Source organism: Brevundimonas sp. SL161 (genome assembly GCF_049896985.1).
Lineage (GTDB): Bacteria > Pseudomonadota > Alphaproteobacteria > Caulobacterales > Caulobacteraceae > Brevundimonas.
The window spans coordinates 109,172-163,604 of the sequence record NZ_JAFCVJ010000004.1; the positions used below are offsets into that span (position 1 = coordinate 109,172).

The window sequence follows — 54,433 nt, forward strand, 5'->3', positions numbered from 1 at the left end:
CGCGAAAGCAGGGGGCCATATCGGTTCCGGGCGACCGCCCGGGCTCCGTCGGCTTCCCCGACCCGTTCACAGCGGAAGAGCGATGACTCACGTCCAGTCTTCTCCCTCCCCCTCGGGGGAGGGTGGTCGGAGCCGAAGGCGGAGACCGGGTGGGGGCGGCAAGGCAAAGCCCCGCAACCCAGCATCCGCATCGACCTGCCGCCCCCGCCACGTCGCTGCGCGACGCCCCTCCCCCCGAGGGGGAGGGAGAGCCGAAGCCGCCTAGTCCGCCGGCAAGGCCTTCAGGTCGGCGTCGATGGCGGTGATGATCGCCGGAGTGACCGCGCCGCCCGACATGGGGGCGACCTGGCCCAGGGTCATGTCCTGGAACTGCGGCAGGGCCGGATGCTGGCTGACGCCCGGCAGGTGTTTCTCGACCACGGCGGCGGTCGCCGGATTGGCCAGCAGGTCCTTGATCGGGCTGTCGATGGTCGGCAGGGCGGCGGCCGGAGCCGCGTGGCCGGCGTGGGCCGAGTGATCCTGAGCGGGGGCGGTCTGGGCGAAGGCGGCAGTGGAAACAGCCGCGAGGGCGGCGGCGGCGAGGACGGACTTGATCATGGCAACACTCCGGAAGGTAAAGAACCCCAGATGACCCGCAAATCGCGACGGGCTCAAGACAGGAACTTTCGCTGCGGCGCACGCGGCGCTAGGAAAGCCGGATGACCGACACCCTCTCCTCCTCGAAACTGATCCAGGGCCGCACCGGCGACTGGGAAATCGTCATGGGTCTGGAAATCCACGCCCAGGTCGCCTCGAAGGCCAAGCTGTTCTCCGGCGCCGCCGTCGGCTTCGGCGCGGGCCCGAACGAGCAGGTGTCACTGATCGACGCGGGCTTCCCCGGCATGCTGCCGACCCTGAACAGGCACTGCGTCGAACAGGCCGTTAAGACGGGTCTGGGCCTCAACGCGGCGATCAATCGCAAGAGCCAGTTCGACCGGAAGAACTATTTCTACCCCGACCTGCCGCAGGGCTATCAGATCTCGCAGCTCTACTTCCCCATCGTCGGCGAGGGCGTCGTGGAGGTGGAGGCCGAGGACGGCTCCTTCTTCAACGTCGGCATCGAGCGCCTGCACCTGGAACAGGATGCGGGCAAGCTGATCCACGACCTGTCGCCGACCGAGAGCTATGTCGACCTGAACCGGGCGGGCACGGCGCTGATGGAGATCGTCTCGCGCCCCGATATCCGCTCGCCGGAAGAGGCGGTCGCCTACGTCAAGAAGATCCGCACCATCCTGATCTATCTCGGCACCTGCGACGGCGACATGGAGAAGGGCAACCTTCGCGCCGACGTCAACGTCTCCGTCTGCCGCGTCGGCCAATACGAGAAATTCAAGGCCACAGGCGACTTCAGCCACCTCGGCACCCGCTGCGAGATCAAGAACGTCAACTCGTTCCGCTTCATCTCCCAGGCCATTAACTACGAGGCCCGTCGCCAGATCGAGATCCTCGAGGACGGCGGCAAGATCGTTCAGGAGACCCGCCTCTACGACCCCACGGCCGGCGAGACCCGCTCGATGCGCTCCAAGGAAGAGGCGAACGACTATCGCTACTTCCCGGACCCGGACCTGCTGCCGCTGGAGCTGGAACAGGCCTGGATCGACGCCATCAAGGCCGACCTGCCGGAACTGCCCGACGCCAAGCGCCGTCGCCTGATGGCCGACTACGGCCTGTCGCAATATGACGCCGTGGTCCTGATCTCCGAACAGGCCAAGGCCGACTATTTCGAGGAAGCCGCCAAAGGGCGTGACGCCAAGCTGGTCGCCAACTGGGTCACCAACGAACTGTCGGCGCGTCTAGCCGCCGACCACAAGGATTTCTCCGAAAGCCCCCTGCCCGCCTCCCAGGTCGCCGAACTGGTCGCCCTGATCGAGGAGGGCGTGATCTCCTCCAAGATCGCCAAGGAAGTCTTCGACCACGTCTGGAACGGTGAGGGTTCGCCCCGCGCCGTCGTCGAGGCGCGCGGCCTGGTCCAGGTCAACGACACCGGCGCCATCGAAAAGGCCGTCGACGAACTGATCGCCGCCAACCCCGACAAGGCCGCCGCCGTCGCCGAAAAGCCCCAGGCCCTCGGCTGGTTCGTCGGCCAGGTCATGAAGGCCACCGGCGGCAAGGCCAACCCGGCCTCGGTCAACGAGATCCTGAAGGCAAAGCTGGGTCTCTGACATCGAAAGGCCCGCCCGGATCGCTCCGGACGGGCTCTTCATCATGGGTCCGCTGGCAGACCGTAAAGACACGCGGGCCTCAGCGCGGGCATCGCTGCGCCGCAGCCAGCTGGACGCCGAGTACCGACTGCACAGCGAGCGGCGCGTCGGTCGCGATCACGACCGCGCCCTGATCGAACAGGGCGCGGTATTCGGACAGGTCGGCGTCCGCCGCATACTGGTCGTCCAGCCGCCGGCCCGGCGCGCCGAGCGTGCCGAACTGGACCTCCACGCCCGCCGCGGCGAGCGACCGCCAAAGCGCGGGCCGGACTTCCCGCGTGCCGGTCCAGGCCAGGATCTGCGGCACGCTCAGTCCCTCGAGACCCGCGACGTCGTCGAGTCCGGCTGAGATCATCATCTCGGGCGCCAGGACCGCCACGGCGCGGGCCGTCTCCGGCGAATAGGTGATCAGGATGACCCGGTCCCCGGCGCCCGCAGCCCGCACCTCGGCGATGACGGCCCGTGCCAGGGTGATCGTCGCCGCCTCATCGGCAGGCTTCAGGTCGATGCTGGCGATGGCTCCCGCACGACCGGCGGCGACCAGCGCCTCGCGCAGCGTCGGCGGCGGCGCGTCGGTCACATCGCCGTTGGTCGCTTCAAGCCGCGTCGCGCGAACCTCGGCGAAGGTCAGATCCGCGACCCGGCCCGTCCCCGTCGAGGTTCGCTCCATCGTCTCGTCGTGCATCAGCACCAGCCTGCCGTCCCGGGTCAGAACCGCATCGATTTCCACGATCGCGCCCGGAATTGCTCGCCCCGTCGCCTCGATAGCGGCAATGGAGTTTTCCGGCTGGTCATCGGCCGACTGCGCCCGGTGCGCCGAGATGGCCACACCCCCGCTCTGTCTCACACAGTCGAAATAGGCTGCTAGGGCCGGCGCGTCCGATGCGTTTCGCATCGGCGTCACCGCGCATCCGGAAGCCAGAAGGGCGGTCATCAGCGCGGGAGCGAGGAAGCGGGTCATGGGGCGGCCTGTACGATCGAGGCCGACCTCATAGCCCTCCAGATCGACTGGCGTAAGACAGGCGCGTCCCTTGCCCGCGCCGCGCCACCGACGCATGTTCGGGGCCAACGAATGTCGGGAGAGAATCGGTTGCAGGATCTTGTGGCTCCAGCCTTGGGCACGCTCGCGGCGGTGGCTGTCGGCGGCTACCTGCTGGGCTCCATTCCGTTCGGCGTGCTCATCACCCGCGCCGCCGGAGCCGGCGACGTGCGCACTATCGGCTCCGGCAACATCGGCGCGACCAATGTGCTCCGCACCGGCCGCAAGGATCTGGCGCTCGCCACCTTGCTGCTTGACGCGGGCAAGGGCGCCGCCGCCCTTCTGATCGCGCGCCATCTGTTCGGTTCGGACGTCGCGGGCGCCATCGCCGGCGGCGCGGCCTTCCTCGGCCACCTGTTTCCCGTCTGGCTGGGCTTCAAGGGCGGCAAGGGAGTGGCGACCTTCTTCGGCCTCCTTATCGCCGCCTGCTGGCCACTGGGCCTCATGGCCGGGGCCACCTGGCTGATCGTCGCCTTCGCCCTGCGGTATTCGTCACTGGCGGCGCTGGCGGCCGCAGCGGCAGCGCCGATCTATGCCCTGCTGCCCCTGCCCGCCTTGGCCCTACCGGCCGCCCAGCCGATCTTCTGGCTGGCGATCGTCACGGCGGTCCTGATCTACATCCGGCATAACGAGAACATCGGCCGCCTGCTGAAGGGGACCGAGCCCCGTATCGGCGCCGCGAAAACGTGAGCCTCCCGGAAGCCGAGCGCTTCGCCCGCCTGCGCCTCGCGCGAGCAGAGAGAGTCGGCCCGGTTTCCTTCCGGCAGCTTCTGGACCGGTTCGGCGGCGCCGGGCGCGCACTGGACGCCCTGCCCGACCTGATCCAAAAAGGCGGCGGCCACGGCTACAGCCTGCCGCCAGTCGAGCAGATCGAACAGGAGCTGGCGGCCGGCGACCGCGCCGGAGCCGGGCTTCTGGTGCTCGGCGACGCCGCCTATCCGCCGATGCTCGCCGCCGTCGATCCGCCGCCGCCGGTTCTGTGGACTCGGGGCGACGTCGCCCTGTTCTCGCGCGAATCCGTCGCCGTGGTGGGCGCCCGGGTCGCGTCGGCGGGCGGTCAGCGGATCGCGCGCGGCCTCGCCCAGCAGTTGGGACAGGCGGGGTTCGTCGTTGTCTCGGGCCTGGCGCGCGGCATCGACGCAGCCGCCCATGCCGGATCGCTGGAAACGGGCACGGTTGCGGTGCTCGGCGGCGGGGTCGACGACGTCTATCCCTCCGAGACGCCTGCCTCTATGAGCAGATTGTCGAGCAAGGCTGTGTCGTGTCTGAAAGCCCGATGGGCGCGCGGGCCCAGGCGCGGGATTTCCCGAGGCGCAACCGGATTATCTCCGGCCTGTCGCGCGGCGTGATCGTGGTCGAGGCCGAACTTCGTTCAGGGTCCTTGATCACCGCGCGCCTGGCCAACGAGCAGGGACGGGATGTCTTCGCCGTACCGGGTTCATCACTGGATCCCCGCTCGAAGGGGCCGAACGAACTGCTGCGGCAGGGCGCCATCCTGTGCGAAGGGATCGACGATGTCCGCCGCGCCTTCGAGACGCTGAGGACACTGCGCGAACCTCCGGTCGATCATCCCTTCGAGGGGGCTCCGGACGAGATCGACGCTGCCTTCCTCAACAGGGTCGCAGACCTCCTTTCGCCGACGCCGACGCCGCGCGACGAGATCGCCCGCGCCCTTGACGCGCCGATCGGCGAAGTGGCCGCCGCGCTGCTGGAGCTCAGCCTGGCCGGGCGGGCGACCCTGCTGCCGGGCGGATCGGCCTCGATCTAGGCCGGGCGACGCCGGCCCGGCTCGGCGCGTTGCGCCCCGGAGCGCCTCAAAGGCTCGCCGGCCAGGGCCGCTGCGCTTTCCAGCAACCGTCCCAGCGCCTCATCGCCGTCCCACCGCGCCATCTGGGCCAGCTCCAGCGCCATGGCGCTGATATATTCACGCACGGGGAAATCCGTCGTTGCTTCGTCCTGCGGGGCCCTGATCGGGGTCGCTCCTGCCGTTTCACTCGCGCGCTGCATCGCCATAGCCCTTTCCATAGCCACCGGAGCCATTGGATACAACCTTGGGTATCTTGGCAACCTTAACGAGAGAATGAGCTGGAATGTCTCGCCCGGTTGACAGGGTTCGCAACCCCAACCACGTTCTGCCCCCCTCCTCCCAGACTGAGCCGTAATGAATCTCGTTATTGTCGAGAGCCCCGCGAAGGCCAAGACCATCAATAAGTACCTCGGCCCGGACTTCGAGGTTCTGGCGTCCTACGGGCACGTTCGCGACCTGCCGTCCAAGGATGGATCGGTGAAGCCGGACGACGACTTCTCGATGGATTGGGAGATCGACGCCAAGGCGTCCAAGCGTCTCTCGGAGATCGCCGAGGCGGCCAAGCGCGCCGACCGCGTCATCCTGGCCACCGACCCCGACCGCGAGGGTGAGGCGATCAGCTGGCATGTTCTGGAAATCCTGACCAAGAAGAAGGTGCTGAAGGACACGCACGTCGAGCGCGTCACCTTCAACGCCATCACCAAGTCGGCCGTGCTCGAAGCCATGGCCAATCCGCGCCAGCTCGATATGGAACTGGTCGAGGCCTATCTGGCCCGCCGCGCGCTGGACTATCTGGTCGGCTTCACCCTGTCTCCGGTCCTGTGGCGCAAGCTCCCCGGCGCCCGTTCTGCGGGTCGGGTTCAGTCCGTCGCCCTGCGCATCGTCGTCGACCGCGAGATGGAGATCGAGCGGTTCAAGGCCCAGGAGTACTGGTCGATCGAGGCCGACCTGGCCGCCGACAGCCCGCCCTTCACCACGCGTCTGGTCAAGCACGAAGGCAAGCGGATCCAGCGTCTGGACATCCCCTCTGAGTCTGTTGCGTTCGCCGCCCGCGACGCGATCAAGGCCGGCGATTTCACCATCAAGTCGATCGAGAAGAAGCCGGTCCGCCGCTTCCCTTCCCCGCCCTTCACCACCTCGACCCTGCAGCAGGAGGCGTCGCGCAAGCTCGGCTTCGACGCCCAGCGCACCATGCGCGCGGCCCAGAAGCTGTACGAGGGCGTCGATGAGACCGGCGGCCTGATCACCTATATGCGGACCGACGGCGTCCAGACGACGCCCGAGGGCATCGCCCAGGCGCGCGAAGTCATCAGCGAGACCTTCGGCCCGGCCTTCGTCCCGGCCGAGGCCCGCTACTACAAGACCAAGGCCAAGAACGCCCAGGAGGCGCACGAGGCGATCCGCCCGACCAATATCGCCCGCCGCCCCGACAGTCTGCGGCTCGAGAGCGACCTGCAGCGCCTCTACGAGCTGATCTGGAAGCGGATGGTCGCCTCCCAGATGGAGGCCGCGCGTCTGGACCGGACCACGGTCGAGGTCGGGACGCCCGACGGCCAGACTGGCCTGCGCGCCACCGGCCAGGTCGTGACCTTCGACGGCTTCCTGGCCGTCTACGAGGAAGGCCGCGACGAGAAGCAGAAGGGCGCCGAATCCGAGGAGGACGACGACACCGCCCGCCTCCCCGCGCTGAAGGAAGGCGCGAAGGCGAAGGTCGAGGCGATCCGCACCGAACAGCATTTCACCGAGCCGCCCCCGCGCTTCTCGGAAGCCACCCTGGTCAAGAAGCTGGAAGAGCTCGGCATCGGCCGGCCCTCGACCTATGCCTCGATCCTGACGACCCTGCGCGACCGCGAATACGTCCGGATGGACAAGAACCGCTTCTATCCCGAGGACAAGGGACGGCTGGTCACGGCCTTCCTGGAGCAGTTCTTCCGCAAATGGGTGGAATACGATTTCACTGCGGCGCTGGAGACCCGGCTGGACGAGGTTTCGGCCGGCGAGCTGAACTGGAAGGTGCTGCTGCGCGAGTTCTGGAGCGACTTCCATGTCGCGACCCAGGCGGCGGGCGAACTGCGCACCACGGCCATCCTGGACGCCCTGAACGAGAGCCTGGGGGCGCACATCTTCCCGATGAAGGAAGACGGCTCGGACCCGCGCGAATGCCCCCTGTGCAAACAGGGCCAGCTGAGTTTGAAGACCAGCCGCTTCGGCGCCTTCGTCGGCTGCTCGCGCTATCCCGACTGCAAGTTCACCCGGCCGGTGGCGGCCCCCGATGCAGCCGACGGCGGCGCCGAGGGCGGTGACCGGGAGCTGGGCGTCGATCCGGTGACCGGCCTGCCGGTACATCTGAAGATCGGCCGCTTCGGCCCCTATGTCGAAACCGCCGTGCCGGACGAGGAGAAGCCCAAACGCTCCTCCCTGCCCAAGGGCTGGAGCCCGGCGTCGCTGACGCTGGAGCAGGCCTTGCGCCTGCTGGGCCTCCCGCGCGAGGTGGGCGACCACCCCGAGGACGGCAAGCCGATCACGGCGGGTCTGGGTCGCTATGGCCCCTTCATCCTGCACGCCGGCACCTATGCCAATGTCGCCGACATCGACGAGGTGTTCGAGATCGGCCTGAACCGCGCCGTGGTCCTGCTGGCCGAGAAGCGGGCCGGCGGGTTCAAGGGCCGGGGCGCCGCCACAGCGCCGCTGAAGGACCTGGGCGCCCACCCCGAAACGGGCGAGCCGGTCCACGTCATGGCCGGCCGCTTCGGGCCGTATGTGAAGTCGGGCAAGATCAACGCCACCCTGCCCAAGGGCACGGCGCCCGAGGACATGACCATGGATGTCGCCGTGCCCCTGCTGGCCGCCCGCGCCCTGGTCGCGCCCAAGCCCAAGAAGGCCCCGGCGAAGAAGGCGGCGCCCAAGGCTGCCGCGGCGAAGAAACCCGCAGCCAAGAAGCCGGCCGCGAAGAGGGCCTCCCCGAAGAAGGCCCCCGCCGCGAAGAAGGCGGCGGAGTAGTCGCCGGATTCCCCGCCGGCTCCGGCTGGCGGGGTCCGGGCCTTCCGGACTCCGGAGAATTCAGTACAGATCGTCCACTGAGTCCGGCTGGCCCGAACGCGAAAACACCGTGCGAAGTGTCCAATGCGTCCGAAGCGTTCGCTCATGATGATCCCTTCCGCACGAAAGGGATCAGTATGGGGGCGTTTCAGCGGGTGATGGATAAAAGGCCTCTCGTTAGAGCCGGGCCTTGATTTCAAAGGCGGATTCGGACGATCCGTTGATGGGTATGGCGCCAGAACGGAGCCTCCCTCGCCCGCAACGAGAGAGGGAGGCTGGCCGCATCAAGACGGACGTCAGCCCACACGGCCGGCGGCGGCGGCGACGGCGTTCTGGTCAGCCAGGGTCTCGACCGTGTCGCCGGTCACGATGACGGCGGGGGCATCGGCGTAGGGGGCGCTGTTCATGCCAAGCGCATCCAGGGTGAGGACCACGCCGTCTCCGAAGGCGAACACGGGGGCGCCCTTGGACCAGGCGCGGGTGATGGCGTCATCGAGGGCGGCGCGGGACGCGGCGTCGCTGGATCCGCCCGGCACGACCAGGGCCTTCAGCGCGCCGTTATCGAGGTCGGCGACGCCGGCGGTGGCCAGCACGCTGGTCCCCCCGAGATTCAGATCAGCCTCACCGATCGACATCGGAGCCAGCGACAGGCCGCTGGAGCGGAGCGTGGCCTCGGCCTCGGGCATTTCGCCGAAATTCATGGCGCGGCGCATGGCCAGACCGACGCGGGCGCGGATGGGCGCGGGGTGATAGCCGTAGCGCGAACCGGGGTTGGAGCGGGGGGCGAACGGGGCTTTGCGTTGAGCGAACAAGGCGTCTCCTTCAGGATTGTCGGGTCCTGAGGGCTTGTCCGCGAAAGCAAGAACGCGCCGGCGCTGGGGGGCGTCGGCGGGCGGAAAAAGAGTTCAGGGTAGGGCTTAGATGGGCAAGCGGGGCCGTATTTTCAACCCGTTGGGCCGGGGGTCACGGGTTCGTCATCGGGGCTGATGCGGCGAGGATGGCGGCGACCACCTCGTGCCGCCGGTTCTCGATGTCTGCATTCGCGAAGCGCAGGACGCAGAAATTCTGCTCGCGCAGGAAGACGTCGCGCTCGACATCGTGGAGGCTGGCGTCATGCGTCGGGCCGTCCGCTTCGACGATCAGACGGTGACGCAGGCAGGCGAAATCGGCGATGTAGCGGCCGATGACGACCTGCCGCCTGAACTTCAGCCCTTGCAGACGACGGTCCCGCAGCAGCCTCCACAGACGGCGCTCATAGAGCACCGGCTGACGCCGCATCGCCTTCGCTCGCCCCTGGAGCCATTCATCCATAGGTTATGATAGCTCTTCTCCCGTTGCGGGAGAAGGTGGCCGAGCGAAGCGATGTCGGATGAGGGGTCGCGCCGACATCGAACGTCAGCTCTGCTCCAACCCCTCACTCCGACCGCCGGCGTGACCCCTCATCCGTCAGCCTTCGGCTGCCACCTTCTCCCGCAAGGGGAGAAGGCCGGGGTGAGCGGCCCACGCCGTCTCCACCCCCGTGCCCGTGGGTCGGCGAGAAGAGGAAGAGGCGGTGGGTCAGAGCGGAATATTATCGTGCTTCTTCCACGGGTTCGTCTGCTGTTTGTTCTTCAGCGTCCGGAGCGCCCGGATCAGTCTCCGCCGCGTGCCGTGCGGCATGATCACGTCGTCGATATAGCCCAGGCCTGCAGCCACGAACGGATTGGCGAAGCGGGCCTTGTACTCGGCCTCGCGGGCGGCCAGCGCCGCCGGATCGCCGGCTTCCTTGCGGAAGATGATCTCGACCGCGCCCTTGGCGCCCATGACGGCGATCTCGGCCGAGGGCCAGGCGTAGTTGACGTCGCCGCGCAGGTGTTTGGAGCTCATCACGTCATAGGCGCCGCCATAGGCCTTCCTCGTGATCACCGTCAGCTTGGGCACGGTGGCCTCGGCATAGGCGAACAGCAGCTTGGCGCCGTGTTTGATCAGGCCGCCGTATTCCTGGCGCGTGCCGGGCATGAAGCCGGGGACGTCGACGAAGGTGACCAGCGGGATGGAAAAGGCATCGCAGAAGCGCACGAACCGGGCGGCCTTGCGGCTGGAGTCGATGTCCAGCACGCCCGCCAGCACCTGGGGCTGATTGGCGACGATGCCGATCGGCTGGCCATCCAGCCGGCCGAAGCCGCAGACGATGTTGCGGGCGAAGTCGGCGCCGATCTCGAAGAACTCGGCCTCGTCGACCGTCTTCAGGATCAGTTCCTTGATGTCATAGGGCTGGTTCGGATTGGCCGGGACCAGGGTGTCGAGCGAGGCCTCGTCGCGGTCGGGATCGTCGTAGCTGTCGCGGACCGGCGGCTTCTCGCGGTTGGACAAGGGCAAAAAGCCGATCAGGCGGCGGACCTCGCTGAGGGCCTCCAGGTCGTTCTCGAAGGCGCCGTCGGCGACGCCGGACTTCTGCGAATGCACGCGGGCGCCGCCGAGGTCCTCATGCGTCACGACCTCGTTGGTGACGGTCTTCACCACGTCGGGACCGGTCACGTACATGTAGCTCGTGTCCTTCACCATGAAGATGAAGTCGGTGATGGCGGGGGAATAGACGTCGCCGCCGGCGCAGGGGCCCATGATGACGCTGATCTGGGGGATGACGCCCGAGGCCAGGGTGTTCTGGAGGAAGATGTCGGCATAGCCCGCGAGGCTCTCGACACCCTCCTGGATGCGGGCGCCGCCGGCGTCGAAGAGGCCGATAATCGGGGCGCCGTTGGTCAGGGCCATGGTCTGGAGCTTGACGATCTTGGCGGCATGCGCGCCGCTAAGAGAGCCCCCGAAAACCGTGAAATCCTTGGAGAAGACATAGACCAGACGACCGCCGATCGTGCCGCGGCCGGTGACCACGCCGTCGCCGGGGACGCGCTGGGTTTCCATGCCGAAGTCGTGCGAGCGGTGCTCGACGAACATGTCGGTCTCTTCGAAGCTGCCCTCGTCCAGCAGGACCTCGATCCGCTCGCGGGCGGTCAGCTTGCCCTTGGCGTGCTGACTGGCGATGCGGGCGGGGCCGCCCCCCTGGCGCGCGGCTTCGCGGCGGGCTTCGAGCTGCTCAAGGATGGGTTTCATGGCGTTCGCTTCCGTGTCTTGCCCCTCGGGATTAGAAGGGGAAGCGTCGGGCGGCAAGGTCGTCGGCCACTTGGGAGGGGAAGACGATGATCAACGGCGGGCACGTGATGATCTACGACCGCAACACCGAGGCGATGAACGACTTCCTGCGCCATGTGCTGGGGCTGACCGGTGTGGACGTGGGCGGCGGGCGCTGGATGCTAAAGGTCCCGCCCACCGAGCTCGCGGTGCACGAGACGGAGGGGGAAGGCAGCTTCGCCTTCTATTTCCAGTGCGACGAGATCGAGGCGACCGTGAAGGAGATCGAGGGACGCGGCGGCAAGTGCGGACCGCGCGCCGACCGGGGCTGGGGCGTCGTCTGCGAGATCGAGGGGCCGGGCGGGCGGATGCTGGCGCTCTATGAGCCGCGCCACCCGACCGCGCACGGGGGTTAGAGCCGCCCCTGCTCCGCCAGCTTGTCGATCATCCAGACGCGGGCCGACGGGATCGGCTTGTTCTGGGGGTGGAAGACGAACTGCTCGAGGAAATGGCCGGTCAGGTCGAGGCCCGACCGCACGTCGCCCTCGTCCAGACCCGCCTGGGCGCCCAGCATGAAGGGCGGTAGCTTCAGCAGCTTGTCGGCATAGGGGGCGCCGGCCTCACGGGAGACGGCGCGGCCGGTGCGGGGGCTGACCCAGATCAGGTCGTCCATCGTGCCGGTGACGGCGCAGCGCGACAGGTCCAGGCCGAAGCCGAGATCCTCCAGCAGGCCCGCCTCGAAACGCACGAAGATAGCGGGCCAGACGGACGGGATCTGGAAGGCCGCCATCAGGGCCTCGAAGGCCAGGAAGGCGCCGGGGTGGGGCTCGCGTTCGGGCAGGGCGCCTTGCGCCACAGCGGCGGCAGCGGCGAGGCCGGTCAGGGCCAGCCCGTCGTCGAACAGGGCGCTGGGCCCCTCCCCCACGGGCTCCAAACGAGCCGAGCCGAGGTGGTCGCTGGTCCGGGCGCGATAGTCGGCGATGACCCGAGCGCCGGGCTGCAGGAAGGGCTTCATGCGGCGCGACGCCCCGCCGGCGACATAGGCCGAGTGACGACCGTGGGTCTCGGTCAGCAGGTCGACGACCACCCCGGTGTCGCCATGGGCCCGCGCCGACAGGACGAAGGCCTCTTCGTGGAACTCCATCAGTCGGCGGGGGCCGCGGCCGGCGCCGGCGTCTCTTTCGCCGCCTCGAAGGTCTTGATGATGCGGGCGATGGGGCTGGCGAGGTCGTTGGGAACGGCGAGGCTGAGGACGTATTGCTCGATCTTCCAGCCGCCGTCGGTCAGCCGCATGACGCCCGAACCGCGCGTGCGGCCGTAGCTGTCGTTGGTCAGCTGTTCCTCGAACCAGGCGATGCAGCGGCATTCGATCGGGGCGATGGTTATGGTCCGTTCAGTGGCCGGATAGGACCAGCCGTTGCCTCGATTGAAGTGTGGCGTGGCGTATTCGCGCAGCTCCGCGATGGTCCAGTGCTCGCCGGCGTCAGTGCCGACGAAGCGGGCGTCCGGCGTATAGAGGGCGAAATAGGCGTCGGCGGCGGCGGCGGCCGAGGCGACGTTCAACTGATCGAGAACGGCGGCGACCTGGGCCTCCGGCGTGGCCTGTAGCGCGGCGGCGAGGGCGAGGGCTGCGAACATGGCGGAGGCCTCCAGCGGGATGAACCCCAGTCCTAACCCCGATCGCCGCTTTCCGGAACCGGATAGGTGGTCGGCTTGAGCACCTTCGCCAGGGCGATCAGGTTGCGGGCGGCGTTACGGCCCACGCGATCGGAATAGTCGTGGCCTTCGTCGGTATCGACGTCGTCGGCGCCGGGTCCCGGGCCGAGGTGCCAGTAGGTCCAGCTCTGCCCCGGGATGGTGAAGCCCATATCGATCAGGCCTTGGCAGATCGTGGCAACGACATTGTGCGCGCCGTCCTCGTTGCCGGTGACGACGATGCCTGCGACCTTTCCGAAGGCGACCGGACGGCCCGTGTCGTCGGTTTCTCCGAACCAGGCGTCCATGCGTTCGAGCGCGCGCAGGGCGATGCTGGACATCTGGCCCAGCCAGATCGGGGTGGCGAAGACGACGATGTCGGCAGCCTTCAATTTCGCGTCCACGCCCGGCCACTGATCACCGTCCCCCTCGTCGGCGCTGACGCCGGGCTTGATGTTCAGGTCGACGAGGCGGATCAGTTCGACCTCGGCACCGCCCTTCTCAAGCTCGGCGATGACCACTTTCGCGAGCGCCTCGGTCGATGAGGTCTTGGGCGAAGGCTTAAGGGTGCAGTTCAGGACGACGGCGCGCATGGTGTTCTCCGGGCTGCAGATTGCACCAACGATACGAGCCCCTGCGTCGTTCCGTTCCTTTATTTAACCGGACGGTTGACAACGCGATCCGACAGGTTCATTTAACCGATCAGTTCAACACGAAACCCGCCATGCAGACCGATCCCCTCTCCGCCAAGTTCGCCGCCCTGGCCCACCCGACCCGTCGGGCCATCCTGGCCCGGCTGACCGAGGGCGAGTGTTCGGTCAGCGACCTAGCGGAACCGTTCGACATGAGTCTGCCGGCGGTCTCGAAGCATCTGAAGGTGCTGGAAAAGGCCGGCCTGATCTCTCGCGGCAAGGAGGCCCAGTGGCGCCCTGCCCGACTGGAGCCGATGGGCATGAGGGGCATGGCCGAGTGGCTGGAACACTACCGCCGCTACTGGGACCAGAGCTTCGACCGTCTGGAAGATTATTTGCGCAAGATTCAGAAAGGAAACGACGATGGCAAAAGAAACTGAGACCAATCCCTGCGACACCGACGGCGCGGCACACGCCTTCGACCTGATGCTGGAACGCATTATCGATGCGCCGCCAGAGAAGGTCTTCAGGGCCTACACGGACGCCGCGATCCTGGCCCAGTGGTTCGCGCCCAAGCCCTGGAAGATCGTCGACCCGATCGTCGAGGCCCGCGTAGGCGGCCGCTTCAACTTCACTATGCACGGCCCCGACGGCGAGGTGTTCCCGAACAGCGGCGTCTTCCTGGAGGTCGTACCGAACCGCCGCATCATCACCACCGACGCCTTCACCTCCGGGTGGAAGCCCGCGGGCCAGCCCTTCATGGTCGCCCGCGTCGACATGGAGCCGACCGCCGACGGCAAGACGAAATACACGGCCGTCGCCAGCCACTGGAACGAAGACGCGATGAAGCAGCACGAGCAGATGGGCTTCCACGAGGGCTGGGGCACGGTCGCCGACCAGCTTGCCGAAATCGTGAAGACGTTCTGATCCGATGAGCCCCGTCGTCGCCGAGGCTCCGTCCCGCCCGACCCTGAACCTGCAGCGCGTCTTCAACGCGCCGCGCGACCTGGTCTGGCGCGCCTGGTCCAACCCGGAGATCCTGGTCCTTTGGATGGGGCCGGTCGAATGGCCGGCCGTCAGCGCCACAGTCGACTTCCGGGTCGGCGGCGAGTGGCGCATCTGCCTGCGCTCACCGACGACCGGCGAGGACCTTTGGCAGGGCGGGGTCTATCGCGAAATCGTCGCCCCCGAACGGATCGTCTTCACCTTCAGGTGGGACGAGAGTCACGAGGACGGTCCGCCCGTCGACACCCTTGTGACCGTCCGCTTCGCCGACACGGCGGACGGCCGGACACACATGGACTTCACCCACGAGGGTCTGAAGTCCGAACAGAGCCTGACCGGCCACAGGCACGGCTGGACCTCCACCACCGACAGGCTGGAAGCCTGGCTGGCCGCCAACCCCGACTGAAGGAGCAGACCATGAAGATCGTGACCAGTCTGAGCTTCCCCGGCACCTGCCGCGAAGCCTTCGATTTTTACGCCGGCGCTCTCGGCGGCGAGATCACGGCCGCCATCCCCTATGGCGAGGGTTTCCCCGGCATGCCGACGCCGCCGCAAATCCGCGACTGGCTGATGCACTGCTGGCTGCAGGTCGGCGACCAGGCGATCATGGGCTCCGACATGCACCCGGACTTTGCGCCGGACATGCACAAGCCCAAGGACGGCTTCGACGTCACCCTGCATTTCGACAAGGTCGAGGATGCTCGCCGTATCTTCAAGGATCTGTCGCAGGGCGGCGAGGTCCGCATGCCCTTCGCCGAGAGCCCCTGGTCGCCCGGCTTCGGCGGCTTCACCGACAGGTTCGGCGTACCGTGGATGATCAACACCATGCCGGCGGTGCAATCGTGAACGCCTCGCCCATGGTCTGGTCCGGCCGCGTCCTGACCGGCCTGTTCGCCCTGTTCATGCTGGGCGCCTCGATCGCTCCGAAATTCATGGGCATGCCGATCGCGGCCCAGACCCTGGTCGATCTGGGCTGGTCGGCGGAGTGGGTGTTGCCGATCGGGATGATGGAGTTCGGCTTCCTGGCCCTCTACCTCTATCCGCGCACCAGTGTCCTGGGAGCCGTCATGATGACCGGCCTGCTCGGCGGTGCGATGGCGACCCAGGTGCGGATCGGCAATCCCCTGTTCAGCCATCAGCTGTTCGGCCTCTACCTCGGCCTGATCATGTGGGGCGGGCTGTGGCTGCGGGATTCGCAGCTGCGGGCCCTGTTCCCCTTCCGCAGAGCGTAGGTCGATGCGCAGGATCACCGCCTCCACCTTCGTCTCGCTGGACGGCGTCATGCAGGCGCCGGGTGGACCGACGGAGGACCCCAGCGGCGGCTTCCCCTTTGGGGGATGGCTACCGCCCTTCTTCGACGACATGGTGGGACAGTTTGTCGGCGAGGCCATGGGTCAAGACTACGACCTGCTGCTGGGCCGCAAAACCTATGAGATCTTCGCCGCCCACTGGGGCCACTCCGGCGACGAGATGGGGGCCCTGTTTACGACCATCGCCAAGTACGTAGCGGCCGGCGCGGACACGCCCATGAACTGGAACAACAGCCACCGGCTGGAAGGCGACGTCGCGCAAGCCGTCGCGAAGCTTAAGGCGGGTGGCGACAGGAGCCTGCTGATCCAGGGAAGCAGCACCCTTATCCAGACCCTGCTGAAAGCCGACCTGATCGATGAGATCTCGACTCTGACCTTCCCGCTCGTGCTGGGCCAGGGCAAGCGGCTGTTCGAGCCGAGCGGCCACGCCCGGGTCTGGACGCTGGTCGAAACGCGGCATTCGCCGTCCGGCCTCGTCGCCAGCCGCTACCAGCGCGCGGGAATGGTCACGACCGGGTCCTTCCAGATGTCCGATCCGAACGAGGAAGAGGCCGCGCGTCAGGCCCGGATGCGCCGGGAAGGCTAGTCCGCCAAGGCCGTCGGGAAAGCGTGGCCGAGGGCCTCGGCCATCGCCTGTTGCGAGATCAGCAGCACCTGCTGTTGCTGATGATAGTTGTTCGACAGCACGATCACGGCGATCCGCTTGTCCGGCTGCCAGACCTCGATGTTGCGGAAGCCCGACCAACTGCCGGTATGGTAGATTTCCCAGTCCTGGAAGGCGGGGTTGACCCGCGTGCCCAGCCGGTTGGCCATAAGGCCGTAGCCCCAGGCGCGATGCGGCCGCCCGCCGCGCTCGTTCGGCTGGTCGGCGGGAGAATGGTCCATGATCATCTGGGCGTAGCTGTATGGGCTCAGGACATTACCGCCGTGCAGGGCCTGTTCCCACACCAGCTGATCGTCCAGGGTCGAATAGAGGGCGCCGGCGCCGGCCACGATCGAGACGTTCGGATTGCGCTGGGCCGTCAGCCCCTCGGGGAAGGTCGCGTGGCCGGTGACGATGCCGAGGTCCGTATCATCGTCGAAGCCGGTGTCGGTCATGCCGAGCGGCTCGAAGAAAGCCGTGCGTAGATAGTCGGGGAAGCGCTGGCCGCTGGCCTTCTCGACGATGGCGGCGGCCAGGTTGAAGCCGGCGTTGTTATACCGGACCTTGGTTCCCGGCTCGAACGACAGCCGGAACAGTCTGGAGTCCTCGGTCAGTTCGTCAAGCGTCGCGGGGGTGGTGCGGCGATTGCCCCAGCCGGGGCGGGCCATCAGGTCGGGAATGCCGGAGGTGTGCGAGATCAGGTGATGGATCTTCAGCGGCGCCCAGGCGGCGGGGCACGGCTGGATCCATTGGCAGACCGGATCGCCGATGGTCAGCTTGCCGTCGTCCTGCAGCTTCAGAATGGCGGCGGCGGTGAACTGTTTCGAGATGGAGGCGAGGCGGAAGCGCGAACCGACCCGCAGCGGGGCCCCGGTGGCGACGTCGGCGGTTCCGTAGGCCTGGCGGAACAGGATCTCGTCGCCGCGTGCGACCAAGACGGCGCCCATGAACCGGCCGGCGTCGGCCTCGCGTTGCAGGCGGGCGGTCAGTTGCGGCAGGGCCTCGACGACCTCGACCGGTGGGCGCGCCGGCAGGGGCGCGAGACGCGACGAAGCCGTCGGCGACGGCTGCGAGGTCAGGACCGCGGCGAGACCGGCGCCCCCTATCAGGACGACGGCGGCGATCAGGCCGAGGAAGAGCCGGGGATGGTTCCCGGCGGTACGCGGAACGTGAAACATCGGGCTTGATTAGCCAGTTTTTGGGATTCGTCATCCCACGAACCGATCCCATTTAAGTCATCCCCCACTCTTTTCCGTCATCCTTGGGGGGCGCAGCGAACCCGAGGACCCAGCTTCACCGACCTGTCGCTGCAGAACGATAACGGTGCGTCGAGACCCGGGGGCTGGGTCCTCGGGACAAGCCCGAGGACGGCGGAAGCGTATGGCTGAGCGACGGATGGGGTGTTCGACTACGCGTTGAAATCCAGGCCGAACTGGGCGTAGAGCGCGCGGCTGTCCTGCCACTTCGGATCGACCTTGACGGTGATGAACAGGTGAACCGGACGGTCCAGCAACTCCGTCAGTTCCTCGCGCGACTTCTGGCCGATCCATTTCAGGGTCTGGCCGCCCTTGCCGAGGATGATGGGGCGCTGGCTCTCGCGCTCCACATAGATGGTCTGTTCGATGCGGGCCGAGCCGTCGGCTTTCTCGTCGAAGGCAGTCGTCTCCACGGCGGCGGAATAGGGCAACTCCTCGTGAACGCGCAGATAGACCTTCTCGCGCGTGATCTCGGCGGCGAGGACGCGGATCGGCACGTCGGCGGACTGGTCTTCGGGATAGAGCCAGTGGCCCAGCGGCATATCGCGTGCCAGACGCTGTTTAAGGTCGTCGACGCCGTCGCCCGAAAGAGCCGAGATCATATAGACCTCCGAATAGACGCCGGTCTCGAACAGGCTGTGCGACAGGGCCAGCAGGGTGTCGCGGCGCATGCCGTCGATCTTGTTGAGCACCAGGATGACCTTGGTCCCCGTGGATTTCAGGTTGGCTATGATGGTCTCGGTGTCCTCCGCCGACTTGCGGTCCGCGCCCGTGCCGTCCTTGCCCTCGGAGGCGATATGAGAGGCGGCGTCAATCAGGTGGACGACGACGTCGGCGTCCTGGGCCCCGCCCCAGGCGGAGGCCACCATGGCCCGCTCCAGGCGGCGCCGCGGGGTGAAGATGCCGGGGGTGTCGACCAGCACGATCTGGGCGTCGCCCTCGATGGCGATGCCTCGCACGGGAAACCGCGTCGTCTGGACCTTCTGGGTGACGATGGAGACCTTGGATCCCGTCAGCCGGTTCACCAGCGTCGACTTGCCGGCGTTCGGCGCGCCGATGATGGCTGCAAAGCCCGCGCGGTGCTGGGGGTTGGTATCGGTCAAATCACGCCTTCACGTTGGAGCATGGCCATGGCGGCCGCTTTTTCCGCGTCCTGACGCGAACGTCCAGGAGCGGTCAAGGGTTCGACCCCTTCGATGGAAACCTCGACCGTGAAGGTCGGGGCGTGGTCGGAGCCGGTCTGGCCCACGACGCGATAGGTCGGCAGGGGGCGACCCTGGCCTTGCGACCATTCCTGCAGGGCGGACTTAGGATTGTTCAGGGCGCGCGGCGCCGGCGTGGCCAGTTCTTCGGCCCAGACGCGGTCAAACATGGCGCGGGCGGCGTCCAGGCCTCCGTCGAGGAAGACGGCGGCCAGCAGGGCCTCGATGGCGTCGGCGACGACCCCCTCCTTGCGACGACCGCCGGATTTGGTCTCGCCGGGCGAGAGACGCAGGGCCTCGCCGATGCCGAGACGATCGCCGACGCGGCCGCAGGCGTGCTTATCGACCAGCGCATGCAGACGCGAGGACAGTTCGCCCTCGTCGGCCGCGGGATAATCATTGTGCAGCCGCTGGGCGACCAGCAGGCCGAGGACGCGGTCGCCGAGGAACTCGAGCCGTTCATTGTGGCGCGCGGGCTTTCCGGCGGCCTTGTCGGCCCCCTCCCCCACGCTGGAATGGGTCAGCGCCCGCTCCAGAAGGGCGGGGTCGCGGAACACATGGCCGATGCGGTCGACCAGCGCGGTCACCGCCTCGGCGCGGACATTGGCCATCAGTCGAGGACGCGGAAGAAGCGGCTGGGCCGGACATTGGCGAACCAGCTGACCGGATTGAACAGCGAAGCCCCCGGCTCCCACGAGAACATGATGATCTCGGCCTTGCCGACGAGGTTCTCGTCCGGGACCAGGCCGACGCCGGCCGATTCCTGGACGCGGCTGTCGATCGAGTTGTCGCGGTTGTCGCCCATCATGAAATAATGGCCCGCCGGGACTTCATAGACCGGGGTGTCGTCAAGATCGCCCCCGGGGCCGAAGTCCTGGATGGTGATGGTCTTGCCGCCCGGCAAGGTCTCGCGCACCTGGGTCACCGGACGCGGGCCGAAGATGTCGTTGACCTCGCCCGTGCTGACGACGACGTCCTGAACCGGCTGGCCGTTGATATAGAGCTTGTTGGCGATCATCTGGATCTGGTCGCCCGGCAGGCCGATGACCCGCTTGATATAGTCGGTCTTGTCGTCCCGCGGCAGTTTGAACACGACGATGTCGCCGCGCGCCGGCGCGCGACCGAACACCCGATCGTCGCCCAGCGGCAGGTTGATCGGCAGCCCCGACGAGAATTTGGAATAGCCGTAGGCCCATTTGGACACGACGATGTAGTCGCCCTCGTAGAGGTTGGGCTCCATCGAGGCCGACGGGATGGTGAAGGGCTGGAACAGCAGGACGCGCAGGACGAAGGCGATGGCGAGGGCCACGACGACGGTCTTGACGATCTCCAGCGTCTCCGAGCCGACAGAACCACCGTCGTCGTCGTTCTCGTCGTCCTTGACGCGGACCTGGGCGGGGCCGGGGATCTTTTCCGTCTTGTCGTCGAAGGGGGCGTCGCCGGCGTCGCCGGCGTCGCTCCAGATGGGACGATGCGTGGCCGAGATCAAGACGGGATCAGGGGTGACCGTGTGATCGCTCTCGGAGGCGGCGAACTCCGCCTCGGGCGTCACGGCATCCGGCTCGGTCGGGGTCAGGTCGAGATCGTCGGGCGACACGTCCTGGCTGACCACGGAGGACGATTCAGCGTCCGTCGTGTCGACCACGGGCTTTTCGCCGTCTTCGGGCTTGTTGTCGCTCATCGTGTGAAAGCTCGATCCCTGGCCGCCGAACGCGGCTCGTATCCGCGCACGGGTATAGCCCGATTACGCCGTGGGCAAGGCTTCGATCACCACGAAGGCGAGTGCATAGGGGTGTTCGTCGGAAAGCGTCAGATGAATGTGCGGGGTGTGGCCCGCAGGCGTCAGCCGCTTCAGGTGCTCCGCCGCCGGGCCGGTCAGGGCCAATGTCGGCTGGCCCGAGCTCAGGTTCACCACACCCATGTCCTTCCAGTAGACGTCGCGGCGCATGCCGGTGCCCAGGGCCTTGGCGCAGGCCTCCTTGGCCGCAAACCGTTTGGCGTAGCTCCAGGCGACGTCCGGCTTGCGTTCGGAGCGGGCGCGTTCGACCGCAGTGAAGCAGCGGGTCTTGAAACGGTCGCCGTAGCGGTCAATCGATCCCTGGATGCGCCGGATGTCGGTCAGATCGGCTCCGACGCCGATGATCACGTCCTAGGTCCGGTCAGGGCGGCCTCCATAGCCCCGCGCATCCGTCGGATGGCGGCGGCGAGCCCAACGAACACCGCCTCCCCGATCAGGAAATGGCCGATGTTGAGCTCGCGGATCTCGGGGATGGCCAGGACCTCGGCGGCGGTGTCGTAGTCCAGACCGTGGCCGGCGTGGACCTCCAATCCAAGGATCTCGGCCTGGGCGCAGGCGGCGGCGAGGCGATCGAACTCCACGCCGCGCTGTCCAGCCGGCAGGTGGCAATAGCGGCCGGTGTGGAACTCCACGACCTGGGCGCCGACGGCGGCGGCGGCCTCGACCTGGTCGGCCGAGGGATCGATGAACAGGCTGACGCGGATACCGGCGTCGCTCAAAACCCGGACCACGGGCGCGATGCTCGCCTCGTGTCCGGCCACGGCCAGACCGCCTTCGGTGGTGACCTCCTCGCGCCGTTCGGGCACGAGACAGGCGGCGTGGGGCCGGTGACGCAGGCCGATGGCCAGCATCTCGTCGGTCACGGCCATCTCGAAGTTCAGCGGCTTGCCGGCCGCCAAGCACAGGGCGGTCAGGCGTTCGATGTCGGCGTCGCCGATGTGGCGGCGATCCTCACGCAGGTGGGCGGTAATGCCGTCGGCGCCGGCGCCGATGGCCTCTTCGGCCGCGCGCACGGGATCGGGATGGACGCCGCCCCGCGCGTTCCGGACCGTCGCGACATGGTCGATATTGACGCCGAGGCGGACGGGCGGGCGCATCACTTGGACAGCCGCCGGCTGCCCGGATCCTCGACCGGGATCGTGGCCAGTTCAGGCGGCAGGGCGTCGGCGGGCCAGGCCGGCACGTCCAGCGTCGCGAGGGCCACCAGCGGCACGCCGACATCGGCCCGGCCGCCGGAGCGGTCGACGATGCAGGCGGCGGCCACGACGGTGCCGCCGGCGGCCTGGATGGCGGCGATGCATTCGCGGCTCGACAGGCCCGTGGTGACGATGTCCTCGACCATGACGACCCTCTCGCCCGGCTCGACATGGAAGCCGCGCCGCAGGTTGAACGCCCCGCCCTCGCGCTCGACGTACATCGACCGCACGTTCAGGTGTTTCGCCGTCTCATAGCCCGGGATGATGCCGCCGACGGCCGGAGAGATGGCCACATCGACCGGACCGACCGTGGCCACGATCTTGTCCGCCAGAGCCTTACACAGCCGCTCGCAACGGGCGCCGTCCATGAAGACCAGATTCTTCTGCAGGAAGACCGGGCTGTGTAGCCCCGACGAGAGGACAAAATGTCCCTCGCGCAGGGCGCCCGCGGCGCGGAACTCGTTCAGGACGTCTTCGGTGTTCATGCGGTGGTCTTAGGACCAAGCAGCCGCGAGGTGAAGCGTCAGCGTGACAAGCGGGTGTCGCATTCCGCCACACCCTCCGCGACCCCGAGGTCGACATAGAGTCGCCGCGCCTCGGTCCAGTCAACGACCGCTTCCCCGGACCGTCCCAGGGCGTCCAGCGCCAAGGCCTTGAGCCGGAGCGAATCGGCGAGATCAAGCCCCCGATCCGGCAAACCGAAATAGATATCGGCCGCCTCGGTCGCCTCGGCCAGAGCGGCTACAGCCCGGGCCTCCAGACGCGCAAGGTCAGAGCTGTGACGAAGCTCGTAGGCCCGTTCCAGATCATCCATGCCGGCCTCCGCTGATCCGATCAGTATTCCCGACTCTCGGCCTGGCGCTCTTCCAGATGGCCGTCCTTCAAGGCGAAGACGCGGTCCATATGGCCGGCCAGTTCCATGTTGTGGGTGGCGATCAGGGCGGCGACGCCGGTCTCCTTGACCAGTTTCTGGAGCGACTCGAAGACCGTCTGGCTGGTGGCGGGATCGAGGTTGCCCGTCGGCTCATCGGCCAGCAACAGGCGCGGCCTGTTGGCCAGGGCGCGAGCCAGGGCGACGCGTTGCTGTTCCCCGCCCGACATCTGGGCGGGTTGGTGCAGGGTGCGTTCGGAAAGGCCGAGAGCGCCCAAGGCTTCCTCGGCGCGCGCGCGGGCCTGATCCAGAGAATGGCCGGCGATCCGCATCGGCAGGGCGACATTGTCGCGCGCGTCGAACTCCGGCAGCAGGTGGTGGAACTGGTAGACGAAGCCGACGCGGCTGAGGCGCAGGCGGGTGCGGGCGCGCTCATCGAGCTGACCGACATCCTCGCCGTCGATCCGCACCTCTCCCGAGGTGGGACGCTCCAGCAGACCCGCGGCGTGCAGCAGGGACGACTTACCGGATCCCGACGGGCCGATCAGCCCGACCAGTTCACCGGGGAAGATATCCAGATCGACGCCCTTCAGCACCGTCAGGTCGCCCTGGCCGGTCGTATAGGTGCGCGTCACCTCGCGCAGGGAGAGAACCGGGCTACTCATAGCGCAGGGCCTCCACCGGATCGATCCGCGACGCGTTCCATGACGGCGGCAGGCTGGCGAGACAACTCATCAGCAGGGACCAGAAGGCGACCCACATAACGTCGACGGGATCGACCTCGGCCGGGATGGCATCGAGCATATAGACGTCGGCGTTGAACAGCTGGACGCCGGTAATCGCCTCCAGGAAATGCTGGATCGCGCCGATGTTCAGGCAGAACAACAGGCCCAGGGTCAGCCCCGCCAGTGTTCCGGCCACGCCGATGGTGGCGCCGGCCATGAAGAAGACGCGCAGGATCGACGAGGGGCTGGCCCCGATGGTGCGCAGAATGGCGATGTCGCGGCCCTTGTTCTTCACCAGCATGACGATGCCGGAAATGATGTTCATGGCGGCGATGGCGACGACGAGGCCGAGGATGATGGACATCGCCACCCGCTCGACCTTCAGCGCGCCCCAGAAGGCCGCCAGCTTGTCACGCCAGTCGACGACGAAGCCGCCAGGACCGGCCGCCTCGCGGACAGGCGCGAGATATTCGCCGACGCGGTCGGGATCAGCGACCTTCATCTCGATGACGTCCCACAGACCCTCCTTGCCGAAGAACAACTGGGCCTGTTCGAGCGGCATGAAGATGAAGGCGCGGTCGTAGTCGGCGGTGCCCGACGAATAGGTGCCGCCGACGGTGTAGGTCTTGTTCAGTCCACCGAGGTTGCCGAAGGCCGAGTCGGCGCCGGTCGGCGAATAGATCTCGATCGGATCGCCGACCCGCAGGCCCAGCGAATCCGCCAGGGCCTGGCCGATCAGGACATTGTCGCCGCCATAGGCGCCCTGGCCGAAGCTGGCGCGCGCCTGGTCCGACAGGCTGGCGTTGACGTATTGCATGGTGTCGAGGTCGGAGGGGGCGATGCCGCGTACGAAGGCGCCAGTCGTCTGGCCACCCGCGCGAATGATGGCCTGGGACTCGGTCAGGGGGGTGACGCTGACGACGCCCTCGACTCCGCGCAGGCGGTCGACGATCGCGTCGCGGTTTGGTGCGTTCAGGACCTCGCCCTGGACATACATATGGCCGTTGAAGCTGAGCATCCGGCCCAGCAGTTCATTCCTGAACCCGGCCATGATGCTCATCACGCTGATCAGCACGGCGACGGCCAGCATGATGCCGATGAAGGAGATGATGGCGATGGTCGCGACCCCTCCCTCCTTGCGCCTGGCGCGCAGGTAACGCAGCGCGAGGCCGATCTCCCAGGAAGAGAAGGCGCCGGCGGGCCTGGGCGCCGGCGTGACCGATGTGGCCGTCAACCGATGGCCTCCAGCGCAACGGCGAGCGGCACGGTCGACTTCTCACCGGTCGCCCGGCGCTTAAGCTCGACCACGCCCTCGGCCACGCCCTTGGGACCGATGACCAGCTGCCACGGGATGCCGATCAGGTCGGCGGTGGCGAACTTGCCGCCCGGGCGCTCGTCGGTGTCGTCATAGAGGACCGACTTTCCAGCCTTCTCCAGGGCATCCACGGCTGCCTCGCAGGCCTCGCAGACCGACGGGTCGTTGGCGCGCAGGTTGATGACAACAACGTCGAACGGAGCCACGGCGTCGGGCCAGATTATCCCAGCATCGTCATGGCTGGCCTCGATGATGGCGCCCAGCAGACGCGACACCCCGACGCCGTAGGAGCCCATGTGGACATCGGTATCGACGCCGTCCGGCCCCGCGACCTTCGCCTTCATAGGGGCCGAGTACTTCGTGCCGAAGTAGAAGATGTGGCCAACCTCGATGCCGCGCGCGGTCAGGCGGTCGCCTTCCTCCGTCTGGCTTTCGAACTGGGCAGCGTCGTGCATCTCCTCGGTCGCCGCATAGAGCGAGGTGCGGCCGTCGACGATGGACTGCAGGTCGTTCCAGTCGACGTCGGGACCCGGCGCCGGCATCTCTACGAGGGCCTTGTCGCAGAAGACCTGGCTCTCGCCCGTGTCAGCCAGGACGATGAACTCGTGGCTCAGGTCGCCGCCGATCGGACCCGTGTCGGCGCGCATCGGCACGGCCTTCAGACCCAGACGGGCGAAGGTGTTCAGATAGGCCACGAACATGCGGTTGTAGGCCCGGCGGGCGGAGGCCTCGTCGATGTCGAAGCTGTAGGCGTCCTTCATCAGGAACTCACGGCCCCGCATGACGCCGAAGCGCGGCCGACGCTCGTCGCGGAACTTCCACTGGATGTGAAACAGGTTCAGCGGCAAGGCTTTGTAAGATTTAACGAAACTCCGGAAAATGTCGGTGATCATCTCCTCGTTGGTGGGGCCGTAAAGCAGCTCGCGCTCGTGCCGGTCCGTGATGCGCAGCATCTCCGGCCCGTAGGCGTCGTAGCGGCCCGACTCGCGCCACAGGTCTGCCAGTTGCAGCGTCGGCATCAACAGCTCGACGGCCCCTGCCCGCTCCTGCTCTTCGCGCACGATCTGCTCGATGCGGTTCAGGACGCGCAGACCCAGCGGCAGCCAGGCGTAGATGCCGGCGGCCTCCTGTTTGATCATTCCGGCGCGCAGCATCAGCTGGTGCGAGACGATCTGGGCGTCGGACGGCGCCTCTTTCAGCGTGGGCAGGAAATAGCGCGACAGGCGCATGGGCGTCTCGAATTCGGAAGGCGTCAGGGGTGGTCAGCTTTAAACGCGAGGACAGGGCGAAAGCTAGGCCAATCCTCCCCCGTCGGGGAGGTGGAAGCGAGCTCTTCGCGAGCAGACGGAGGGGGCTCGCCGCGCACTCCGTGTCTGGGGCCGGCGCCCTCAACCGCTTCGCGGGCCCGTCGTCGGATCGCATGCGATCCTTCCTCCACCCCCAGATGGGGGGAGGATTCAGGGAACCGGCGGGGCGAGGTCCGGCAGAGGCATCCAGCCGATGAAGACCAGCCACATCACGAACATCCACAGCAGGAACGACACCCAGGTCGTGGTGATGAATTTCCGCTTGAGGTTCGGCGTCTTCGGCGCGCCCCACTGGCTGCCGTCGGTCGGCGGCTCGTGCGTCTCGCTGGACGTGCCCAGCGGCAGGACGGTGAACAGAACCACCCACCAGACGACAATGTAGATGGCGAACATGGTGATCGGGCCGATGGGCATGTCAGTGAGCTTCCTTCGGAGTTTCGATCAGCTCGACCAGAACGCCGCCCATGTCCTTCGGGTGCAGGAACAGGATGGGCGTGCCGTGGGCGCCGATACGGGGTTCGCCAGTGCCGAGGAGGGTCGCGCCCCTGGCCCGCATGGCATCGCGGGCGATCAGGATGTCCTGCACCTCGAAGCAGACGTGATGCTGGCCGCCTCTCGGGTTTTTGGCCAGGAAGCCATGGATCGGGCTGTCGTCGCCCAGCGGCTCGATCAGCTCAATCTGGCTGTTGGGCAGGTCGATGAAACAGACGCGCACGCCCTGGCCCGGCAGGTCGAACGGCTTCCCGGCCTGGGTTGCCCCCAGCATGTCGCGATACAGGGCGACGCTGGCCTCGATGGAGGGCGTGGCGACGCCGATGTGGTTCAGTTTGCCGATCATTACAGCCTCAGGATCACCGTCTCGACGATCGGGCGGCGGTCCCAGATCTGTTGCGAGGCCTTCTTCAGCACTCGCGCCACGGCCTGTTCGACCACCGTGTCGTCATCGCGAGCCTCGTTCTTCAGGGAGCCCACAACCTGCTCGACGCGCTCGGCCAGGTCGTCCAGGGCATCGCCCAACGGGGTGACCTCGTCGCCCGGCAGACCGATGGCGCGGACATCGATGTCCGAGACGATCCTGCCGCGCTTGTCCATGGCGAAGCTGACCACCAAAACCCCGTTGGTCGAGGCGTGACGACGCTCGCGCAGGGCCTCTCCCTTCTCGGTGACGACCATGCCGCCGTCGACATAAAGACGGCCGTTCGGCACCTCGTCGATGATCACGGCCTTGCCGGGCGCCAGACGAACGAGGTCGCCGTTGCGCGGCGTCACCGTCTCCTCGACGCCGAGGTCGCGGGCGAAGGCGGCGTGTTCCATCAGGTGGCGGCGCATGCCGTGGGTCGGCACCGAGATGCGCGGACGGGCCCAGGCGTACATCTGTTTGATCTCGTCGCGGCACGGGTGGCCGGAGACGTGGATGCCGGGGTGATCCTTCTCGGTGTAGAGGCGCACGCCCCGGTCGGCCATCCGGTCCTGCAGGTTGGCGATCGGCAGCTCGTTGCCGGGAATGACCCGCGAGGAGAAGATGCAGTGGTCGCCCAGCCCCAGCTTGATGAAGGGGTGCGAACCGTCGGCGACGCGCGACAGGGCGGCGCGATCCTCGCCCTGGCTGCCGGTGCACAGATACAGGATCTCGTCCGCCGGCCAGTGACGGGCCTCATCCTCGGTCAGGATGCGCTGCGAGTCATTGAACAGGCCGACGTGGCGGGCGGCGGCGGTGATGCGGTGCATCGACCGGCCGGCCAGGGCGACGCGGCGCCCGGCCTTGTCCGCCGCCTTGATGACGCTGACCATGCGGGCGACGTTGGAGGCGAAACAGCCGACAGCGATGCGGCCCTTCTTGAGACTGCCGATCAGTTCGATGAGGCCGTCCTGGGCCTCCGTCTCCGAACCGGCCTCACCCTCGACGAAGACGTTGGTGCTGTCGCAGACCATGGCCAGCAGGCCGTCATCGCCCATCTTCGTGATCGTGGCGATGTCGGTCGGCTGACCGATGACCGGGGCGGGATCCAGCTTCCAGTCGCCGGTGTGGAAGACCGTGCCCAGGGGCGTCGTGATCTTCAGACCGTTCGGCTCGGCGATCGAGTGGGTCATGGTGACGAAATCGACCTGGAACGGGCCGAGGTCGACGTGGCCACCGATCGGGATCTCGATGATCTTGACGTCCCTGACGCCGTTGTCGCGCAGCTTCTCGCGGATCAGGAAGGCGGTGAAGGGGGTGGCGTACAGTGGCGCCTTCATGCGGCTCCACAGCCAGGGCAGGGCGCCGATATGATCCTCGTGCGCGTGGGTCAGGACGATGCCGCGGATGTTCTCGCCCTCGAGGAAGGACGGATCCGGGACGATGATGTCCACGCCGGGCGTCGACAGGTCGCCGAAGGTCACGCCGACGTCGACGATCATCCACTGGCGATTGTCTTCCGGCCCGTAGCCGTAGCAGTTCAGGTTCATACCGACCTCGCCAGAGCCGCCGAGCGGCAGGAAGACGAGTTCGTCGTTGGCCGAAGCCTTGGTTTGTTTTGTCATGTGTCCGTCAGATGGTTATTGCGGCGCCAGATTTCGAGCATGCCGCGGATGGTCAGGTCCGGATCGAACCGGTCGATGGATGGGGTCGCCCCCTCGAACAGGGAGGCGACGCCTCCGGTTCCGATGACGGTCATGGGTTTGCCCCACTCCGCCTTGATGCGTGAGACCATGCCCTCGATGAGGCCGACATAGCCCCAGAAGACGCCGGACTGCATGTTGGACACCGTGTCCTTGCCGATGACCGTGTCCGGCTTCTGGATGGCGATGCGCGGCAGCATGGCGGCCGCCTCGTGCAGGGCCTGCAGGGAAAGATTGATGCCGGGCGCAATGGCCCCGCCCTCGAACGCCCCATCGGCGGCTATGACGTCGAAGGTGGTCGCCGTGCCGCTGTCAATGACGATCAGGTCGCCAGGATAGACCAGGTGCGCGCCGATGGCGTTGACCAGCCGGTCGGCGCCGGCCTCGCTAGGCTTCCTGATCCGCACCGGGATGCCCAGTTCGACATTGTCGCCGATAACCAGGGGCTCGACCGCCAGATAGCGGCGCGCGAGATTTCGCAGGTTGAAGATCGACTGGGGCACGACGCTGGAGATGATGCAGCCGTTCAGCGACGCCAGATCGATCTTGCGCATCGCCAGAAGCTGGGTCAGCCAAACAGCGTATTCATCGGCCGTACGGCTGGCCTCGGTCGCCGTGCGCCACTGGGCGATCCAGCTCTCGCCGTCATGGACCGCGAACAGCGTGTTGGTGTTGCCCTGTTCGATGGCGAGAAGCATCAGGCGGCCCTTCCGTGCGCGTCCGAACCGAAGAAGACGTCGCCCGCCGAAATGAGGCGCAGGGCCCCGTCCCCGGTGCGCAGGCGAAGGGCGCCGTCCGCGGCCACGCCCTCGGCATGGCCCTTGAGCGTCTCATGCCCCAGCCGGGCGACGCAGGGGCCGTCCAGGCCTTCGGTGCGCGCCGTCCAGGCGTCGAGGATCGGCTGGAAGCCCAGGCTGTCCCAGCGCGCCTGCCAGACGGCGAAGGCCTCGGCGAGGACGGTAGCTGCGGCTTCGATCGGGGGCGGATAGGCGATGTCCGCGCGCAGATGGGCGGCGAGGCTGGTCGCGGGGCGCTCGGTCCCCTCCGGCGCATGGGCCAGGTTCACCCCTATGCCGATGGCCAGCCACAGGGCGCCGGACGCATGGACGCCGGACTCGATCAGGATGCCCGAAGCCTTGCCGCCGGCAATCAGCACGTCGTTGGGCCATTTGATCGAGACCACGCCCGGAACGGCGAAGGCGTCCAGCAGGTCGGCGACCGCGAGCGCGGCCACGAAGGTGACCTGTGCGGCCTCGGCGGGCGGCTTTCGCGTCAGGGTCAGCAGGGTGGCGAACAGGTTGCCCGTGTCGCTGTTCCACGCGCGGCCCCGCCGGCCGCGTCCTGCGGACTGGCGGCGCGCAACGATCCACTGGCTCGCGATTTCCCCGGCCTCGGCGCGGCGGCGGGCCTCGGCGTTGGTGGAATCGCTCTCGTCGAGGAGGTGGATGGCGGGCGTCACCGCCCTACCCCGCTCCGAAACCGGTGGCTGCGATACGGGTCAGGGGCTCCAGCCAGGTCAGGCCGACGATCACGAGCGGGAAGCTGAAGGCCGCGCAGGCCCAGCCGATCCACTGGGCTTCAACCGGCGCCTTGTCGGTCGGCGCCGTGCCCTCGGGCGCCGCGTCAAACCACATCAGCTTGATGATGCGCAGGTAGTAGAAGGCGGCCACGACCGAGGCCACAAGACCCGCGGCAGCGACCATCCAGTAGCCGGCCGAGGCGGCGGCGCCGAAGACGTAGTACTTGCCCCAGAAGCCGGCGAACGGCGGCATGCCCAGCACCGACAGCGACAGAATGGTAATGGCCAGGGCCGTCAACGGACGATCGTTCTTGAGCCCCGCGAGGTCGGCGATCTTGCGGATCGGACGGCCGTTCCGGCTGAGTGACAGCAGGATGGCGAAGAAGCCCATGGTGTCGATCATGTACAGGGTCATGAACATGACCATGGCCTGCAGCCCCTGTTCGGTGCCGGCGGCGATGCCGAGGACGGCGTAGCCGATGTTGGCGATCGAGGAATAGGCCAGCAGGCGCTGGACGTCCTTCTGGGCCAGACCGCCCCAGGCGCCGACCACGAAGCTGGCCAAGGCGATCAGGATCAGGACCTGGGCCCACTGGTCGTGGGCGCCGAGGAAGCCTTCCGACAGGGCGCGGGCGAACAGCACCATGGCGGCCATCTTGGGCGCCGTGGCGAACAGGGCTACGACCGGGGTCGGCGCGCCTTCGTAGACGTCAGGCGTCCACATGTGGAACGGCGCGGCCGAGACCTTGAAGGCCAGACCACAGATCAGGAAGACCAGGCCGAAGATCAGGCCCGGGCCCGGGTTGGCGGCCGCATAGGCGGCGATGTCCTCGAACCGCATTGAGCCGGCGAAGCCGTAGATCAGGCTGGCGCCGTACAGCAGCAGGCCCGACGACAGGGCGCCGAGGACGAAATACTTCAGGCCGGCTTCGGACGCCTTGAGATCGTCGCGATGGTAGGCGGCGAGGATGTAGAGGGCGAGGGAGTGCAGCTCGACCCCGACGTAGAGCGAGATGAGGTCGCCGGACGACACCATCATCCCCATGCCGACCGCGGCGAGGACGATCAGGATCGGGAACTCGAAGCGGGCGATGTTCATCCGCTGCATCCAGCCGCCGCCCAGAACCACGGCGAAGGCCGAGGCGATGTAGATCGCGACCTTGGCGTAGATGGCCAGCGGGTCGGCGACATAGGTGCCGTTGAAGGCCTGACCCAGCGGGCCGGTGGCGGCGACGGCGGCCGCTGCGACCAGCAGGGCAACAGACAGGATGGAGATCAGCCGTGCCGACTTCTCGCCGATGAAGGCGCCGAGCAGGAGCAGGACGAGAGCGCCTATCGCGAGCGTCAGCTCAGAGGCGGCTAGGTTCAGGGCGTAGGACAGGTCAGGCATTATTCTCTCACCCGCCGGTCGCGAGCTGCCAGCCGTTGACGACGGCGTCGACGGAGGCGGCGGTGTAGTTCAGGACCAGGTCCGGCTGTACGCCCAGCCAGATGGTGCCGACGATCAGGGGGACGAAGATGACCAGCTCGCGCAGGTCGATGTCCTTGATCGTGGCCAGGGCCGGGTTGGTGATCTCGCCGAACATGACGTTGCGGTACAGGGTCAGGGCATAGACCGCCGACAGGATGACGCCGGTCGCCGCCACGAAGGCGGCCCAGGTCGAGGCCTGGTAGACCCCGGTCAGGGTCAGGATCTCGCCGATGAAGCCCGAGGTCCCCGGCAGGCCGACGTTGGCCATGGTGAACATCAGGAAGATGGCGGCGTACCAGGGCATCCGGTTCGTCAGGCCGCCGTAGAAGGCGATCTCACGCGTGTGCATCCGGTCATAGACGACGCCGACGCAGAGGAAGAGCGCGCCCGAGATCAGCCCGTGGCTCAGCATCTGGAAGACGGCGCCCTGCAGGCCCTGGGCGTTGCCGGCGAAGATGCCCATGGTCACGAAACCCATGTGGGCGATCGACGAATAGGCGATCAGCTTCTTGATGTCGGTCTGACGGAAGGCGACCAGGGAGGTGTAGGCGATGGCGATCACTGACAGGGTGAAGACCAGCGGCCGGTACGCGACCGAGGCATCGGGGAACATCGGCACGTTGAACAGGATGAAGCCGTAGCCACCCAGCTTCAGCAGAATGCCCGCCAGGATGACCGAGCCCGCCGTGGGCGCCTGGACGTGGGCGTCGGGCAGCCAGGTGTGCACCGGCCACATCGGCATCTTCACCGCGAAGGAGGCGAAGAAGGCCAGCCACAGGATCGACTGGGCCTGCGGCCCGAAGGCGTATTCCTTCAGCGCCGGGATCGAGGTCGTGCCGGCCTCGTTGGCCATCCACAGCATGGCCAGCAGCATCAGGACGGACCCGAGCAGGGTGTAGAGGAAGAACTTGTAGGCGGCGTAGATCCGGTTCGCCCCGCCCCACACGCCGATGATGATGAACATCGGAACGAGGGTGCCCTCGAAGAAGATGTAAAACAGGAACAGGTCCAGCGAGGTGAACACGCCGATGACCAGGGTTTCCAGCACGAGGAAGGCGATCATGTAGTCACCGACGCGGGTCTCGACCGACTTCCAGCTGGCCAGGATGCAGATCGGCATTAGGAAGGCCGTCAGCAGGACGAACAGGATCGAAACCCCGTCGACGCCCAGATGATAGCCCGCGCCCGCAAACCAGACGTAGTTCTCGACGAACTGATAGGCCGCATTCGTACTGTCGAACTGAAGCACCAGCACGGTCGAGACGGCCAGCACCACCAGGGTGGTGATCATGGCGACCCTGCGAGCGATGGTATCCTCGTTGGACCTGGCCATCAGCTTGGCCAGCAGGATCAGTCCCGCGCCGACCAGCGGCAGGAAGGTGACGACGCTCAGGATATTGGGGATCGCACTCATCCTATGCGCCCCAGGCGTAGATGGCGAAGGCGAGCAGACCGGCCACGCCGAGCAGCATCACGAACGCATAGTGATAGACATAGCCGGACTGGATCTTTGCCAGTCGCGCGGCGGACTTCAGCGAGGCCCAGGCGGCGCCGTTCGGCCCCAGCCCGTCGATGATCTTGACGTCGCCGACCTTCCAGAAGAAGTCGCCCAGCGCCTTGGCGCCCTTGACGAAGATGACGTCGTAGATCTCGTCGAAATACCACTTGTTGTAGAGGAGGCTCCACAACGGCCCCTCGTTGGCGGCCATGCGTTTCGGCAGACCTTCCTTCAGGACGTAGAACCAGAAGGCGATGAAGGCGCCGGTCAGGGTGACGATCAAGGGCGACCACTTCACCCACAGCGGAACATCATGGCTCTCGTGCAGGACGTGGTTGGTCGGGCCGCTGAAGATCGCGCCGCGCCAGAACTCGGTCTCATGGTGACCGATGAAGTTCGGGGCGAAGACGAAGCCGGCCGCAATGGCCCCGATCGACAGGGCGATCAGCGGAACCAGCATGATCCACGGGCTCTCGTGCGGCTTCAGCGGACCGTGGTGGCCGTGGTCGTCGTGGGCGTGATCGTCGTGCGCATGATCATCGGGCAGCGGCTCGGAATGGGTCTCGAGCTGGCCGTGAGAGGCATGGTCGTCGTGACCATGGTCGTGCGAGTGCGCCGCCATCGCCTCTTCCGTCCACTGCGGCTTGTTGTGGAAGGTCATGAATATCAGCCGCCACGAGTAATAACTGGTCAGGCCCGCCGCGAAGATGCCGACGACAAAGGCGAAATAGCCGGCCGGCGAATGCCCGCTGGTCGCCGCCGCGAAGGCGCTCTCGATGATCGAGTCCTTGGAATAAAAGCCGGCGAAGCCGCCGATCCCCGGGATGCCCAGGCCGGTGATGGCGATCGTGCCGATCATCATGACCGCATAGGTCACGGGCAGCAGCTTCCACAGCCCGCCCATCTTCCGCATGTCCTGCTCGTGATGCATGCCGTGGATCACCGAGCCGGCGCCAAGGAACAGCAGGGCCTTGAAGAAGGCGTGGGTGAACAGGTGGAACATCGACGCCTCATAGGCGCCGACCCCGGCCGCGAAGAACATGTAACCCAGCTGCGAACAGGTCGAATAGGCGATCACCCGCTTGATATCGTTCTGCATCAGACCGACCGTCGCGGCGAACAGGGCGGTGACCGCGCCGGTGACAGCGATGATCAGCGACGCCGTCGGGGCGTATTCGTAGATCGGGCTGAGCAGGCAGACCATATAGACGCCGGCGGTGACCATGGTCGCTGCGTGGATCAGGGCCGACACGGGTGTCGGGCCTTCCATGGCATCGGGCAGCCAGGTGTGCAGGAAGAACTGCGCCGACTTGCCCATGGCGCCGATGAACAGCAGCACGCCCGCCAGATCGAGCGCCGACCAGGTGTAGCCGAGGAACTCCCAGCCCGTGCCGGCCTTTGAGGCGATCATCGGGAACAGTTCGGCGAACTGGATCGTGCCGAACATCCAGAAGACCGTGATGATGCCGAGCGCGAAGCCGAAGTCGCCGACGCGGTTGACGACGAAGGCCTTGATGGCGGCGGCCGAGGCGGTCGATTTCTTGAACCAGAAGCCGATCAGCAGATAGGAGGCGAGGCCCACCCCTTCCCAGCCGAAGAACAGCTGCATGAAGTCGGCGGCGGTGACCAGGGCCAGCATGGCGAAGGTGAACAGGGACAGATAGGCGAAGAAGCGCGGCTTCGAGTCGTCCTCGGCCATGTAGCCCCAGGAATACAGGTGCACGAGCGAGGACACCGTCGTGACCACGACCAGCATGGTCGCCGACAGGGCGTCGATGCGGATCGACCAGTTCGACTGGAAATCGCCGACGTTGATGAAGGGTGAGACGACGACCGTGAACGGCTCGAGATGACCCCAGGTCCACTGGCTGAACACGGTCCAGGCCACGGCGCACGAGAAGAACAGCAGGCCTGTCGTGACGGCTTGAGACGGGATGTCGCCGATGCGGCGCCCGAAGAAGCCGGCGATCGCCGCGCCGAGCAGGGGGGCGAAGACGCCCAGGGTGACCAATAGTTCGAGGCTCACGCGGTCAGCCCTTCATGACGCTGGCGTCGTCAACCGCGATATCGCCGCGGTTGCGGAAGAAGGTCACCAGGATGGCGAGGCCGACGGCGGCCTCGGCGGCGGCCACGGTCAGGACGAACATGGCCATGATCTGCCCCGACACGTCGTTCAGATAGGCCGAGAAGGCGACGAAATTGATGTTCACGGCCAGCAGGATCAGCTCGACCGACATCAGGATGATGATGACGTTCTTGCGGTTCACAAAGATGCCGAAGACCCCGATGGTGAACAGCATCGCCGCCACCGCCAGATAGTGCTGCAGGGTGACTTCCATCAGCGCAGTTCCTCGCCGGTGACGCCGACGCCGGTGACGACGCCCTTGATCTCGACCGAGGTCTTACGGTCGCGGTTGGTCTGGGCGCCCGGATCCTGGCGGCGGACGGTGGTCCGCTTGCGCAGGGTCAGGACGATGGCGCCGATCATGGCGATCAGCAGCACGATCCCAGCCGCCTGGAAGAAGTAGATATAGTCCGTATAGAGCACCCGCCCGATGACCTCGACGTTCGAGGCGTCTGCGGTCGCCACGGCGGGGCCCACGGCGTCAGCGGCCGCACCGCCCTGCACCACCACGATCGAGATCATGATCATCTCAGCCAGCAGGATGCCAGCCACGAGCGCGGCCAGGGGCAGATAGGTCGCATATCCCTCGCGCAGGCGGACGAAGTCGACGTCCAGCATCATGACCACGAACAGGAACAGCACCGCGACGGCGCCGACGTAGACGACCACCAGCAACATCGCGAGGAACTCCGCGCCCAGAAGGACGAACAGTCCCGCTGACGAGAAGAAGGCCAGGATCAGCCATAGGACCGAGTGCACGGGGTTGCGCGCCGTCACGACCAGGAGGCCGGACAGAACGGCGGTCGCCGCCAGCAGATAGAAGGCTATGCCTTGCAGCATGGGAGGGACGATGCCCCTTTCAGTCGGTTGGGCGGCGACCCGTAAGGGAATCGCGCGCTTCGTTTAGCGATAGGGGGCGTCGAGTTCCAGATTCTTCGCGATCTGCCGTTCCCAGCGGTCGCCGTTATCCAGCAGTCGGGCCTTGTCGTAGTAGAGTTCTTCGCGCGTCTCGGTCGCGAACGTCGAGTTCGGTCCCTCTACGATGGCGTCCACCGGGCAGGCCTCCTGGCACAGGCCGCAGTAGATGCATTTGACCATGTCGATGTCGTAGCGGGTCGTGCGGCGACTGCCGTCAGACCGCGGCTCGGACTCGATCGTGATCGCCTGGGCCGGGCAGATGGCCTCGCACAGCTTGCAGGCGATGCAGCGTTCCTCGCCGTTGGCGTAACGACGCAGAGCGTGCTCGCCCCGGAAACGCGGCGATTGCGGGCCGCGCTCGAACGGAAAGTTCACCGTCTTCTTGGGACGGAAGAACTCGCGCATGGTCAGGCCGAATGCGCCGACCAGATCGAGCAGCAGCGCGCCCTTTGCGGCCTGGGCGATACGGGTGATCATCGGACGGGGTCTCCCGGACGCGTGCAGTCGCGCTCGTAGCGATCCGTGTCCTTGTTCATGATGGCGCACAGGCGAACCCGTTCGGTCTCTCGGCGCTGGATGTCATCCTGGCGCCGCTGCCACTGATAGACGGACGCGGGCTCGGCCTCATAGGCGGGCGGCAGACAGCCGGCCAGGGTCACGGCCGTCAGGGCGAGCAGAGCCATGCGGATCATGCCCCCACCGCGAAGACGCGCCAGGCCGAAACAGCGACCACGGCGACCAGTGAGGTCGGCAGGAAGATCTTCCAGCCCAGACGCATCAGCTGGTCGTAGCGGTAGCGGGGCACGAAGGTCTTCACCATCGCGAACATGAAGAACCAGAACAGGATCTTGATGAACAGCACACCGAACAGCAGCAGGTTGACCAGGAACGGGTTCCAGTCGGCGGTGAAGTCGATTGGGAAGCCCGGGTTCCAGCCGCCGAGGAACAGGATCGAGATCATCGCGCACATGAAGATGATGTTCACATACTCGCCCATCATGAACAGCAGATAGGGCGTCGACGAATACTCGACCTGATAGCCGGCCACGAGTTCGGACTCAGCCTCGGGCAGGTCGAACGGCGGGCGGTTGGTTTCGGCCAGGGCGGAAATGAAGAACATGATCATCATCGGGAACATGACGAGCACCAGCGGCCAGGTGTCGGCGCCGCCGCCGAAGACGTACCAGTTCCAGATCCAGCCTTCCTGCGACGTCACGATCGAGGACAGGTTCATCGTCCCGGCCAGCAGGATGACGTTGATGATGATGAGGCCGATGGAGACCTCATAGGACACCATCTGCGCAGCGGAGCGCAGCGAACCCAGGAACGGGTATTTCGAGTTCGAGGCCCAGCCGCCCATGATGATGCCGTAGACGCCCATCGAACTGATCGCGAAGACGTAGAGGATGCCGACGTTGAGGTCGGAGATGACCCAGCCCGGCGCAAACGGAATGACCGCCCAGACGGTGAAGGCCATGATCACGGTGATGACCGGTGCCATCAGGAAGACGACCTTGTCCGCGCCGGCCGGGACGACGATCTCCTTCAGAACGAACTTGATCATGTCGGCGAAGGACTGAAGCAGGCCGAACGGACCCACGACATTGGGGCCCTTTCGCATCATGACGGCCGCCCAGATCTTGCGATCCGCCAGCAGCAGGAAGGCGACGGAGATCAGGACACCGACGGTGACGAGCAGAACGGCGCCGGTCGTGGCGAGGGTCCAGCCGACGGGCGTGGTCCAGAAGGAAGTGGATTCCATCGCCCTACTCCGCCGCCAGCAGGGCCGGAGCCATGCGCTGGGCGCTGAGCTCGGCCATCGTCGCGCTGGCGCGCGCGATCGGGTTGTTCATATAGGGATCGACCACGGCCGAGGTGAAGCCGACATCGCCGGCGTCGCCCTTCTGGCCTAGAGCCGCCACGTCGAACGAACCGGCCGGAGCCAGATAGTCGATGCGGCCGAAGGTCGGATGATCGCCCATCAGCTTGGTGCGCAGTTGATCAAGGGTGTCGTACGGCAGGGTCTGGCCGACGCGTTCCGACAGGGCGCGGAGGATGGCCCAGTCTTCCTTGGCATCGCCCTTCGGGAAGACGGCGCGTTCGGCCATCTGCACCCGGCCCTCGGTGTTGACATAGAGGCCCGACTTCTCGGTCCAGGCGGCGCCCGGCAGGATGACGTCGGCGGTGTGCGCGCCCCGGTCGCCGTGGCTGCCCAGATAGACTTTGAAGGCCCCGGACGGGCCGGTCTCGATCTCGTCGGCGCCCAGCAGGAACAGGACATCGAGAGCGCCCGATTGAACCATCTCGTGAGCCGACAGGCCGCCGGCTGCAGGCACGAAGCCCATGTCCAGGCCGCCGACGCGGGCAGCAGCATGATGCAGGACGTTGAAGCCGTTCCAGCCGTCCTTCACGACGCCGACCTTGGCGGCCAGCTTGCCGAGATGTTGCAGCACCTTGGCGCCATCCGGACCCGACAGGGCGCCGGCGCCGACCACGATGGCGGGGCGTTCGGCATTCGACAGGGCGTCTGAGGCGACCTTGGGCAGCTTGGCCAGGGTCTTTGTTCCGCGGCCTACGACGTCGAAATCATAGGTCAGGTCGGCGGCGTCGCCGATGACGCCGACGCGGGTCTTGCCGGCCAGCCAGCTCTTGCGGATCCGCTGGTTCAGCAGCGGCGCCTCGGTGCGCGGGTTGACGCCCACCAGCAGGATGGAGTCCGCCTCTTCCAGCCCTTGCAGGCCGGTGTTGAACAGCCAGCCTTCGCGCGGGCCATAGCCCATGGCTGCGCCGTCCTGACGGCAGTCGGTGTTCGGCGAGCCCAGCGCCCGGAACAGGTCCAGCGCCGCCTTCATCGATTCCGCGTCCTGTAGGTCGCCGGCGATAACGCCGATCCTGTCTGCAGGGGCGGCCTTCAACTTCGACGCCACGGCGTTCAGCGCCTCGTCCCACGAGGCGGCGCGCAGCTTGCCGTTCTCACGGATGTAAGGCCGATCCAGGCGACGCGCCTGCAGGCCGTCGACGACGTAGCGGCTCTTGTCCGACAGCCACTCCTCGTTGATGCCCTCGTGGACGCGCGGCAGGATGCGCATCACCTCGGCGCCCTTGGACTGGGCCGAGATGTTGGAGCCCAGGGCGTCCATGACGTCGATGGTCTCGGTCTTCTTCAGTTCCCACGGACGATAGTGGAACTGCCAAGGACGGTGGGTCAGGGCGCCGACCGGGCACAGGTCATTGACGTTGCCCGACAGCTCGGAGTTCACCGCCTGTTCGAGATAGGTGGTGATCTCGGCGTCTTCGCCGCGCGAGATCATGCCGATGTCGGGCACGCCCGCCACTTCACTGATGAAGCGCACGCAACGGGTGCACTGGATGCACCGCGTCATGAAGGTCTTGATGGTCGGACCCATGTGCTTTTCTTCGACTGCGCGCTTGTTCTCCGCATAGCGGGAACCGTCGCGGCCGTAGCCCATGGCCTGGTCCTGCAGGTCGCACTCGCCGCCCTGGTCACAGATCGGGCAGTCGAGCGGGTGGTTGATGAGCAGGAACTCCATCACCCCTTCGCGGGCCTTCTTCACCATCGGCGTGTCGGTGAAGATCATCTGGCCCTCGGCGGCCGGAAGCGCGCAAGACGCTTGCGGCTTGGGCGGTCCGGGCTTCACCTCGACCAGGCACATGCGGCAGTTGCCGGCGATCGACAGTCGCTCGTGGTAGCAGAAGCGCGGGATCTCGTGCCCGGCGCGCTCGGCGACCTGAAGCACGGTCATGCCGGGCTCGAACTCGACATCGACGCCGTTGACCTTGGCGACGGGCATCAGCGGACCTCTTCTTCAGCGCGAACAACCTCGGCGGCCGTCTGCGTCGTGCCGTCAGGCAGCGTTTGGGTGATCTCGATCTCGTCGCCGCGCATGGCATAGCGCACGACCGGATCGCCGGATTCATTCATCCACCGCACGGAGGCGGGGTCGGGCAGATCGAGCGGCTTCCACACGACCAGGCCGTCGGAGGCCCGGCACTGGGCTTTCATCAGGCCGCCGTCGACCGGCGCGCGCCACTGGGCGTTGACCGCATCGCCCTCGATGCCGGTCAGTTCGATAGCTGCTACGTCCTGGCCGTGAATGGCGGCGAGGCCGGCCTTGCACACGCGGCGCAGGTCGACGGCCGTCAGGACGGCGGGCGTCTGCGCCACGGCGTCGGACACCGGCGCCTCAGCGGCGACGATCTCGGTCGGCGTCGGCTCGGCCTTCTCCGGCGCCTGGTTGCAGGCGACGAGAGCGGCGATGGCCACGGTCAGGATGAGCACAGCCCGCATCCCCTACTCCGCCGCGATGGCGTGGCCGGCGAAGTTCGCGCGGCGGGTGCGGTAGGCCGAGATGCGATCCTCGATCTCGTGACGGAAGTGACGGATCAGGCCCTGGACCGGCCAGGCGGCCGCGTCGCCGAGGGCGCAGATCGTGTGACCCTCGACCTGACCGGCGACGTCGAGCAGCAGGTCGATCTCCGACGGATCGGCCTCGCCCACGGCCATGCGTTCCAGCACGCGCCACATCCAGCCGGTGCCTTCGCGGCACGGCGTGCACTGGCCGCAGCTCTCATGCTTGTAGAAATAGCTGATGCGAGCGATCGCCTTCACCAGGTCGGTGTCGTTGTCCATGACGATGACGGCCGCAGTGCCCAGGCCCGACTTCATGTCGCGCAAGGAATCGAAGTCCATCAACGCCGTCTCGGACATCTCGCGCGTGATCAGCGGCACGGAGACTCCGCCCGGTATCACGGCCTTCAGGTTGCCCCAGCCGCCGCGCACGCCGCCGCAATGCTCTTCCAGCAGCTGGCGCAGCGGGATCGACATCGCTTCTTCGACATTGCACGGCCTGTTCACGTGGCCGCTGATCGACATCAGCTTGGTGCCGGTGTTGTTCGGACGACCGAAGCCGGCGAACCACTCGGCCCCCCGACGCAGAATCGTGCCGACGACGGCGATCGACTCGACGTTGTTCACCGTGGTCGGGCAGCCGTAGAGGCCCGCGCCCGCCGGGAACGGCGGCTTCAGGCGTGGCTGGCCCTTCTTGCCCTCCAGCGATTCCAGCAGGGCGGTCTCTTCGCCGCAGATATAGGCCCCGGCGCCGTGGTGGATGTAGACGTCGAAGTCCCAGCCGTGGACGTTGTTCTTGCCGATCAGCCTGGCTTCATAGGCCTGCTTGACCGCCGCCTCCATGCGCTCGCGCTCGAGCACATATTCGCCGCGCAGATAGATGTAGCAGGCGTGGGCCTGCATCGCGAAGGAGGCGATCAGGCAGCCTTCGATCAGCAGGTGGGGGTCATGGCGCATGATCTCCCGGTCCTTGCAGGTGCCGGGCTCGCTCTCGTCGGCGTTAACGACGAGATAATGCGGACGATCCTTGAGTTCCTTGGGCATGAAGGACCACTTCAGACCCGTCGAGAAGCCGGCGCCGCCGCGTCCGCGCAGGCCGGAGTTCTTGACGTTGGTGATGAGCCAGTCGCGGCCCATGTCCAGCATGTCCTTGGTCGCGTTCCAGCAGCCGCGGGTCTTCGCGCCCTCAAGGCCCCAGTCCTGGACCCCGTACAGGTTGGTGAAGATGCGATCCTTGTCCTGCAACAGCCCGGCCATCAGCGGGGTCCCTCCACGGCCGGAGCCGCCGACGCCCTTGCCGCGCGGGCGCGAGAGTTCGCTGCGCCGGTCGCCGGTCTGGCGCTCGGTTGGCGGAGGCGGACGCTGGCCGCCCGAATTCGTGGGTGTCTGATCAGGCGCATTCGGGGAACCGGCGGGAGAAGACGGAGGGGACGGCGCAGCGGGCGCCGGCGGAACGGGCTGTGCGGAGGCTCCGCCCAGGGGCAGAGCGCCGGCGCCCATCAGATTGGCCATGAACAGGCCGGCGACGCCGCGCTTCGGATGTTTCGATGTCACGACGGTCCCCCGAACGTCTTGGGATCACGAAGTGTGCACGCGCGGTCAGACAATCACGCGACGGTTCCCCGTGGGCGCGAAGCAGCGCGCTCATTGTCCGCGTCCATCGAGCTCGGCCAGACGGCGGCGATGATAGCGGGTGCGAAGGAAGATGGCAGCGAGCATCAGGGCCCAGCCGCCGCCGAGGGCGACATAGCCGGACACCTGTACCGTCGGGCCGAAGTCGCCCGCACGCCCGGCCAACCAGACCAGGATGGCGCCCAGCAGCACCAGGCCGAAACCAGCCAGGCGCGGCGTGCGACCCACGGTGCGCAGTTCGGCGCGATAGGCTGCGACCTGGGCCTCGGCTTGCGGATCGGGAGCGGTCATGCAGGCACCGGCGCCGGATCTGAGTTCGGCAGCTTCTTGATCGGCTGGGCGGCCGAGCCGTCATAGAGTTTGGGGTCGGTCAGGGTCAGGGCCCCGCCCTCGGGCGCCGAGTTGACGCGATCGACGCGCGGACCCGGCTTCGGCGTCTTGCCGGCCGCGAAGTCGTCGATGATCTGGTTCATGTCCGAGGCCGTCAGGTCCTCGAAATAGTAGTCGTTGATCATGGCCATCGGCGCGTTGACGCAGGCGCCCAGGCACTCGACCTCTTCCCAGTAGAATTTGCCGTCGGCCGACAGGGTCTGTTTCGGGCCGATCCGGTCCTTGCAGACCTTCATCAGGTCGCCCGAGCCGCGCAGCATGCAGGGGGTCGTGCCGCAGACCTGGATCAGGGCGGCCGAGCCGACCGGCTCCAGCATGAACATGGTGTAGAAGGTCGCAACCTCCAGCACCCGGATGTAGGCCATGCCCAGCAGGTCGGCGATGGCGCGCAGGCTCGGTTCCGAAACCCAGCCTTCCTGTTTCTGAACCAGCCACAGGATCGGGATCACCGCCGACTGACGACGGTCGGCCGGATATTTGGCGATCCACCACTCGGCCTTCCTCATCGTGTCGTTCGAGAAGGCGAACGAGGCGGGCTGTTCCTTGGCGAGACGACGGACGCTCATGCTCTACCCATCCAACGGTTCGGACGCGCGCCCCAGACCGCCCTGCCGGCGTTCGCGAGGTCGCGGGAAAGCCAGGACATCGGCGGCAGGAACCGCACGGCCAGCTGGCTGAGGAAAATGAAACCGCCCATCCAGACGATCGAGCGCAGGTTGGCTTCCAGGAAGCCCCTGCCCTCCTCCAGATAGCCGGCGCGATACGCCCCGCGCACCAGGGTCACCCCGGCGATGCCGGGCGTGGAGACGACCGCCGTGGCCAGGGCGAATTTGGCGACGCCCATGAGTTCGCGGCGACGCGGGGAAAAGGCGACCTGGGCGATCAAGCCGAAGACCAGCAGGCCCGCGAAGGCGATGACCTGCAGCTGGGTGAAGATGGGGTCGACGGCGAATGTGCTCATGCTTTCGGCTCCCGAGGAACCATACCAAGCATCCGAGCCCATTTCGCGTTGTGCGCATCCCTCGCCCGAAGAATGGCGATCTTGGTTTCCTGCCTTGCCTCACGCACTGCGGGGATCAGGCCGAACAACCAAATTCCAAGGCCCGAAACGCCGCCAACCAAAAGGAGCGAGACAACAAAGGCAACGGGCACGCTTAAACCAAGACCGACTAGGCCTTCTTCCAAGGCGCCGCTAACCCAGAGAGCCGCAACAGCTCCGAACGGTCCATGGACCGAAAAAGCGTACAGGGCTGCCTGATGTCGCTGTTTCCCATTCTCAACGCCATAAACGTTGAGTCCAAGCGCGGTCGCCACATCAAACATTGCGGCGAGCAGCAAACCAGCGATGGCGACGAGGGCGTAGGTCACTAGCGGTCGACCTCGCCGAAGACGATGTCGAGCGAGCCCAGGATGGCGGACACGTCCGCCAGCATGTGGCCGCGGTTCATCCAGTCCATCGCCTGCAGGTGACGGAAGCCGGGGGCCGAGATCTTCACGCGGTACGGCTTGTTGGTGCCGTCCGAGACCAGATAGATGCCGAACTCGCCCTTGGGCGCCTCGACGGCGGCGTAGACCTCGCCGGCCGGGGTGTGGAAGCCTTCGGTGTAGAGCTTGAAGTGATGGATCAGGGCTTCCATCGACCGCTTCATCTCACCGCGCGACGGGGGCACGATCTTGTTGTTCTCGACCATGACCGGCTCGCCGGGGCAGTTGCGGAGCTTGTGGATGCACTGCTCCATGATGTGCACCGACTGTTTCATCTCCTCGATACGCACGAGGTAGCGGTCCCAGCAGTCGCCGTTCTTGCCGACGACGATGTCGAACTCCAGCTCGGCATAGCATTCGTAGGGCTGCGACTTTCGCAGGTCCCAGGCGATGTCGGAGCCGCGCAGCATGACGCCGGTGAAGCCCCACTGCAGGGCCTGTTCCTTCGACACGATGCCGATGTCGACGTTGCGCTGCTTGTAGATGCGGTTCTCGGTGACGAGGCTCTCGATGTCCTTCAGCGCCGTCGGGAACTCGGCGCACCAGCGACCGATATCGTCGATCAGGGCCATCGGCAGGTCCTGGTGGACGCCGCCGGGCCGGAAGTAGTTGGCGTGAAGCCGCGCGCCGCAGGCCCGCTCATAGAAGACCATGAGCTTTTCGCGCTCCTCGAAGCCCCACAGAGGGGGCGTCAGGGCGCCGACATCCAGGGCCTGGGTCGTCACATTCAGCAGGTGCGACAGGATGCGGCCGATTTCCGAATACAGGACCCGGATCAGCTGGGCGCGGTACGGGACCTCGATCTCGAGCAGACGCTCGATGGCCAGGCAGAAGGCGTGCTCCTGGTTCATCGGCGCGACGTAGTCGAGCCGGTCCAGATAGGGCACGTTCTGGAGGTAGGTGCGGGCCTCCATCAGCTTCTCGGTGCCGCGGTGCAGCAGGCCGATGTGCGGATCGACGCGCTCGACGACCTCGCCGTCCAGCTCAAGCACCAGACGCAGCACGCCGTGCGCGGCCGGGTGTTGCGGGCCGAAGTTGATGGTGAACTTGCGGTCGTCCATCTCGCGCGCATGCGCGGTCCGGCCGTCGTCGAAAGCGATGTGACCCAGGTCGTCGGCGACCTGGTCGAGCGTGGCGCGGTCGGGGGTCGCGTTGGCGATGGGGTGTCCGTCAGCCATCAAGCCTTGCCTCCCGAAGGCGCGGCGCCTGCGACAGCAGCGGCCTGCGCCGCCTTCTCGTCGCCCGGCAGGACCGGGGCCGGATACTCCGCGCCTTCCCAGGGGGAGAGGAAGTCGAAGTTGCGATATTCCTGCGTCAGCTTGACGGGTTCATAGACCACCCGCTTCTGCTCCTCGTCGTAGCGGACCTCGACATAGCCCGTCATCGGGAAGTCCTTGCGCAGCGGGTGCCCCTGGAATCCGTAGTCGGTCAGGAGCCGGCGCAGGTCCGGGTGGTTCGAGAACAGGATGCCGTACATGTCGAACGCCTCGCGCTCGAACCAGCCGGCCGACGGATAGACCTCGATCACGCTGGGGACCGGCTGGACCTCGTCGGTCGTGCACTTGACCCGGATGCGGGCGTTCCGCGTCAGGGAGATCAGGTGATAGACGACGTCGAACCGCTCGGCCCGGTCCGGATAGTCCACGCCGCAGACGTCCAGCAGCTGCTGGAAGCCGAACCGGTCGCGCAGTGAGGTCAGGACCTCGACGATCCGGTCGCGGTGGCAGGCGATGGTCAGCTCGCCCCAGGCCAGGCTGGCATCGACCTTAAGCTCGGCGACCATCTCCTGACCCAGCGGGGTCAGGCTCTCGGTATTGCGCGCGACGGTCGCGAGGTGGCCGTTCATAGAAGGAACGCTCATCGCTCGATCGTCCCGGTGCGACGGATCTTCTTCTGCAGCTGCAGCAGGCCGTAGATCAGAGCTTCCGCCGTCGGCGGGCAGCCCGGAACATAGGCATCGACAGGTACAATGCGGTCGCAACCGCGCACTACGCTGTAACTATAGTGATAATATCCGCCGCCATTGGCGCACGAACCCATCGACAACACGTAACGCGGATCCGGCATCTGGTCGTAGACCTTGCGTAGGGCCGGAGCCATTTTGTTGGTCAGGGTGCCGGCGACGATCATCAGGTCCGACTGACGCGGGCTGGCGCGCGGGGCCATGCCGAAGCGCTCGAGGTCATAGCGCGGCATCGACGCCTGGATCATCTCCACGGCGCAGCACGCGAGACCAAAGGTCATCCACATCAGCGACCCCGTCCGGGCCCAGTTGATGACGTCGTCGAGCGAAGCGGTCAGGAAGCCCTGCTCGGCGACCTCGGTATTGACCGCCTCGAAGAATTTGTCGTGCAGCTTGGGGTCATAGCCCTGGACCGTCGAACGCGCGCCCTGGCCAAAGGCTGTGGGCAGCGGCGAGGCCAAACCTGAAGCGGGGGGGGCGATCAGGCCGGTGGGGGAAATCACTGCCATTCCAGCGCGCCCTTCTTCCATTCGTAGATGAAGCCGACGGTCAGGACGCCCAGGAAGGACATCATCGACCAGAAGGCGAAGATCATGCCGCCCTTGGTCAGGTCGAAGATCGACACGGCCCAGGGGAACAGGAAGGCCACTTCAAGGTCGAAGATGATGAACAGGATGGACACCAGGTAGAACCGCACGTCGAACTTCATCCGCGCGTCATCGAAGGCATTGAAGCCGCACTCGTAGGCCGAGAGCTTCTCCGAGTCGGGGTTCGACGGCGCCATCGCCCAGGAGGCGGCCATGAAGCCGACGCCGATGATCGTGGCGATGCCCACGAAGATCACGATCGGCAGATACTGAAGAAGAAATGCGTTCATTGGATAGGTCCACGCCGCGAGGGAGGGCGGCGGATTCGGCGCTTTCTAGACCCAACCCGGCGACGGTTCAAACCCAAGCGGCGAAAGGATTTTTCTTGCGAATGGTTCGCACAAATCCGACTCCGGGACGCCCTCGTTCTGCGACCGGACGTGTGCGCGGAAAACTGTCGCAAAGGCCCGAAAGGTCGCTTGACACCGGGGCGACCCCCCGCCTAAACGACGCCCCTCGCCGCGACGGAAACGACGCGGCGGGAAACGCGGGTGTAGCTCAGTTGGTTAGAGTGCCGGCCTGTCACGCCGGAGGTCGCGGGTTCGAGTCCCGTCACTCGCGCCACTTTCTGTGATTGCAGAAAGTGGCGCGCGCCCCCCTTCTTCCTTGAACCGAATAGCGGTCATCGCAGTGTCGATGAGCGCGTGCGTTCGTCGTCGTGCGACCGCAAAAGTTTCGCGTGTCGAACCGCCGATACCGCAAACACCTCCGGCCAGGTCGGCCGAAACCGCAATCAGTCGCGGGGCGTCGCCTGCTGGACGCGCACGGAGTGGGCCATGGCGGCAGCGACCGCGCCCAGCCTCCCCTCATCAGAGATCTGGCTCTGTTCCGCACCATAGACGCCGCTCAGGAAGGCCAGATCCCAGGAAGTGAGGCTGGCGGGCGCTCGGTCCGGCTGATCGAACAGGTTGAGGATCGTGTCATAGCCGCGAGGCTGCGCTTCGGAATCGATCTGAACCAGGGCGACCATCGTCAGATAGGCGGCCAGTTGGTCGGTCGTGACCGCCCCGATCTTGTCCACGTCGACGACGATGATCACCTGGGCGAGGTCGTCCCGGAGATCGTTACGCAGCATGGAGCCCGTTATGATCCGGCGGTTGTCGCCGAGATCGTTCGGGCTCGTGATGTTAGGCGGCGCCTGGAACGGCTCGTCCCCGGGGCTTCGGTTGGCCGCGATTCCGGTGTCGAAATCGACCGGAATGCTGACATACCACCAGCGCACCGCCGCGTCCGTGTTCTGGAACCGCGCCAGGGCCCGCCGACCCCGGTTGGCGCCAGACATGTTCAACCTGAACTCGCGGCGGCGTGAGGCGACCATCGCCCTGGTCGTTTCGTTGGCATCGATCGTGAAAGTGATGAAGACACGCGGTTCGCAACCGGGCCGACCCAGGCGGACGCCGAGGCCCTCAGCCGTCGCCGAAATCCGCTCGATGATCTGTTCGGCGGCGTCGCGCTGGAGATTGCCGACGCCGATACAGAGGGTCTGCCGCCAGGCTGCGGCGCCGCTGCCCTCCACGGGCGCTGCAACCTCTTCAATGAAGGCCACCGTCGCCTCCCGCAGCGGGCGGCCCAGGACGACGATGTCGTCGAGCTGGGACTCGTCCTGGATGCCGGTGAGCGGCTCGCTGGCCTGAACAGTGACGGTCGAGCCGCTGAATGCAGCGGCGACAGCGAGCGCCGCGATTCCGAAACCCATGAAAGCCCCCAAATGTCCAGCCCACACGACGCGGGCAGTTGGAGACCAAGTCAAGCCCCGGTTGTGCGGCGCGCCGTCTAGTGAACCGCCAGTTCCTCGCCCGGTTGCACGAACTCCGGCCGTCCGCTGACCTCTGCGTAGGTCATGCACAGACCTTCGAAGACGCGGTTCCAGGCGAAGGTCTCGACCGTATGCCCCCGCGCCGCCGCGCCGATGGCCTCGACATCACGCGCGAACAGGGCCTCGATGGCCTGGGCGTAGTCGTCGGGGTCGGCGCTGCGGGCCAGCTGGCCCACGTCATTGGTGACAGTCTCGGCCACGCCGCCGGCGTTGACGCCCACGACCGGGCGGCCGCAGGCCATGGCCTCCAGCACGATCAGGCCGAAGGGCTCCTTGTCGTTGGCGTGCACGAAGGCGTCGCAGCTGGCGATGATCCGGGCCACGGCCCTGGGGTCGCGCTCGTACGGCAGGGCGATGACGCGGTCCTCTGCGGGCATCCCCTGCCCGGCCCCGACTAGGACCAGGTGATAGGGGGCGCCCAGCTTCTGCACCGCCTCGATCAGGACATCGATGTTCTTCTCGCGCGCGGGGCGACCGGCGAAGCACAGCAGGCGGGCGCTGGCGGGCAGGCCCAGCCGCTTCAGCAGCCAGTCGCGATCCCGCCGATCGGGGCGGAAGGTGTCGATCTCCACGCCCAGGGGGCGGATGACGATGTCGCGGATGCCGGCCTCTTCAAGGCGGCGGGCGATGAAGCGGCTGGGCGAGATGACGCGGTCGAACTGGCCGAACAGCCGGGCCCAGCGTTTCTCGACCGGCTTCTTGGCCCATTCGCCGAAGTGAAGCGCGGCGAGGCCCGCAGGATCGGAGTGGCAGAAGCCGACGACCGGACAGCCGGCCCTCTGGCCCGCCTCCAGCGCGCCCTGCCCCGGCGTATAGGGATCGCCGGCCTCGATCAGAGACGGCTTCATCGAGGCGACCCAGGCGCCCCAGCGCTTGACCGAACTCGGCCAGCGATAGCCGTCGCCGAACGGCAGCTTGGTCGCGTGCAGCTGGATAATGCCGTCGCGTCCGGCCTTGTGCTGGGCGCCCGGCACGACCAGGGAGTGGGCGACGCCCGGACGGTTCGCCTCCAGCCAGGCCTTCTTGGACAGCAGATAGCGTTTCACCCCGCCGGAGCGCGGCGCGTAGAGCATGGTCGTGTCGACCATGCGCGGACGCGGATCCTGGGTGGACGCCTTCAGAACCCTGAGCGTTTCGGCCACCTCTTCGTCCCAGCCGGGAATGAGCCGCAGCTCACCTTCGTGGACGTCGAGATCGGTCAGGCTCATGGGGTCGTGCTCCGGGGACTGCCGCGGCTGAACGCGCGTCCGGGACTTTGGGATGCGTGCGGACGATTTGGGCCGAGCCATAAAGCGGCCGTAGACCCGCCGCCGGTCAAGCTCAAGCCTGATCGTCGGGATCGCCCGGCGGCGGGGTGGAGATACCCCTGCGGGCCAGGGCCTCGCGCAGGAGAATCTCCATCTGGGCGTTGACGGAGCGCAGTTCCGCCGCCGCCAGCCGTTCGACCGCAGTCATCACGCCCGCGGAGGCGCGCATCAGGAAGGGCTTCCGGACCCTGGCCACGTCCTAGCCGTAGAGGGTGCCGGTGTTGACCACGGGCTGGGCCTCGCGGTCCGCGCACAGGACGACCAGCAGGTTGGAGACCATGGCGGCCTTGCGGTCCTCGTCCAGATGCACGACCCCGCGCTCGCCCAGATCCTTGAGCGCGCTTTCGACCATGCCGACGGCGCCGCGGACGATAAGGCGACGCGCCGACAGGATGGCCTCGGCCTGCTGGCGACGCAGCATGGCTCCGGCGATCTCCGGCGCATACGCCAGGTGGGCCAGACGGGCCTCGTCGATGGCGACGCCCGCGACCCGGACACGGTTGGCCAGTTCGTCGCGCAGCCGCCCGGCCACGTCCTCGGCGTCGGCGCGCAGGGTCAGTTCCTGCTCGACGCCGTCCTGCTCCTCGCCGTGGTCGTAGGCGTAGTGGGAGGCGATATCGCGCAGGCCCGTGTCGATCTGGATGTTCACGAAGGCCTGATAGTCGTCGACATCGAACAGGGCCTGGGCCGAATCCTCGACGCGCCACACGACATTGGCCGCGATTTCGACCGGGCTGCCGCGCTTGTCGTTCACCTTCAGCTTGTCCGAGGTGACGTTCCGGGCGCGGAGCGAAATTTTCTTGCGTGTGTACCAGGGCAGAATCCACCGCAGACCAGTCGTCCGATCCGTGCCGCGATAGGATCCGAACAGCATGATGGCCGCGCCCTCGTTCGGCTGCAGCGCATAAAGACCGCACACCAGAAACAGTCCGATGACCGCCAGGACGATGCCGCCCACGACGTAGACGGGGGTCTCAGGCCCTTGCGCCACGGCGACCGGCCCCAGAATGATCAGGCCCAGCCCGACCAGCAGCATCAGTATGCCGTTGGCGGTCTGTGCGGGCCGCTCCTGCGAGATTGTACGTTGATCGGTCATTGCGCCCTCCGTTTGATATAGAAGTGATATCACTTTTCCGGCCGCAAGGCAACGCTTTCAGTGACATCCGGTCACCCGACACATCGCTTTCGGCCTTGCATTCGCCTCAAATTCGCGAAACTTGAGACAGGTCGCGACGCCCCTGTTAGAAGGCGCCCGACGCCCGTGCGCGTGTCCACTTGGGGTGATTTCTCGAATGCGTAGACTGCTTGCGACCGCGGTGGCGCTTGCCCCTCTGATGACGGCCGCAGGAGCGCATGCCGAGGTCGTGATTTCGACCGCCCGCACGACGCCCATCGTCACCTCTCTGGCCACCGGTACGGCGCGCGACGACATCCGCCTCGGCACCGGCGGCTCCATCGCCGTGAACACCGGGGCGGCGATCACGGTCGATTCGAACAACAACATCGATCTGGACAGCGGCACCAATATCACGATGGCCAACTCGGCCGACGGATCGACCGCGATCCTGGTCGGGCCCGGCGCGACCGCAGCGAACATCACCATCGGCGGGACCATCACGGTCACCGACAACATCGACACCTATACCGACACGGACAGCGACGGCGATCTGGACGGCCCGATCGCGGCCGGTTCCAACCGCTACGGCCTGCGTCTGGTCGGCGGCACGGCCCTGACCGGCAACATCCTGGTCGAGAGCAGCGGCGCGATCCTGGCCGAAGGCGCCAATTCGCGCGCCATCTCGATCGAACGCGCCCTGACCGGCACGGTCACCACCTATGGCTCGCTGCGCGCCGTGGGCGACAACGCCATCGGCTATTCCCAGACGGGCAACGTCTCCGGGGCTGTGAATCTTGGCGGTCCTGTCACGGCTCAGGGTTTGGGCGTTAACGCGGTCAACATCCAGGGCGACATCGGCGGGCGCCTGACACTCCAGGGTGACATGGCCGCGACCGGCTATCGCTACACCACCCGCCCCGGCGACACCGCCCTTGCCCTGCTAGACGCCGACGACCTGCTGCAGGGCGGCTCGGCCGTCGTCATCGGCGGCAACGTCGCTCGCGGCGTTGTGCTGGATGTCCGCCCGGCGGACCTGATCACGGATGTCGCCACGGACTCGACCACGACCGACGAGGACGGCGACGGCGTCGCCGACCTGTCGGAGAACAGCTCGGTCATCAACAGCTACGGCGGCGGCGCCGCACTGACCGTCGGGTCCGCCACGCGGGGCATTGCCCTAGGCGCCGCCGGAACGACCGCGACCACCAACTACGGCCTGATCAATCGGGGCGTGATCACCGGCGACGGCGTCTATAACAACATCACTGGCCTGGCCATGCAGCTGGGCGTCGCGGGCGGGCAGACCGTAGCCATCGCCGGCGGTGTTCGCAACGAAGGCTCCATCACGGCCCTGGGCCGCGGCGGCGGCGCGACCGCCGTGTCGATCGGCGCCGGCGTCACCACCCCGCGCTTCGACAATATCGGAACGATCACGGCGGGCGTGTCCAGCGAACTGGCCAACTCACCGACGACGGGCGTCAACATCGCGGCCGGCGCCAACCTTCCCGTCCTGTTCAACAATGGCGCGATCCTGGCCACGGCGGGCGGCGGCATTTCCAACGTCAACGCGATCCGCGACCTGTCGGGCACCCTGACCTCGATTGAGAACGCCGGCTCCATCACGGCGGCGCTGGCTCCCAATACGGCCGGCGCCGCGCTCACCGGCACGGTGACGGCGATCGACGTCTCGGCCAACACCACGGGCGTCACCTATCGCCAGTACGGCGAGACCAGCACGCCCTCGACAACCGATCCCGACACTGACGGCGACGGAGTGACGGATTCGAACGAGCCCGTGTTGATCGGCGCCGTTCGCTTCGGCTCGGGCGCCGACACCCTGAACCTCGAAAACGGCTTCATGACCGGCGACGTCTCGTTCGGCGCCGGCGCGGACCGGCTGAACATCACGGGCGGCGGCATCCTGACTGGCGCCATCACCGACACCGACGGCCGTCTGGACATCAATGTGACCAACGGCACGCTGGATGCGCGCCAGTTGACCCGCACCAGTGTCACCAGCCTGAACGTAGGCGCGGCGGGCGATCTGATCGTCACGGTCGATCCCGCCACCTCGACCAACGCCGGCTTCCGCGTCAACGGCACCGCCAATCTGGCGACCGGCGCCGGCCTGGGGGTGCGGTTCAACTCGCTGCTCACAGGGCCCCAGCGGTTCACCGTCATCGACGCCAACACCCTGATCCTGGGCACGATCGACCAGACGGCAGTGCAGGCGAACTCGCCTTATCTTTACGTGGTCAACGCCGGTGCCGATGTGGCCGCCGGCGACGTTTACATCGATGCCCGTCGCCGCACTGCGGCCGAAGCTAATCTGATCCCGGTCGAGGCCCAGATCTTCGACTCCTTCTACGGGGCGTTGAGCTCCAGCACCGCGCTGCGCGACGCCTTCATCTCCCAGACCGGCCGCGAAGGCTTCATCAATCTGTACGAGCAGCTGCTGCCCGACCATTCTGGCGGCCCGCTGCTTTCGCTGGCATCCGGCGTGGACGCCGTCACCCGCGCCCTGAGCGGCCGCAACGCCACGGTCGAGCCCGGCGACACCAGCGCCTGGCTGCAGGAAATCAATTTCTACGCCGACAAGGACAAGACCGACACCTACGGCTTCCGCTCCGAGGGCTTCGGCGTCGCTGGCGGGATCGAGCGCGGTACGGGCCTGGGCGCCATCGGCGTGTCGGTGGCCTTTACCTCGTCGGACATCCAGGATCCCGAGGCCGAGGCCGAGGAAATCCTGTCCGCCAACCTGGTCGAGCTCGGTCTCTACTGGCGGGCCCAGGGCCAGGCCTGGAGCACCTGGGCGCGGGCGGCGGGCGGCTACGCCATCTTCGATTCCACGCGCCAGCTGGTCACCGAGAACATCAACCTCATCAACACCTCCAGCTGGAACGGCTTCACGCTGTCGCTGGGCGGCGGCGCTTCCTACGAGAAGAATTTCGGCCGCCTCAGCATCCGGCCTGAAGCCTATGCCGAGTATTTCTCGCTCAACGAAGACGCCCACACCGAAGAAGGTCGCGAGCCTGGCTTCAACCTAAACATCGAAGACCGCACCGGCCACATGTTCACCGGCGTCGCTGCCGTGAACATCGGCTACGGCTTCGGCGAGGACGGCTGGATCCGCCCCGAGGTTCGCCTCGGCTGGCGCCAGAACTTCTCGGTCGATCCGGGCGAGACCATCGCCCGCTTCGCTTCGGGCGGCTCGCCGTTTACCCTGACGCCGCAGTCGATCGAAGGCGGCGGCCCGATCGCCGGCTTCCACCTCAGCGTCGGCAACGACCTCGGCAAGATTTCCATCAGCGCCGATGCCGAAATGATCGAGGACTACGTCCGCTACACCCTGCTGCTGCGGGCCAGCTTCCGGTTCTGATCCCAATC

Annotated in this window: 59 protein-coding genes, 1 tRNA gene and 1 pseudogene; 13 read left to right on the forward strand and 48 right to left on the reverse strand. The window is 66.7% G+C overall.

From position 1 onward, the window contains the following. Positions 1-261: 261 nt before the first annotated feature. Positions 262-597: a hypothetical protein gene (locus ACP7AU_RS05300; RefSeq protein WP_426039189.1), complete on the reverse strand. Its 336-nt coding sequence runs from the start codon at positions 595-597 to the stop codon at positions 262-264. Positions 598-698: 101 nt separating this feature from the next. On the opposite strand from ACP7AU_RS05300, the gene gatB reads away from it, so the two are divergent. Next, on the forward strand, positions 699-2,201 hold the full coding sequence (gene gatB / locus ACP7AU_RS05305) for an Asp-tRNA(Asn)/Glu-tRNA(Gln) amidotransferase subunit GatB (protein WP_426050745.1): 1,503 nt from the start codon (positions 699-701) through the stop codon (positions 2,199-2,201). A gap of 79 nt (positions 2,202-2,280) precedes the next feature. Here the strand turns inward: gatB and ACP7AU_RS05310 are convergent, their stop codons facing one another. Then, on the reverse strand, positions 2,281-3,297 hold the full coding sequence (locus ACP7AU_RS05310; protein ID WP_426050746.1) for a glycerophosphodiester phosphodiesterase family protein: 1,017 nt from the start codon (positions 3,295-3,297) through the stop codon (positions 2,281-2,283). 33 nt (positions 3,298-3,330) lie between these two features. Here ACP7AU_RS05310 and plsY point away from each other — a divergent pair, with 33 nt between their 5' ends. Both plsY and dprA read left to right on the forward strand, forming a co-directional pair. After that, positions 3,331-3,969, forward strand: a complete 639-nt coding sequence (plsY, locus tag ACP7AU_RS05315) for a glycerol-3-phosphate 1-O-acyltransferase PlsY (RefSeq protein ID WP_426050747.1) — start codon at positions 3,331-3,333, stop codon at positions 3,967-3,969. Then, positions 3,966-5,047, forward strand: a pseudogene (gene dprA / locus ACP7AU_RS05320) (DNA-processing protein DprA). Before plsY ends, dprA begins: the two are co-directional and overlap by 4 nt. Here dprA and ACP7AU_RS05325 read toward each other — a convergent pair. Beyond that, positions 5,044-5,211, reverse strand: a complete 168-nt coding sequence (locus ACP7AU_RS05325) for a hypothetical protein (RefSeq protein WP_425989896.1) — start codon at positions 5,209-5,211, stop codon at positions 5,044-5,046. The pseudogene dprA and the gene ACP7AU_RS05325 overlap by 4 nt on opposite strands. A gap of 229 nt (positions 5,212-5,440) precedes the next feature. Here ACP7AU_RS05325 and topA point away from each other — a divergent pair, with 229 nt between their 5' ends. Continuing rightward, entirely contained in the window at positions 5,441-8,086 is a 2,646-nt protein-coding gene (gene topA, locus ACP7AU_RS05330) for a type I DNA topoisomerase (RefSeq protein ID WP_426050748.1), read from the forward strand. 335 nt (positions 8,087-8,421) lie between these two features. Here topA and ACP7AU_RS05335 read toward each other — a convergent pair whose 3' ends face one another. The 3 genes from ACP7AU_RS05335 to ACP7AU_RS05345 form a co-directional block, all read right to left on the reverse strand. After that, positions 8,422-8,937, reverse strand: a complete 516-nt coding sequence (locus ACP7AU_RS05335; RefSeq protein WP_426039182.1) for a hypothetical protein — start codon at positions 8,935-8,937, stop codon at positions 8,422-8,424. Positions 8,938-9,088: 151 nt separating this feature from the next. Continuing rightward, positions 9,089-9,436 (reverse strand): endonuclease domain-containing protein, encoded by a 348-nt coding sequence (locus tag ACP7AU_RS05340; protein WP_426050749.1) that lies wholly within the window; start codon positions 9,434-9,436, stop codon positions 9,089-9,091. Between the two features lie 246 nt (positions 9,437-9,682). After that, positions 9,683-11,215 carry an acyl-CoA carboxylase subunit beta gene (locus ACP7AU_RS05345; protein ID WP_426050750.1) on the reverse strand — a complete coding sequence of 511 codons (1,533 nt, stop codon included), beginning with the start codon at positions 11,213-11,215 and terminating at the stop codon, positions 9,683-9,685. Positions 11,216-11,301: 86 nt separating this feature from the next. Here ACP7AU_RS05345 and ACP7AU_RS05350 point away from each other — a divergent pair, with 86 nt between their 5' ends. Further along, positions 11,302-11,649: a VOC family protein gene (locus ACP7AU_RS05350; RefSeq protein WP_426050751.1), complete on the forward strand. Its 348-nt coding sequence runs from the start codon at positions 11,302-11,304 to the stop codon at positions 11,647-11,649. Here ACP7AU_RS05350 and recO read toward each other — a convergent pair. Genes recO through ACP7AU_RS05365 form a run of 3 tightly spaced genes read right to left on the reverse strand, consistent with a single transcriptional unit; the run spans position 11,646 to position 13,521 of the window. Continuing rightward, positions 11,646-12,377: a DNA repair protein RecO gene (gene recO, locus ACP7AU_RS05355; protein ID WP_426050752.1), complete on the reverse strand. Its 732-nt coding sequence runs from the start codon at positions 12,375-12,377 to the stop codon at positions 11,646-11,648. The two genes, ACP7AU_RS05350 and recO, sit on opposite strands and share 4 nt — an antisense overlap. Next, on the reverse strand, positions 12,377-12,871 hold the full coding sequence (locus ACP7AU_RS05360) for a nuclear transport factor 2 family protein (RefSeq protein WP_426050753.1): 495 nt from the start codon (positions 12,869-12,871) through the stop codon (positions 12,377-12,379). Before ACP7AU_RS05360 ends, recO begins: the two co-directional genes overlap by 1 nt. A gap of 32 nt (positions 12,872-12,903) precedes the next feature. Further along, entirely contained in the window at positions 12,904-13,521 is a 618-nt protein-coding gene (locus tag ACP7AU_RS05365; RefSeq protein ID WP_426050754.1) for a flavodoxin family protein, read from the reverse strand. Between the two features lie 131 nt (positions 13,522-13,652). On the opposite strand from ACP7AU_RS05365, the gene ACP7AU_RS05370 reads away from it, so the two are divergent. From ACP7AU_RS05370 to ACP7AU_RS05395, 6 genes are read left to right on the forward strand one after another with little or no spacing between them, the layout of a single operon-like run. Continuing rightward, on the forward strand, positions 13,653-14,000 hold the full coding sequence (locus ACP7AU_RS05370) for an ArsR/SmtB family transcription factor (RefSeq protein ID WP_426050755.1): 348 nt from the start codon (positions 13,653-13,655) through the stop codon (positions 13,998-14,000). Beyond that, positions 13,984-14,487: an SRPBCC family protein gene (locus tag ACP7AU_RS05375; RefSeq protein ID WP_426050756.1), complete on the forward strand. Its 504-nt coding sequence runs from the start codon at positions 13,984-13,986 to the stop codon at positions 14,485-14,487. The genes ACP7AU_RS05370 and ACP7AU_RS05375 overlap by 17 nt, the downstream gene beginning before the upstream one ends. Positions 14,488-14,491: 4 nt before the next feature. Continuing rightward, positions 14,492-14,971: an SRPBCC family protein gene (locus tag ACP7AU_RS05380; protein ID WP_426050757.1), complete on the forward strand. Its 480-nt coding sequence runs from the start codon at positions 14,492-14,494 to the stop codon at positions 14,969-14,971. An 11-nt stretch (positions 14,972-14,982) separates the two neighbouring features. Further along, positions 14,983-15,411 (forward strand): VOC family protein, encoded by a 429-nt coding sequence (locus ACP7AU_RS05385; RefSeq protein ID WP_426050758.1) that lies wholly within the window; start codon positions 14,983-14,985, stop codon positions 15,409-15,411. After that, complete coding sequence (locus ACP7AU_RS05390; protein ID WP_426050759.1) at positions 15,408-15,797, forward strand: DoxX family protein; 390 nt, start codon at positions 15,408-15,410, stop codon at positions 15,795-15,797. Before ACP7AU_RS05385 ends, ACP7AU_RS05390 begins: the two co-directional genes overlap by 4 nt. A 4-nt stretch (positions 15,798-15,801) precedes the next feature. Then, complete coding sequence (locus tag ACP7AU_RS05395; RefSeq protein WP_426050760.1) at positions 15,802-16,461, forward strand: dihydrofolate reductase family protein; 660 nt, start codon at positions 15,802-15,804, stop codon at positions 16,459-16,461. Here ACP7AU_RS05395 and ACP7AU_RS05400 read toward each other — a convergent pair. The 35 genes from ACP7AU_RS05400 to ACP7AU_RS05570 form a co-directional block, all read right to left on the reverse strand. Further along, a complete protein-coding gene (locus tag ACP7AU_RS05400; RefSeq protein ID WP_426050761.1) occupies positions 16,458-17,696 on the reverse strand; it encodes a serine hydrolase in 1,239 nt (412 codons plus the stop codon). The two genes, ACP7AU_RS05395 and ACP7AU_RS05400, sit on opposite strands and share 4 nt — an antisense overlap. A gap of 230 nt (positions 17,697-17,926) precedes the next feature. After that, positions 17,927-18,877, reverse strand: a complete 951-nt coding sequence (gene era / locus ACP7AU_RS05405) for a GTPase Era (RefSeq protein WP_303694299.1) — start codon at positions 18,875-18,877, stop codon at positions 17,927-17,929. Beyond that, on the reverse strand, positions 18,874-19,587 hold the full coding sequence (rnc, locus tag ACP7AU_RS05410) for a ribonuclease III (protein ID WP_426039166.1): 714 nt from the start codon (positions 19,585-19,587) through the stop codon (positions 18,874-18,876). Before rnc ends, era begins: the two co-directional genes overlap by 4 nt. Further along, entirely contained in the window at positions 19,587-20,309 is a 723-nt protein-coding gene (gene lepB / locus ACP7AU_RS05415) for a signal peptidase I (RefSeq protein ID WP_426039252.1), read from the reverse strand. The genes rnc and lepB overlap by 1 nt, the downstream gene beginning before the upstream one ends. Before the next feature lie 411 nt (positions 20,310-20,720). Continuing rightward, entirely contained in the window at positions 20,721-21,122 is a 402-nt protein-coding gene (gene acpS / locus ACP7AU_RS05420) for a holo-ACP synthase (protein ID WP_426050762.1), read from the reverse strand. Beyond that, the gene (locus ACP7AU_RS05425) at positions 21,119-21,871 is read right to left on the reverse strand and encodes a pyridoxine 5'-phosphate synthase (RefSeq protein WP_426050763.1); all 753 of its coding nucleotides are present in this window, start codon (positions 21,869-21,871) and stop codon (positions 21,119-21,121) included. The genes acpS and ACP7AU_RS05425 overlap by 4 nt, the downstream gene beginning before the upstream one ends. Continuing rightward, positions 21,871-22,455 (reverse strand): orotate phosphoribosyltransferase, encoded by a 585-nt coding sequence (pyrE, locus tag ACP7AU_RS05430; RefSeq protein WP_426050764.1) that lies wholly within the window; start codon positions 22,453-22,455, stop codon positions 21,871-21,873. The genes ACP7AU_RS05425 and pyrE overlap by 1 nt, the downstream gene beginning before the upstream one ends. Before the next feature lie 38 nt (positions 22,456-22,493). Beyond that, the gene (locus ACP7AU_RS05435) at positions 22,494-22,784 is read right to left on the reverse strand and encodes a hypothetical protein (protein WP_426050765.1); all 291 of its coding nucleotides are present in this window, start codon (positions 22,782-22,784) and stop codon (positions 22,494-22,496) included. A gap of 20 nt (positions 22,785-22,804) precedes the next feature. After that, entirely contained in the window at positions 22,805-23,506 is a 702-nt protein-coding gene (locus tag ACP7AU_RS05440; protein WP_426050766.1) for an ABC transporter ATP-binding protein, read from the reverse strand. After that, positions 23,499-24,800: a lipoprotein-releasing ABC transporter permease subunit gene (locus ACP7AU_RS05445; RefSeq protein ID WP_426050767.1), complete on the reverse strand. Its 1,302-nt coding sequence runs from the start codon at positions 24,798-24,800 to the stop codon at positions 23,499-23,501. The genes ACP7AU_RS05440 and ACP7AU_RS05445 overlap by 8 nt, the downstream gene beginning before the upstream one ends. After that, entirely contained in the window at positions 24,797-26,110 is a 1,314-nt protein-coding gene (gene proS, locus ACP7AU_RS05450) for a proline--tRNA ligase (RefSeq protein ID WP_426039159.1), read from the reverse strand. Before proS ends, ACP7AU_RS05445 begins: the two co-directional genes overlap by 4 nt. 228 nt (positions 26,111-26,338) lie before the next feature. Beyond that, on the reverse strand, positions 26,339-26,602 hold the full coding sequence (locus ACP7AU_RS05455; RefSeq protein WP_426039158.1) for a DUF1467 family protein: 264 nt from the start codon (positions 26,600-26,602) through the stop codon (positions 26,339-26,341). Position 26,603: 1 nt separating this feature from the next. Then, positions 26,604-27,026: a methylmalonyl-CoA epimerase gene (gene mce / locus ACP7AU_RS05460; protein WP_426050768.1), complete on the reverse strand. Its 423-nt coding sequence runs from the start codon at positions 27,024-27,026 to the stop codon at positions 26,604-26,606. Next, on the reverse strand, positions 27,026-28,711 hold the full coding sequence (locus ACP7AU_RS05465) for a ribonuclease J (protein WP_426042501.1): 1,686 nt from the start codon (positions 28,709-28,711) through the stop codon (positions 27,026-27,028). The genes mce and ACP7AU_RS05465 overlap by 1 nt, the downstream gene beginning before the upstream one ends. After that, entirely contained in the window at positions 28,708-29,490 is a 783-nt protein-coding gene (locus tag ACP7AU_RS05470; RefSeq protein ID WP_426050795.1) for a type III pantothenate kinase, read from the reverse strand. The genes ACP7AU_RS05465 and ACP7AU_RS05470 overlap by 4 nt, the downstream gene beginning before the upstream one ends. Next, a complete protein-coding gene (locus ACP7AU_RS05475) occupies positions 29,487-30,248 on the reverse strand; it encodes a biotin--[acetyl-CoA-carboxylase] ligase (RefSeq protein ID WP_426050769.1) in 762 nt (253 codons plus the stop codon). Before ACP7AU_RS05475 ends, ACP7AU_RS05470 begins: the two co-directional genes overlap by 4 nt. Positions 30,249-30,252: 4 nt before the next feature. Continuing rightward, entirely contained in the window at positions 30,253-31,698 is a 1,446-nt protein-coding gene (nuoN, locus tag ACP7AU_RS05480) for an NADH-quinone oxidoreductase subunit NuoN (RefSeq protein WP_426050770.1), read from the reverse strand. Between the two features lie 7 nt (positions 31,699-31,705). Continuing rightward, positions 31,706-33,193: an NADH-quinone oxidoreductase subunit M gene (locus tag ACP7AU_RS05485; protein ID WP_426050771.1), complete on the reverse strand. Its 1,488-nt coding sequence runs from the start codon at positions 33,191-33,193 to the stop codon at positions 31,706-31,708. A 1-nt stretch (position 33,194) separates the two neighbouring features. After that, a complete protein-coding gene (gene nuoL / locus ACP7AU_RS05490; RefSeq protein ID WP_426050772.1) occupies positions 33,195-35,303 on the reverse strand; it encodes an NADH-quinone oxidoreductase subunit L in 2,109 nt (702 codons plus the stop codon). A gap of 4 nt (positions 35,304-35,307) precedes the next feature. Beyond that, on the reverse strand, positions 35,308-35,616 hold the full coding sequence (nuoK, locus tag ACP7AU_RS05495; RefSeq protein ID WP_303694284.1) for an NADH-quinone oxidoreductase subunit NuoK: 309 nt from the start codon (positions 35,614-35,616) through the stop codon (positions 35,308-35,310). Beyond that, the gene (locus tag ACP7AU_RS05500; protein ID WP_426050773.1) at positions 35,616-36,242 is read right to left on the reverse strand and encodes an NADH-quinone oxidoreductase subunit J; all 627 of its coding nucleotides are present in this window, start codon (positions 36,240-36,242) and stop codon (positions 35,616-35,618) included. Before ACP7AU_RS05500 ends, nuoK begins: the two co-directional genes overlap by 1 nt. 63 nt (positions 36,243-36,305) lie before the next feature. Further along, positions 36,306-36,797, reverse strand: a complete 492-nt coding sequence (gene nuoI / locus ACP7AU_RS05505) for an NADH-quinone oxidoreductase subunit NuoI (RefSeq protein ID WP_426039150.1) — start codon at positions 36,795-36,797, stop codon at positions 36,306-36,308. Then, positions 36,794-37,012, reverse strand: coding sequence for a hypothetical protein (locus ACP7AU_RS05510; RefSeq protein ID WP_426039149.1), 219 nt, complete (start codon positions 37,010-37,012; stop codon positions 36,794-36,796). The genes nuoI and ACP7AU_RS05510 overlap by 4 nt, the downstream gene beginning before the upstream one ends. Beyond that, on the reverse strand, positions 37,009-38,082 hold the full coding sequence (gene nuoH / locus ACP7AU_RS05515; RefSeq protein ID WP_426050774.1) for an NADH-quinone oxidoreductase subunit NuoH: 1,074 nt from the start codon (positions 38,080-38,082) through the stop codon (positions 37,009-37,011). The genes ACP7AU_RS05510 and nuoH overlap by 4 nt, the downstream gene beginning before the upstream one ends. 4 nt (positions 38,083-38,086) lie before the next feature. Beyond that, entirely contained in the window at positions 38,087-40,132 is a 2,046-nt protein-coding gene (gene nuoG / locus ACP7AU_RS05520) for an NADH-quinone oxidoreductase subunit NuoG (RefSeq protein ID WP_426050775.1), read from the reverse strand. Next, entirely contained in the window at positions 40,132-40,629 is a 498-nt protein-coding gene (locus tag ACP7AU_RS05525; protein ID WP_426039146.1) for a hypothetical protein, read from the reverse strand. Before ACP7AU_RS05525 ends, nuoG begins: the two co-directional genes overlap by 1 nt. A 3-nt stretch (positions 40,630-40,632) precedes the next feature. Next, positions 40,633-41,946, reverse strand: coding sequence for an NADH-quinone oxidoreductase subunit NuoF (gene nuoF / locus ACP7AU_RS05530; RefSeq protein WP_426039250.1), 1,314 nt, complete (start codon positions 41,944-41,946; stop codon positions 40,633-40,635). A gap of 387 nt (positions 41,947-42,333) precedes the next feature. Then, entirely contained in the window at positions 42,334-42,612 is a 279-nt protein-coding gene (locus tag ACP7AU_RS05535) for a hypothetical protein (RefSeq protein WP_426050776.1), read from the reverse strand. Then, the gene (nuoE, locus tag ACP7AU_RS05540; RefSeq protein WP_426039144.1) at positions 42,609-43,277 is read right to left on the reverse strand and encodes an NADH-quinone oxidoreductase subunit NuoE; all 669 of its coding nucleotides are present in this window, start codon (positions 43,275-43,277) and stop codon (positions 42,609-42,611) included. The genes ACP7AU_RS05535 and nuoE overlap by 4 nt, the downstream gene beginning before the upstream one ends. Beyond that, the gene (locus tag ACP7AU_RS05545) at positions 43,274-43,672 is read right to left on the reverse strand and encodes a hypothetical protein (protein WP_426050777.1); all 399 of its coding nucleotides are present in this window, start codon (positions 43,670-43,672) and stop codon (positions 43,274-43,276) included. The genes nuoE and ACP7AU_RS05545 overlap by 4 nt, the downstream gene beginning before the upstream one ends. Then, complete coding sequence (locus ACP7AU_RS05550) at positions 43,669-44,079, reverse strand: hypothetical protein (protein ID WP_426050778.1); 411 nt, start codon at positions 44,077-44,079, stop codon at positions 43,669-43,671. Before ACP7AU_RS05550 ends, ACP7AU_RS05545 begins: the two co-directional genes overlap by 4 nt. Then, positions 44,079-45,257 (reverse strand): NADH-quinone oxidoreductase subunit D, encoded by a 1,179-nt coding sequence (locus tag ACP7AU_RS05555; protein ID WP_303694485.1) that lies wholly within the window; start codon positions 45,255-45,257, stop codon positions 44,079-44,081. Before ACP7AU_RS05555 ends, ACP7AU_RS05550 begins: the two co-directional genes overlap by 1 nt. Positions 45,258-45,373: 116 nt before the next feature. Next, the gene (locus tag ACP7AU_RS05560) at positions 45,374-46,057 is read right to left on the reverse strand and encodes an NADH-quinone oxidoreductase subunit C (protein ID WP_303694272.1); all 684 of its coding nucleotides are present in this window, start codon (positions 46,055-46,057) and stop codon (positions 45,374-45,376) included. Then, a complete protein-coding gene (locus tag ACP7AU_RS05565; RefSeq protein WP_426039141.1) occupies positions 46,054-46,689 on the reverse strand; it encodes a NuoB/complex I 20 kDa subunit family protein in 636 nt (211 codons plus the stop codon). The genes ACP7AU_RS05560 and ACP7AU_RS05565 overlap by 4 nt, the downstream gene beginning before the upstream one ends. Next, a complete protein-coding gene (locus ACP7AU_RS05570) occupies positions 46,659-47,036 on the reverse strand; it encodes an NADH-quinone oxidoreductase subunit A (protein WP_426039140.1) in 378 nt (125 codons plus the stop codon). Before ACP7AU_RS05570 ends, ACP7AU_RS05565 begins: the two co-directional genes overlap by 31 nt. Positions 47,037-47,293: 257 nt before the next feature. Between ACP7AU_RS05570 and ACP7AU_RS05575 the strand changes: the two genes are divergently transcribed. Further along, a tRNA-Asp gene (locus ACP7AU_RS05575) sits at positions 47,294-47,370 on the forward strand. A gap of 169 nt (positions 47,371-47,539) precedes the next feature. Here ACP7AU_RS05575 and ACP7AU_RS05580 read toward each other — a convergent pair. From ACP7AU_RS05580 to ACP7AU_RS05595, 4 genes are all read right to left on the reverse strand, one after another. Then, the gene (locus ACP7AU_RS05580; protein WP_426050779.1) at positions 47,540-48,502 is read right to left on the reverse strand and encodes a hypothetical protein; all 963 of its coding nucleotides are present in this window, start codon (positions 48,500-48,502) and stop codon (positions 47,540-47,542) included. Between the two features lie 77 nt (positions 48,503-48,579). Continuing rightward, a complete protein-coding gene (locus tag ACP7AU_RS05585; protein WP_426050780.1) occupies positions 48,580-49,830 on the reverse strand; it encodes a glycosyltransferase in 1,251 nt (416 codons plus the stop codon). A gap of 112 nt (positions 49,831-49,942) precedes the next feature. Next, positions 49,943-50,098: a hypothetical protein gene (locus tag ACP7AU_RS05590; protein WP_426039137.1), complete on the reverse strand. Its 156-nt coding sequence runs from the start codon at positions 50,096-50,098 to the stop codon at positions 49,943-49,945. A 30-nt stretch (positions 50,099-50,128) separates the two neighbouring features. Then, positions 50,129-51,025 carry an SPFH domain-containing protein gene (locus ACP7AU_RS05595; RefSeq protein ID WP_426050781.1) on the reverse strand — a complete coding sequence of 299 codons (897 nt, stop codon included), beginning with the start codon at positions 51,023-51,025 and terminating at the stop codon, positions 50,129-50,131. A 196-nt stretch (positions 51,026-51,221) separates the two neighbouring features. Here ACP7AU_RS05595 and ACP7AU_RS05600 point away from each other — a divergent pair, with 196 nt between their 5' ends. Next, positions 51,222-54,425, forward strand: coding sequence for an autotransporter outer membrane beta-barrel domain-containing protein (locus ACP7AU_RS05600; RefSeq protein ID WP_426050782.1), 3,204 nt, complete (start codon positions 51,222-51,224; stop codon positions 54,423-54,425). Positions 54,426-54,433 lie beyond the last annotated feature (8 nt).

What these genes read in the sequence shown, in the direction of transcription:
- ACP7AU_RS05300 (WP_426039189.1), bottom strand. Translation starts at nt 597, where the DNA reads ATGATCAAGTCCGTCCTCGCCGCCGCCGCCCTCGCGGCTGTTTCCACT.
- gatB (WP_426050745.1), top strand. Translation starts at nt 699, where the DNA reads ATGACCGACACCCTCTCCTCCTCGAAACTGATCCAGGGCCGCACCGGC.
- ACP7AU_RS05310 (WP_426050746.1), bottom strand. Translation starts at nt 3,297, where the DNA reads ATGCGTCGGTGGCGCGGCGCGGGCAAGGGACGCGCCTGTCTTACGCCA.
- topA (WP_426050748.1), top strand. Translation starts at nt 5,441, where the DNA reads ATGAATCTCGTTATTGTCGAGAGCCCCGCGAAGGCCAAGACCATCAAT.
- ACP7AU_RS05340 (WP_426050749.1), bottom strand. Translation starts at nt 9,436, where the DNA reads ATGGATGAATGGCTCCAGGGGCGAGCGAAGGCGATGCGGCGTCAGCCG.
- ACP7AU_RS05345 (WP_426050750.1), bottom strand. Translation starts at nt 11,215, where the DNA reads ATGAAACCCATCCTTGAGCAGCTCGAAGCCCGCCGCGAAGCCGCGCGC.
- ACP7AU_RS05350 (WP_426050751.1), top strand. Translation starts at nt 11,302, where the DNA reads ATGATCAACGGCGGGCACGTGATGATCTACGACCGCAACACCGAGGCG.
- recO (WP_426050752.1), bottom strand. Translation starts at nt 12,377, where the DNA reads ATGGAGTTCCACGAAGAGGCCTTCGTCCTGTCGGCGCGGGCCCATGGC.
- ACP7AU_RS05360 (WP_426050753.1), bottom strand. Translation starts at nt 12,871, where the DNA reads ATGTTCGCAGCCCTCGCCCTCGCCGCCGCGCTACAGGCCACGCCGGAG.
- ACP7AU_RS05365 (WP_426050754.1), bottom strand. Translation starts at nt 13,521, where the DNA reads ATGCGCGCCGTCGTCCTGAACTGCACCCTTAAGCCTTCGCCCAAGACC.
- ACP7AU_RS05370 (WP_426050755.1), top strand. Translation starts at nt 13,653, where the DNA reads ATGCAGACCGATCCCCTCTCCGCCAAGTTCGCCGCCCTGGCCCACCCG.
- ACP7AU_RS05375 (WP_426050756.1), top strand. Translation starts at nt 13,984, where the DNA reads ATGGCAAAAGAAACTGAGACCAATCCCTGCGACACCGACGGCGCGGCA.
- ACP7AU_RS05380 (WP_426050757.1), top strand. Translation starts at nt 14,492, where the DNA reads ATGAGCCCCGTCGTCGCCGAGGCTCCGTCCCGCCCGACCCTGAACCTG.
- ACP7AU_RS05385 (WP_426050758.1), top strand. Translation starts at nt 14,983, where the DNA reads ATGAAGATCGTGACCAGTCTGAGCTTCCCCGGCACCTGCCGCGAAGCC.
- ACP7AU_RS05395 (WP_426050760.1), top strand. Translation starts at nt 15,802, where the DNA reads ATGCGCAGGATCACCGCCTCCACCTTCGTCTCGCTGGACGGCGTCATG.
- ACP7AU_RS05400 (WP_426050761.1), bottom strand. Translation starts at nt 17,696, where the DNA reads ATGTTTCACGTTCCGCGTACCGCCGGGAACCATCCCCGGCTCTTCCTC.
- rnc (WP_426039166.1), bottom strand. Translation starts at nt 19,587, where the DNA reads ATGGCCAATGTCCGCGCCGAGGCGGTGACCGCGCTGGTCGACCGCATC.
- ACP7AU_RS05425 (WP_426050763.1), bottom strand. Translation starts at nt 21,871, where the DNA reads ATGCGCCCGCCCGTCCGCCTCGGCGTCAATATCGACCATGTCGCGACG.
- pyrE (WP_426050764.1), bottom strand. Translation starts at nt 22,455, where the DNA reads ATGAACACCGAAGACGTCCTGAACGAGTTCCGCGCCGCGGGCGCCCTG.
- ACP7AU_RS05435 (WP_426050765.1), bottom strand. Translation starts at nt 22,784, where the DNA reads ATGGATGATCTGGAACGGGCCTACGAGCTTCGTCACAGCTCTGACCTT.
- ACP7AU_RS05440 (WP_426050766.1), bottom strand. Translation starts at nt 23,506, where the DNA reads ATGAGTAGCCCGGTTCTCTCCCTGCGCGAGGTGACGCGCACCTATACG.
- proS (WP_426039159.1), bottom strand. Translation starts at nt 26,110, where the DNA reads ATGCGCCTGTCGCGCTATTTCCTGCCCACGCTGAAAGAGGCGCCGTCC.
- ACP7AU_RS05455 (WP_426039158.1), bottom strand. Translation starts at nt 26,602, where the DNA reads ATGCCCATCGGCCCGATCACCATGTTCGCCATCTACATTGTCGTCTGG.
- mce (WP_426050768.1), bottom strand. Translation starts at nt 27,026, where the DNA reads ATGATCGGCAAACTGAACCACATCGGCGTCGCCACGCCCTCCATCGAG.
- ACP7AU_RS05465 (WP_426042501.1), bottom strand. Translation starts at nt 28,711, where the DNA reads ATGACAAAACAAACCAAGGCTTCGGCCAACGACGAACTCGTCTTCCTG.
- nuoN (WP_426050770.1), bottom strand. Translation starts at nt 31,698, where the DNA reads ATGCCTGACCTGTCCTACGCCCTGAACCTAGCCGCCTCTGAGCTGACG.
- ACP7AU_RS05485 (WP_426050771.1), bottom strand. Translation starts at nt 33,193, where the DNA reads ATGAGTGCGATCCCCAATATCCTGAGCGTCGTCACCTTCCTGCCGCTG.
- nuoK (WP_303694284.1), bottom strand. Translation starts at nt 35,616, where the DNA reads ATGGAAGTCACCCTGCAGCACTATCTGGCGGTGGCGGCGATGCTGTTC.
- ACP7AU_RS05500 (WP_426050773.1), bottom strand. Translation starts at nt 36,242, where the DNA reads ATGCTGCAAGGCATAGCCTTCTATCTGCTGGCGGCGACCGCCGTTCTG.
- nuoI (WP_426039150.1), bottom strand. Translation starts at nt 36,797, where the DNA reads ATGATCACCCGTATCGCCCAGGCCGCAAAGGGCGCGCTGCTGCTCGAT.
- ACP7AU_RS05510 (WP_426039149.1), bottom strand. Translation starts at nt 37,012, where the DNA reads ATGATCCGCATGGCTCTGCTCGCCCTGACGGCCGTGACCCTGGCCGGC.
- nuoH (WP_426050774.1), bottom strand. Translation starts at nt 38,082, where the DNA reads ATGGAATCCACTTCCTTCTGGACCACGCCCGTCGGCTGGACCCTCGCC.
- nuoG (WP_426050775.1), bottom strand. Translation starts at nt 40,132, where the DNA reads ATGCCCGTCGCCAAGGTCAACGGCGTCGATGTCGAGTTCGAGCCCGGC.
- ACP7AU_RS05525 (WP_426039146.1), bottom strand. Translation starts at nt 40,629, where the DNA reads ATGCGGGCTGTGCTCATCCTGACCGTGGCCATCGCCGCTCTCGTCGCC.
- nuoF (WP_426039250.1), bottom strand. Translation starts at nt 41,946, where the DNA reads ATGGCCGGGCTGTTGCAGGACAAGGATCGCATCTTCACCAACCTGTAC.
- ACP7AU_RS05535 (WP_426050776.1), bottom strand. Translation starts at nt 42,612, where the DNA reads ATGACCGCTCCCGATCCGCAAGCCGAGGCCCAGGTCGCAGCCTATCGC.
- nuoE (WP_426039144.1), bottom strand. Translation starts at nt 43,277, where the DNA reads ATGAGCGTCCGTCGTCTCGCCAAGGAACAGCCCGCCTCGTTCGCCTTC.
- ACP7AU_RS05545 (WP_426050777.1), bottom strand. Translation starts at nt 43,672, where the DNA reads ATGAGCACATTCGCCGTCGACCCCATCTTCACCCAGCTGCAGGTCATC.
- ACP7AU_RS05555 (WP_303694485.1), bottom strand. Translation starts at nt 45,257, where the DNA reads ATGGACGACCGCAAGTTCACCATCAACTTCGGCCCGCAACACCCGGCC.
- ACP7AU_RS05560 (WP_303694272.1), bottom strand. Translation starts at nt 46,057, where the DNA reads ATGAGCGTTCCTTCTATGAACGGCCACCTCGCGACCGTCGCGCGCAAT.
- ACP7AU_RS05565 (WP_426039141.1), bottom strand. Translation starts at nt 46,689, where the DNA reads ATGGAAGAAGGGCGCGCTGGAATGGCAGTGATTTCCCCCACCGGCCTG.
- ACP7AU_RS05570 (WP_426039140.1), bottom strand. Translation starts at nt 47,036, where the DNA reads ATGAACGCATTTCTTCTTCAGTATCTGCCGATCGTGATCTTCGTGGGC.
- ACP7AU_RS05580 (WP_426050779.1), bottom strand. Translation starts at nt 48,502, where the DNA reads ATGGGTTTCGGAATCGCGGCGCTCGCTGTCGCCGCTGCATTCAGCGGC.
- ACP7AU_RS05585 (WP_426050780.1), bottom strand. Translation starts at nt 49,830, where the DNA reads ATGAGCCTGACCGATCTCGACGTCCACGAAGGTGAGCTGCGGCTCATT.
- ACP7AU_RS05590 (WP_426039137.1), bottom strand. Translation starts at nt 50,098, where the DNA reads ATGCGCGCCTCCGCGGGCGTGATGACTGCGGTCGAACGGCTGGCGGCG.
- ACP7AU_RS05595 (WP_426050781.1), bottom strand. Translation starts at nt 51,025, where the DNA reads ATGACCGATCAACGTACAATCTCGCAGGAGCGGCCCGCACAGACCGCC.
- ACP7AU_RS05600 (WP_426050782.1), top strand. Translation starts at nt 51,222, where the DNA reads ATGCGTAGACTGCTTGCGACCGCGGTGGCGCTTGCCCCTCTGATGACG.